Raw genomic sequence first — 57,671 nt, 5'->3', positions numbered from 1 at the left:
AACCAGGGCGGCGATCGTGATGAAGCCGTTGAGGGTTTGGACCGATTCCGGGATGAAGGCGGTCTCGCCGAGCTCGGGGTAGCGCCGCGGCACGCCCACCAGCCCGACATAGTGCATCGGGAAGAAGATGGCGTAGGTGCCGATGAAGGTGACCCAGAAATGGAACTGGCCCATCGCCTCGTTGAGCATGCGGCCGGTGATCTTCGGGTACCAGTGGTAGAGCGCGCCGAAGATGACGAGGATCGGCGCCACGCCCATCACCATGTGGAAATGCGCCACCACGAACATGGTGTCGGAGAGCGGCACGTCGACCACCACATTGCCAAGGAACAGTCCGGTCAGGCCGCCATTGACGAAGGTGACGATGAAGGCGAGCGCGAAGAGCATCGGAACGGTGAGATGGATATCGCCGCGCCACAGCGTCAGCACCCAGTTATAGACCTTGATGGCGGTGGGAACGGCGATGATCAGCGTGGTGGTGGCGAAGAAGAAGCCGAACAGCGGATGCATGCCGCTGACATACATGTGGTGCGCCCACACCACGAAGCTCAGCGCGCCGATGATGACGATCGCCCATACCATCATCCGGTAGCCGAATATGTTCTTGCGTGCGTGCGTGCTGATCAGGTCGGAGACGATGCCGAAGGCCGGCAGCGCCACGATATAGACTTCGGGGTGACCGAAGAACCAGAATAGGTGCTGGAACAGGATCGGGCTGCCGCCGCCATAGCTGAGCTGTTCGCCCATTTCGACCAGCGCCGGCATGAAGAAGCTGGTGCCGAGCAGGCGGTCGAACAGCATCATCACGCAGGCGACGAACAGCGCGGGGAAGGCGAGCAGCGCCATCACGGTGGCGGTGAAGATGCCCCAGACGGTGAGCGGCATGCGCATCAGGGTCATGCCGCGGGTGCGGCCCTGCAGCACGGTCACCACATAGTTGAGACCGCCCATGGTGAAGCCGATGATGAACAGAATGAGCGACACCAGCATCAGGATGATGCCGGCCTGCTGGCCGCCGGGCGTGCCCGACAGGATCGCCTGCGGCGGATAGAGCGTCCAGCCGGCGCCCGTCGGCCCGCCGGGGGCGAAGAAGCTTGCCGTCAGCACGAGAACCGCGACCAGGTAGATCCAGTAGCTCAGCATGTTGACATAGGGGAACACCATGTCCCTGGCGCCCACCATCAGCGGGATCAGGTAGTTGCCGAAGCCGCCGAGGAACAGCGCGGTCAAAAGATAGATCACCATGATCATGCCGTGCATGGTGACGAACTGATAGTAGGCCTCGGGCGTGATGAAGGAGAAGGTGCCGGGAAAGCCGAGCTGAAGTCGCATCAGCCAGGACAGCACCAGCGCCACGAGGCCTATCGCTATCGCCGTGCCGGCATATTGTATGGCGATGACCTTGGCATCCTGCGAGAAGACATAGGTCGTCCACCAGCTGTGGGGATGGTAAAGCTCGACGTCGGGAACTTCGGCGGGCGGAACGGCGTCGGCCGCGCGAGGTGTGATATCGACCATCACTCTACCTCCTTCGACGGGATTTCCGAGGCGGCCCGGACCGTCGCGAAACGTCTTATGCTAGGCCGCCTCCTCCATCGTCATGGCTCGGCTCCGTCGCCGGCCGGTTCGAGCGCGCCCACCTTCTCCGGAGTGGACAGCTGGGCAAAGGTCATCTGCTCCTGCAGCCAGGCTTGGTAGTCCACTTCGGAATCCACCGCGACGACGCCCCGCATGAAGCCATGGCCCGTGCCGCAGAGTTCGGCGCAGAGCACCTCGAAGCTTCCCGTGCGTATCGGCGTAAACCAGAAATAGGTGACAGAGCCCGGGATCATGTCCATCTTGGCGCGGAATTCGGGCACGTAGAAATCATGCAGCACGTCGATCGAGCGCAGCAGCATCTTGACCGGCTTGTCGACCGGGAGGTGCAGGTCGGCCGCCTCGACGATCACGTCGTCCTGACCGTTGGGGTCATCCGGATTGACGCCGAGCGGGTTTTCGGGACTCACCAACCGGCTGTCGGATGTGCCGAGCTTGCCGTCGGCGCCGGGCAGTCTGAAATTCCACTGCCATTGCTGGGCGACGACCTCCACATCCGTGGCGTCCTCGGGCACGGTGATGAATTGCGACCAGACATAGAGGCCCGGCGCCAGCATCGCCGCGACCCCGACGCCGGTGACGACGGTCAGCCACCATTCGAGCCGCTTGCTCTCCGGCTCGTAATGGGCGCTCGCGCCTTCCTTGTGGCGGAACCGCCAGACGCAATAGGCCATGAAGAGCACGACAGCGGAGAAGACGGCGCCGGTGATCCAGAACGTGATGATGAGCGTGTGGTCGATATAGTCCCAGTTGGATGCAATGGGCGTCCACCACCACGGGCTGAACAGGTGAAAGAGCACCGAGCCCACGACCACAAGAACGAGTACGAGCGCTAAGGCCATCCTCCGTTCCTCCCGGGATTCCAGGAGAATACTTGATTCTTCTGGAAAAACCGAGCGATGATGCTCCATCGGCATCGGGATTTCCAGTTCCGCGAAGCTGCTTTTCTGTTTGCAACCGGCGGCAAATCGTCGCGACTCCCAAGCAGGTTTCGCAAAAGTGTCGCGCGGCTTCCGACAAAAACCCGTGGCAAAAGAGGAGGCTAAGCGGGTGAAGCGGCGGCGAGCCAGCGCCTCGCCTGCTTGGGAAAGGCCGCGACGAAACGTCACGCGACCGGCGAAGTCAGCCGCCGCTTGAGCGTCGCCAGGGTCGAGGGGTCGAGCCCGATCGTCGCGAGATAGGCGGCCGTGCCGCCATGGGCCTGCGCGATATGGGTGAGCAACCCGCGCATCGTGTCCGGCTTGCTGGTGAGAAAGCTGTCGACCAGTTCCGCGGATCCTCCGCGCGCGATCGCCTCGGCGCGCAGCCGTTCGAGCAGCGGCGCCGCCACCGCTGCGGTCAAGACGTAATCCTCGACGATCGTGTCGTCGTCCACGCCGACGAGCGAGAGCAGCAACGCCGCGATGATGCCGGTCCGGTCCTTGCCTGCGCTGCAATGGAAGAGCACGACGCCGTCTTCCGCCGAGGCAATCGTCGAGATCACTTGCGCGATCTGGTCCTGGCAGCGGTCGATGGCCTCGCGATAGCGCGCCGCCATGTCGAACCGGCCAACCGCAGCTTTCGCCGCTTCGATCGGCGCCAGCGCGCCGAACAGCGGGATATTGTGGAACCAGACATTGGGATGGCCCTCGAACGGGTTCGGCTCGGCCTCCCGCTCGTGCCGGCTGCGCAGGTCGATGACGGTGCGCAGCCCTTCGCCGAGCAGCATCGCCCGGTCGCCGGCGCTCAGCCGGGCCAGACCGTCGCCACGGAGAGCGGCGCGCCATTTCGTCTCGTTGCCGTCGGCGACGGCGTAGCCGCCGAGGTCGCGGATATTGTGCGCTCCTTGCAGCCGGAGGAGACGGTCGTGGGGGATAGTCATCAGCGCAGTCCTGATTTCATGAAGGATTCGATCACCTGCCGCTGCAGGACGAGATAGATGACCAGGATCGGCAGGCTGGCGAGTGTCGAGGCGGCCATCAGCGGTCCCCAGAGATTGCCTTCCTGGGTCATGAACATCTGCAATCCGATCTGCACCACCGAATTCTCGATGCTGCGCGACAGCAGCAGCGGCCAGAAATACTCGTTCCATGACGAAATGAAAGCAAGGATGCCGAGCGAGGCGAGCGAGGCGCGCATGTTGGGCGCGACGATCTCCCACAGGATGCGCCAGCGTCCGGCCCCGTCCATACGTGCCGCCTCGACAACCTCGGTCGGAAACGACTTCATCGCATGGTAGAGCATGAGGACCGCGAAAGCGGCCGCGGCATGGGGCACGACCAGTCCGGTCAGCGTGTCGAGCAGGCCGAGCCGGGACGCCAGCACATAGTTGGGGATCATCGTGACCTGGAACGGCACCAGCCAGGAGAGCGCGATCAAGCCATGCACGAGGCCCGACAGGCGGAAGCGCCATTGCGTCAGGGCATACGCCGCCAGCAGGCCGGTCAGTACCTGCAAGAGGGCGGTCGCGGCCGAGACGATCGTCGTGTTCGCGAGCATGCGCAGCATCGGGATCTGCGCCAGCACGAAGGCGTAGTTGTCGAGCGAGGGTGAAGCCGGCCAGAGCCGCGTCGAGAAGATTTCGTTCTCGGCCTTCAGCGACGAGACGACCATCCAGCAGACCGGGAACACCGCCACGAAGGACAGCAGGATCATCGTGGCATGCATGGCAACGGTCGCGAGCGGAAACGGTGCGCTGAGCGTATCCTCACCCGCCGTGCCGGCCTGTGTCAGCTGCATCTCAGTTGTCATGGAAGGCACGCCTCTGCATGAGCCACAGCAGGAGCATGGCAATCGCCCCGAAGCTGGCGAAGGCGATCATGCCGGCCGCCGAGCTCCAGCCGACGGACAGGCTGCCGAAGCCGTAGTCCCACAGGAGATAGAAGATGTTGGTGGTCGATTTGAGCGGCCCGCCCTGGGTGAGCACGTTGATATAGGTGAAGCTCCATTGCGCCCCGAACAGGATCGTCATCATCGACAGGAGCAGGATGGTCGGCGACAGCAGCGGCAGTCGGACGTCGCGGATGATCTGCCAGGGCGTGGCGCCGTCCATGCGTGCCGCCTCGATGTAGCTGGGGTTGATGCCGGCATTGGCGGCGGAGAACAAAAGGGTGGAGAAGCCGACGAGCTTCCAGCCCGTGATCCAGATCAGCGTCGCCAGCGCATAGTCCGGATCCTGCAGGAATCCCACCCTCGACAGGCCGAGCCCGGCGAACATTCGGTTGACCAGCCCGTGATCCTCGTTGAGCAGCCAGCGCCATACGATGGCCGCCACGACGGGCGCTATGATCATCGGCACGAAGATCAGCGTGCGGTAGAGATTTCGCCAGGGACCCTTGAGTTCCTGTGTGAAGATCGCCACGGCGAGGGGGATCAGCACCGACATCGGGAACAGGCCGACGATGTAGATGGCCGTGTTCCACAAGGCGCGCCGCATTTCCGGCAGGACGAACAGGCGCCGGTAGTTGTCGAGCCCGACATAGATCTTCGAGGCCGTCGGCAGCATGTTCCATTGATAGAAGGAGAGCTGGAACGCCTCGAGAAGGGGCGCATAGACCCAGATCACCAGCGTCGCGACCGCAGGCAGCAGGTAGAGCCAGGGCTCCAGCCGCAGTTCGCCGAACAGCCGGTCGAGCGGGCTGAGGTGGGACGAGGGCGGGTTGGTCATCTGGCCGTTCTTTTGTTGCGGTCGGTCGTGTCGTGTCGGCTGCAGGAACCAACGGTCTGCCTTCCGTCCCGACGCCAAGATATGCGAGCATCGCGGAAGAACCCCTCATCCGACCGCGCCCTGGCGGGCGCGGCCACCTTCTCCCACAGGTGGAGAAGGCAGGAGCCTGGCTTGGCCGGCTGTGCAAATCAACGCCAGCGACTGGCGGGAACGCTGCGGCAGGGCCTTCCCTTCTCCCCTTGTGGGAGAAGGTGGCCGCACGAAGTGCGGTCGGATGAGGGGTACTTCCACGATGGGTGCAAGCCGCGAGGTAAGAATGAGGCGGCGGCATCCCTGCCGCCGCCCCGGTCTTTCCCTATTCCGGCATCAGGCTCTGGGCGTCGGCCTGGGCCTGCTTCAGCACGGCTTCCGCATCGCCCTCGCCGAACACCGCCTCGCGGATGCCGTCCATCATCACCTTCTCCACCTGCCGGTAGTTGGGACCGGGGAAGGCGACGTTGGCGGTCAGCCGCGTCAGCTGCTCCAGATTCGGCCGGATCATCGGATGCGTCTTCACCCATTCGGCGAGATATTGCGGATCGTCGACGATATCGAGCCGGAGCGGCAGATAGCCGATCTTGCTGGTGATGACCGTGTAGGCGTGCTTCGAAGTCAGGAATTTCAGCAGCTCATAGGCCGCCCGCTGCTTCGCCGGGTCCTTGCTGAAGACGAAGAGCGCGCTGCCCGAATTGGTCGGCCGGGTCGGCTTCTCGCCGAAGGCCGGCATGGCGGCCACACGCAGCTCGTAATTGCCGGCGGCCGATTTGAGCAGGCTGTTCTGCACGGCGCTGGTATAGAGGAACATGCCGAGATTGCCGCTCGCCATGGTGTCCATATGGGAGCCGACGTCGATGCGGGCATGGGCACCGCTGTCGACCATGGCACGCAGCATCTTGACGGCTTCCATTGCGCCGCCCTCGGCGAAGGTCAGCCGGTTGCCGTCGCGGACATTGCCGCCGTTCGACATCTCGATCGCCTGATAGACGAAGGTGCCGTCGACCGACCCGTAGGCACCGGGGAAGAAGCCGTGCTTGCCGGTCTTCTGGCTGATCGCCTCGCCGGCCGCCTTGACCTCGTCCCAGGTCCGGGGCGGCTTGTCCGGGTCGAGGCCGGCCTGCCGGAAGAGATCGGCATTGTAATAGAGGATCGGCGTCGAGAAGGTGTAGGCGAGACCGTAGGTCTTGCCGTCGATCCGGCCGAGATCGAGACCCTGAGGGATCATGCCAGAGAGGTGGTCGGCCAGTTCGGCGGCGGGCACCATGTCCTCCAGCGCGTTGCCGCCGAGGTCCCTGGCGATGTAGATCAGGTCGCGGAACACGAGCTGCGCGACATCGGGCTGGCGCCCCGCCACGATGTCGGCCTGGACCCGCGACAGGATCTCGTTCGGCGGCACCGGGATGCCCTCGACGGTAATGTTCGGATTGGCCGCCATGAACTCCTTGAGCAACTCGCGGGTGGCGTCGGCGCCGGCGGTCGCGGAGGACAAATTGTAGTTGTAGAAGGTGATGGTGACCGGCTGGTCGACCGTGGCCGGCATCTCGGCCCTGGCCATGCCGGCGGGTGCCGCCAGCGCCGCGCCGGCGGCGAGCATCAGCTTGAGACAGCTTCTTCTCAGCATCGTCAATTCCTTTCCTGGAAGGGATCCGGTTATTCGGCCGCGGCGGCCATGCCCTCGTTGAGCTTGCGCAGCATGTCGAGCGGGTAGCGGTTGAGTTCGGCGCGGTCCGAAGGCAGCGGCACGAAGGAGACGGTCAGGCCCGAATCGCGGACGGTGCCGATCGCGAAGGACACGCCGTTGACCATGCGCAACACGTCCTTCACCAGAATGTCGGTCGCCGCGTGCTGGCCCATGCCGATGACGACGGGAACGCCGTGCCAGACGGTCACGCGGTCGTAGTGGATATGGCCGCTCAATATGCCGACGACGTTGCGCCCCTTAATGAGTGCGGCGAGCTTCGCCGTATCCTCGCCGCGGATCGACCGCCACGGAGCGAATTCGCCTTCGTCGCCGATCTCAGGCGGGTGATGCGAGACGATCAGCTTCGGCAGGTCGGCATGGGTTTCCAGCACCCTTTCCAGCCAAGCGAACTGCTCGGGCTCGATGGCGCCGCCGATCTGGCCGGGGATGGACGAATCCAGCGTGATCAGATGGACGCCGTCGATCACCTGATCGTGGAAATAGGGAGCGTCGAGATCCTCGGCGCGGTCGAGAAAGCCCCGGTAGAAGCCCTCGCGCGTGTCGTGGTTGCCGAGCGCGTAGACGACGGGCAGGTCGAGCCTGGCCATGACCGATTTCAGCGCCTGGAAGCTCTCGGCGTCGCCGCGGTTGGTGAGGTCGCCGCTGGCGACAACGAAGCTCGGCCGGGGCTCGATCGTGGCGATCATGCCGAGGATCGTTTCCAGCGTCGCGGTGGTGTCGCTGAACAGATGCGGATCGTCATGGCCGGGTCGGCCGATATGCAGGTCGGTGAGGTGGATGAAGGTGGTTTCGCGTTCCATCGCAGGCTCCGTTCGATCTCAGTCGGATGCGCATCCCGCAAGCGATGCGCCTCGCTGACGGCTCGATAGGCCCAGCCTGTTTCCCGCGCGTGACAGTTTTAGAACCGTGTTCGAATCGACGCCGGAGTGCCACTTCCGCTTCTCGACTGCACTATCGCCGACAGCCGCTGGACCACCCAGAGCAAGAGTCGGGGAATGGCCGCCGAGCAAGAAACGTTGAGACGACGGCTATCGGTGGCAAGAGTTCGAGTCATGCCGGCCAGCGGCCGCTGACGGAGGTCGCGGTCGCGTGCCAAGCCGGCATTCCCTCTGGAAATGGCGAACGTTGTGATCCGATCGCATGGCGGACATCGATGGGGCCGGCGGCGACGCGAGGACGCCAGCGACTTGCAGAGTTTCGCCTGGATGCTTCGACCCTACTCGCATTCGACAAGGTCGCCGGTCCAGGCTCGCTCTGGACCCGTCTTCGGCATCGCGGAAACAGCTATCTGGCGAGCTCCACGAGAGTGCTGCCTGGCCCGGAGCTCAATTCATGCTCGTCCGCTGCCGGATCGTTTCCACGTGAGTAGGAGCAAAATGGCCAGCACGCCATGCAGCACCACGGCCGGCCAGAGAAGCGGTCCGGTCGGGAGGGGCGAAAATCCAGCATAGGCAAGATAGAGCGTGACAAGCGCGCTGTAGAACAGCATGCCAAGTCTTGGGGGACCTGGCCAGCAGGCAGCGCCAAGCCCCAGCAAGGCCAGGCCGAGGACGCCGGCCACGGTCGCGGCAGGTTCCGCCAGGGGAACGCCAAGCAGCAGTTGCCCGACCATCGAGGGGGCCACGATCAAGGCAAGACCGGTCGCCATCTCGGCGACCGCGGCAATCATAAGTACGTGCTTCATGTCACCCGGCCATTCCAGCGAAGGGCTTGTCGATCTTGGCCGCGAAGACGAACGGCGAACCGAGCGAGGCTATTCAACCGCTTCGAGACCTGATCGTCAGGATCCCCTCAAGTTGAGCTGAATAGCTCCGCGAAGAAGTGCAGGTTGGCTGGAGAATGGCGGCATGCCGCCGCGTCGCCGCTTACCAGCGTCGTACCTGACTGCCGACCACCGGTGTCCTCACGGGTTTCGCCAATCCAAAGAAGACCACGAAGCCCTGGCCGCCACAGCGCGTTGAAACGGTTTCGTCAGGGATCTTGGTCAGGCAGACCTCGTCCATGAGGTCGATATTGTTGGCGGCCCACACATTGCCGGCTGGGTCGACTGCAACACCGGTCAGATATTGCATCCCTTTCCCCACGTAGCCGGTTTGGGGGGGAGAGATCGGGTCGCCCGTCTTGAAGCCTGGAGGACATGTCTCGGTCCGCACGCCGCAAAGCTGTGTAAGTGTGGCCTGTACCGCTCGCGACCCATTGCTTGGCGCTCGGCTCGCCCAGCGTATTCGCGACCCACGCATTGCCCTGGCTATCGATAGCGATGGCATGGGGACTGTAGCCGACCTCCAATTGTTCGGCCTTGCCGGGATCATTCGCCGGGAAGCGTGTCACCGTGTTGGAGTTGGCGTTGGAAACCAGGACCCGGCCCTGCAGGTCGAACGCGACGTGGAACGGTCCCTTCACCTGGCAGGTGCCGTCGACGGGCTTGTCGTCGACGGTGCGGCACAGGATACGCGCCTGGGCCGGATCGCCTTTCGGCAGGTGGACGATCTGGCTCTTGCTTGAATCCAGCGCCCATACATCCCCGTCGGGGGTCGTATTGATGCCCTGCATGCCGCCGAGTTGCCCATTCAGGTTGTAGCCGGTCGGCGGCGACAGAGGCTTCCCAGTCTTATCGAAAACAGAGATCGTCTTCCCGGTGATGCTTGTCACCCACACCTTGCCGTCGCCGGCGACGGTGAGGCCCAGCCGGGAAAGTCCACGCCGCCTCCAGTATAGCCGGTGGTCATCGGCGAGATGGGGCGGCCATTCGGCGCAAGCTCGGAGAGCGTGCCGCCGATCCCGCCATACATGGTCGATTGCGAGCCTGCCATCTGATTGTTTGCCGCCCAGGCGTCGCCATCGCCGTCGATGCCGATGCCGCCGAGGCCGCTCAAACCACCGCCTGCGTAACGCAGCGCGATGGTCCATGTGCCGGGAGCGAACAGAAGGTATGGCCGGAACGGGACGGTGCGGGAGCCCGGCCCGTCCTGGGCCGGGTAGAAGTGGTCCAACAGCGCAAACAGCTTCTCGGGCTCATTCCACGGATGCAGCGGGATGGCCTGGGCCGCGGTCAACGTGTCGGTCGGAGCGGCCCCTCCGGGCGGCGTGGAAGCCTGAAACAACCTTTCACAGGCGTCCGTCTGCACGCGCGTGATGCAGCCCGACAGCAAGCCACCCAAGGTGTTCAACGTAGCCAGAGAGGTGGTCTGCGTGCTGTTCAGGGATCCTGGATCACGGGCCCCAATCCGCCGGTCGCGAGGTCCACCAGGTTGGGCACATTGCCCGAGGCGATCTTCAGTCCGAGTGCATGCCCGCTCAGCGTTTCGCCTTTCAAGAACTGCGCGCCCGTCCATACTGATGCCACGGTCGTGAGTTCGTTGACGGTCACTTCTTTCGGGGCAGTGGTGCCTAACGTTGCCATCAACGCGATGGCCGGGTTCGCCCCCTGCGAGCCGCCGATCTTGGGCTCTCCACCTCTGGCGGTCAGGTAAAGCACGTCGCCGCCAGCCTTCTGGATGTCGAATTCAAAGCGAAACGCGCCGTCGTCACCTGTGCTTGTTTCCGACAGCTTGGTGGGTGCTCCCTCGCCCGCAGCCCATAGCGTCACCGTCGACTTTGCGATGGGGCCGCCGCCGCCGTTGATGTTGCCGACAAGTTGCTCGGCCGAAGCGACCTGCCCGAAGGCAGCGGTTACAAAAGCAAAGGCAAGAAATGGCAGGCGCATGGTCGTCGTCACCTCGTACAATCGCGCCGGCTTGCCCGTGTTCCGCCGGGAACAAGATGCACCTGCACTTATCCCATGGGAGCAACGAAGGCGTCTTGCCATTTCACGCCACGACGATCGTTGCCTGGGTCTGTCGAGCGAAACTCACGCGGACCCAGGCCTGTGGCCTTCCGGAATGCCCGCGAAAACCCCGCCGGTGACGAGTAGCCCAGTTCTTCCGAAATGCTGGTAACAGAGACGTTCGTTCCCATTAGGAGTTCGGTGGCCCGTTCAATCCGCACAGCACTCGTAAGGCTGCGAAAGTCGGCACCGGCCTGCTGCAGCTCACGCTGAAGCGTTCGAACGCTTGTATCCATGGATCGCGCAGCGTCCTCGATGGACACGTCACCCGCCTGAAGTTGCGCACGAATCTGGGCGACGGCAATGTCGAGCAAGCTCCGTGGCGCACCGCCTCGGCGATCACGCGCGACGTCTTCGAATGTCACAATCGGCCGTGATGTGCGTCTCGGCGCTGCCATCAATCGATGCCCTTCAACGACGACCGCCACTGCAGGTGCATTGAACATGACCGGGCATTGAAACACATCTTCAAATGGAGAAGTGTGGCAGGGGGTCGGGATGTCGAGTTCAATGCGACGCGGGCGCCAATGATCGGGCAGATATGCCCTGAAGAGGCTCAACAATATGCCGGCGGCGGCGCATGCGACGGAAGAAGCGTATCCCCGAGAACCGGCCAAGGCAAATGTATAGCTGAGACGTACCTCATCTGCAGCGGTTGCGACAGACAACCCGTCATAAGTACTGTGGTATTGGAGGGTGGCGATAGTCCGCGTGATCGCCTGGCCGAGAGTATCGGCTTCAGTCACGTATCGTCCGAACGTACCGTAGGCGGCGATGTTCCTGCTCGGCACGAGCAGAAGCCCGAGTTTGGAATCGCCAAGCACTCTTGCCGTCTCGTCGACGAATCCGACCACGGACCGCTGAGGAATGAAGAAGTTTCGATCCTCGATCAATTCAACATCGAAACCCGCGGCACGATTGGCGCGTTGCAGCGCCTTCTCACCGAGCTCAATTCGTATGAATGCGGGCAGACCCTGCAGTACGTGGCTGGAGATCACAGGGACTGCGGCTATTTGAAAGTACTCCTAAGCTAGGCATTGGCGCAAAATGAATGGTTTACACATATCACCGATGACAATGGAAGCAAGCCGGATAGCGAGCGCGGTCAGTAGTTTGCAGGGTGAAGTCGACTGCAAGAGCCGGTTTTCAAAGCGCGGTGCGAAGGAAGGCATTTCCGCCGATCAATAGGTATTCGACGGGAACGACATAGAGTTCGTCCATCCCTGAGGGTCAGCCGGCCGCGCAGATAGCACAACCCCTGGTGCGTCGCCACTGCCTGATCCAGAGGCCCACATCGCGACGCCATGATGCATATGAAGCATCGCGCTACCAGGCGTTCCTGGCGCAAAATGGCAAGAAGAATCGGGCCGCCCATAGCAATGTGGGCCAGGGGCGCACGGTGACTGTCCGGAGGAGATTCTCTCTGGCCTTTAGGTCGTGTGCTTTACACGAAGCATCTTCAAGGTGAGACCATGATTGGACCGAAACTGACAAGGCTCGGGAAGGGTGCGCGGCGGTGCGTGCTGCCCCTGGCCGTTATGGCCGCTGCTGCAGCGTACCCGGCCGCTGCAGAGGACAAGATCGATCCTGAGGCCGACAAGATCCTCGCGGCGATGAGCGAGAATCTCAAGGCCATGTCCACATTCAGTGTCGATTATGACGCGGACCACGAGATCATCGACCTTGCCGGTCAGAAAATCCAGTACAGCGCCTCGGGCTCTCTCGCCCTCGATCGCGCCAAGGGCTTCCGCATGACCCGAAAGGGCCCATTTGCGGATGCGCAGGTGACGTTCGATGGCAAGACCATATCGCTCTACGGCAAGGCTTTGAATGTCTATGCGCAGATGGACAGTCCGGGGCCGAGCGTCGAAGAAGCGACTGAGGAGTTTCGGGCCGCCACCGGCCTCGATGCTCCGGGAGCCGAACTGTTGGCCAGCGACCCCTATGCGGTGCTCACCGAGGGCGTGACCGAGGGGACCGTTGTCGGATCAGGCTTCGTCGGTGGCATCGAATGCGATCACCTCGCCTTCAGAACCGATATCGTCGATTGGCAGATCTGGATCAGCAAGGGCGAGAAGCCGGTTCCGCTCAAATACGTCATCACGACGAAGTGGGTAACCGGGGCACCGGAATATTCCCTTCGGTTGACCAATTGGAAGCGCGAGGGTGTCGACCCCGCTCAATTTTCGTTCACTCCCCCGGCGGGCGCGAGAGAGGTCGAGCAGGTTTACGCCGATGTTACCGGCGAACTGTCGCTCGAGGCTGGAGAATGAAGACGATGATCAAGCTGCGCATCAAACTCCTCCTGGGAGCGCTCGTCGGATTCAGCATGCTCGCGGTGGATAGTCTCGTGCCGACGCCAATCGGTTCCTTCGTATCGACAGCCCATGCCGTCGTAGGACGGCCCGCGACGCCCGGTAGTGTCGCCGGCGTCGCGAGGCGCACCACGCGCCGCGTAATCCGTCGCTCGTCGATATATGTCGCCACACTTCCCGCCGGCTGTGCGCGGACAAGCGTCAACGGCACCGTCGTGTGGAGTTGCGGCGGAACCTACTATCAGCCCTATGGCGGGCGTTATGTCGTGGTCTACATCGACTGAGTGCCGCCAGGTGGGGTTCCCGCCGACGTGACCTTTCTTGTCGGCCTCGGCCGCCTGGTTTTCGCCGCGTACTTCGCGGCGATCAGACGCCGAAGCCGACCACCCGCTGGACGAACCAGGCGGCCGACAGAGAACCGATCACATAAGCGATGAAGAGCCTCGGGCGGGCGGGATGGCCAGCAGGAGCTTGAGGCTGCCGATCGCGGCCAGCGCCAGCATGACGAAGACGAGCTGTCCCGCCTCGACGCCCAGGTTGAAAGTCAGCAGCGCCAGCGGAACGTCCTTTTGCGGCAGGCCGATCTCGGCCAATGCACCTCCGAAACCGAAGCCGTGCAGCAATCCGAAGACGAAGGCGATCACCCAGGGATAGCGGCTCGACAGGTCGCTCCTGCCGCGCTGCTTAAGGACGATCTCCGCCGCCACCGGAACGATGCTCAGCGCGACGAGCGCCTCCACCGGCGCCTGGGGTGCCCGCGCGAGGCCGAGCGCCGCGAAGGCAAGCGTGACGGAATGGGCGACAGTGAATGCGGTGATCGTGGCAACCAGTCTGCGAGGGCTGCCGATCAGGAGGAGCAGCGCCAGAACGAAAAGCAGATGGTCGAGACCGAGCATGATGTGCTCGACGCCAAGCAGGAAATAGGTGCGCGCGGTATCCCCGGAGGTGGGCGCGGCAACGACAGTCAGTTCCGGAAAATCCGGCGTGAGCCGCTGCGTCTGCACGGTGCCGTCAGCACGCACGATCCTCGCCAGCGCGTCGGTGTAGGTCGCGACCAGACCATCGATGACGATCGTGCGCCCGGCCAGCCCTCCGGGACACCGGACGCGCCATCTGCTCGTGGACGCAGCGTCGGCGATCGCTGTGACCGGCGCCTCGGTCTCGGCACAGCTTTCCGGCATCCGAACGTGAAGCGACAGACGGAATTCCCCGCGCGCAGGCACCTTCCAGAGGATCGAGTAGGTTTCCGGCTCGGTCTCGAGGATTTCCAGATAGGCCGGCCGCAGTTCGTGTGCGCCAGCGCAGCCGATTCCCAGGCCGAACAGAAAGAGTAGAACGGCGAGCGCGCGCATGGCCGTTCATTCATCCGAAACGGTCGTCGATGTCGCGTCCTGCTCCGGCAGCGCGATCGTCACACGGTAGTTGGCGCGCATCTCCCGATAGCGCGCCTCCGCCAGCGTGCGTCGTTTTGCCGAGCGCCAGTCGCGCAGCACGAGTTCGCGTACGTCGTCGAGCGACAGCTCGCGTGGATCGGCCCGGTCGACGACGAATACGAGATGCCGACCGAAGGTCGATACCAATGGCCCGTTCCAGCGTCCTTTCTCGGCGGAGGCGATCGCTTCGGCAAAAGCGTCGCCGAAATTGCGGGCGATCTGGTCGATGGGAATCAAGGGCAGGCTTGCGGGCAGCAATGTCGGATCGCCTGCGTCGTCTGGCGCCTCGCCGCCTTCCCCGAGCACGGCGAGCAGCCCGGCCATGTCGTCCTGCATCTTGTCGCCGCGTTTGGCAGGATCGAAGAAGATCTGCCGGAAGGCGACGCGCGCAGGGATATGGAAGGCGGCGGCGTTGTCCTTCAGATAGGCCTCAAGCTCGGTGTCAGTGGGGTCGAGTTCCTCCGCGCCCGGCTCCATCAGGATCTCCATCTTCTGCTGCATGCGGCGTCGCAGCACCGTGTCGTCACGGTCGAGGCCCATGCCGATGCCTTCGCGGTAGAAGATCTCCTCCTTCACGAAGGCTTCGATCAGACCGTCGAGCTCCTGCTGCGTGGGCGGGCGCTGCCAGGCGCGAGAAAACGATTCATAGAGCTGGGCGATCCGGCCGGGCCCGATCTCGATCACCTGGAGGTCTTTGGCGCCCGGCGTCCGATCGAGCCAATTCCAGAGCGCGACGACCACGCCGCCGATGATCAGGAACTGGATTAGCGGTTCCGTCAGAAGCCGTCGGATGAGGCTCATGCGGACGAACTCGCGGGCGACAGCAGATCGAGCGTGAGGACGAGCATCGCGCCGGCCGCAATCCACGAGCCGAGCGCGCGGATCGCGATTCTGTGCCAGGGGCGATCGAGCCAGGCCGCGAGGCCGCCGAGATAAACGATGATGAGCGCGGCACCCAGGCCGGTGCCGATCAATGCCAGCCAAGCCTGATCGGCGGGAATCACGTCGGGCTGCGAATCGAGCGCGACCGCGGCGGTCGCCGCGACCGCCAGCAGCCACGAGGCCGGTCCCGGCAAGCGGCCCGATGCCACGGCGAGGCCCGCGGCCAGCGCGACCGCCAGCGGCGGCCACCTCGGCAGGGTCGGCAAGGCGCAGGTCAGTGTCAGCGCGGCCGCCGTCGCTGCCACGAAGGCCGGGAGAGCCGCTCGGCTTTGGCGTGGCGCATGCTGGCCGACGAGCAGTCCGATCGCGACCAGCGCCAGCAGGTGCGCCGGCACCAGCAGGGGGTGCAGAAGTCCGTTGTAGAACGCCCCTATGCCTTTGACCGGGCTGTGGGCGGTGGCCGCCCCGCATGAGGCGAACAGGATCGCCACCGCCGGGGCGAGTGCGGTTCTCATGCGAAGCCGGTCAGGAAAGCGAGGCCGGCAACGGCAATGGCGCCGCCGGCGGCTCTGACCGCCACCTTGCCGGCTTCCCACTTGGTCGCCAGGCCGAACGTTATGCCGATGAGGTGCAGCAGCCCGGTGCCTGTCACGAACCCGACCGCATAGGCGACCGCGTCGGCCGCGACGGGAAGCTCGGTGCCGTGGGCGTGGCCGTGGAAGATGGCGAAGGCGGCGACGATGACGCCGGCGATCCACAGCGGTGGCCGCACGCCGAGCGCCACCATGACGCCAAGCACCACCGCGGAGGCGGCAATGCCCGTCTCGACGGCCGGAAGCGGCACACCGGCGATGCCGAGCGTGCCGCCGAAGGCCATCACCAGCGGGAAGACGATCGGCAGGAGCCAGATCGCCGGGGCGCCGAGGAATGCGCCCCAAAGGCCAACCGCCACCATTGCCGCGACATGATCCCAGCCGAGAACCGGATGCAGGAATCCGGACAGAAAGCCGCCCGCGACACCTTCGCCCTCATGTGCAAGGGCGGGCTGGGTGGCGATGGCCAGGAGCAGCATCGATGCCGCCAGAGCGATCCGCGCTTTCCCGCGCCCTAGGTCATTTGCGGTTGCGAACGTCATGGATACTCCTGGCCGATCGCACCGGCGTGATCGGCCGGCACAGCATCTTGCGGTGAAAGTACGGCCGCCGGAAAGGTGGTGCGGAAGGTCGCGCGCGCCGCGGCCAGAGCCTCGTCCTTGCCATAGAAGCGCATCAGGCCGTGCGCCTGGGCATCCTCCAGGGTGAGGTCGCCGGCGAGCAGTGCCCGCACGACTTTCTCACTGGTCACGACGACGACGTCGTCCTTTTCGGGCCCCGGCACGTGTGTCTTGACATTGATGCCGTCAGGGCGCCGGACATGACGGGTCCACATTGCCGCCGGCAGGAGCACGACCGCGATATCGGGTCCCGCCTCCGTCGCGATCCGATATTCGAGACGCGCGCCAAGCTTCTCCATGCTCGAGGCGGCACGGTAGAAGGCGAGTGGCCCCGATGCAGCCGAGGCGCTGCGTGGCGGCAGGACGCCGGCATGCTCGGCCTGCCACACGGCCGACATCACATGAAGCGCGTCCGGATAGACCCAGTTGAGAATCCCGATCGAAACGCTTCGCGGGTCCTCGTAGCCGCATGCGATTCCGTCGGGCGCCGCGGCAGCGGTTGCTGCGGCCGCGGTCAGCACATGTGCAAGAAGACGGCCCACGACCGCGGGCTTTCGGCCAGGCTGGTGCAATTTCCACCTCCTACTGTGCAGGAGTGTACCAGATCGGAGAGGTGTAGGCCCGGTCCTGGAGCTTCATGCGCGTCCCGCCCAGAGGCGTGGTGCCGGAAAAATTGGCGTCATACGCAGTCCATCGCGGCGTGGGGATCTCGATGACCCTGCCGTAGTAGAATGCGCGCTCGGACGGATCGAAATCCGGGTCGGTCCACACTGCGATCAATTCCGGTGCACCGATCGTGTTGGTCCAACTCGCATTGGCGACGTCGGCCGTGTCGCCGACCGAAGGCAGCTTGCCGTCGGCACCGGGCTGACGGTCGCTACCCCAGGCGACGTCGTAGACCTTTTCCTGCAGTGTGCCGTCGGCCTCCATCCAGCCCTTGACGATCTGGTAGCGGTCGAGATTGGCGCCGATCGGATCTTTGAGCGCGGCGACGAGGAAGGTCGGCGCCTTGCCTTGGGGCGCTTGGCCCAGATCGCCCCCCCATCGGCACGCCCTTGGTATATCCCACATAGGCGGGCAGGCGATCCTGTGCATCGGCGGCGACGAAGTCCCAACCGCCGAAGAAGCGCACCACCATGCGCGGGCCGGTGGTGGCATAGGTCTCCTTGCGCTCCATCGCGTCCCAGATCGATTCACGCGTGTTCTCTTCCGCCCAGACGGCGGCGTAGCCGGAGGCGCCGACCTCCCAGTCCATGATCCTGACGCCGGTTTCCTTGTTGTCGACGAAGGTCGCCAGCATGCGCTCCGGACTGGGCTCCTGGGGCACGGTCTTGCCGAAGAAATTGTCCTCCGCCATTGCCGACAGCGAATTGTGCGCATCACTGCTGCCGATCAGGCCGAACTTGTAGGGATTGGTACCGAGTTCCTTTTCGAGCCTCAGGCCGTTCTTGTAGGCGGAACGCGCGTATTCGAACTCGAGCATCTCCGGTTTCTTGGCGATGCTGCAATCGAGGTTGCCCTTGTCCCAGATCTCGAAGTCCGCGAACTCGTCGTTCGGCGACACAGGTGGGATGGCCCGGGAAGTTCCCGCTCTCGGCCGTCAAGAAGCAGTGCGCCGGAACATCGGCGCGATCACCTCGACCATGCGCCGGATCGCCTCGTCGGGATCGTCGAGATCGATGGCATGCCCGGTCAGCGCCTCGGTGCGCAGGCGGTTGTGGATGACCTGGGAACGTATGCCCAGCGCGCAGCTGATGCGCCAGCCGATCGCCGCGTCGTCGAGCCAGGGAGCGATGCGCCTGAGGTAGGGCACGAAGGCCAGGTGATGCTCGACGCCTTCGACGATCGTGCGGTAGAGCTCGGGGTCGCTGCTGGCATGGGCCATGTTGGTGAAGTGCACCAGCACCGGATAGCTGGAATCCGGATCGTGGCTCCAGCGCACCGAGGGTCCGACGAGCGCGGCGATGACCTCTTCCAGGTCCGGCGGCTGCGGGGCGCGGCGTGCCGCCGCCTTCTGGAGCAGCACCAGCCGCTCGGCGTTCAGCCGGCGGTAGACGCGCTGCGCGACCGCGATGATCAGCTTCTCCTGGGATCCGAAATGATAGCTGATGGCCGACGCGTTGGCCTTGGCCCGGCCGGCGATGCGCCGCACCGTCACCTTGTCCAGCGTGCCGACTTCGCGCAGGACCTTTTCACAGGCGTCGAGCAGCTTCAGGGCGGTGTGGTTCGAGGTGTCCAGCATGGTCGCGGGCAAGGGCATCGTCATCCAGCCATTGTCCGCCCGACATGTGAAGCTGGCGTGACGCGGAACCGGTCCGAGGTCGCGCCGGCTCCGGTGTAAAATCACTTCCAAAATTGACAAAGCTGAGCAAAATTGTAGCTTCTCTATCATCGTCGCGGCAAGGGAGGTTGGCGATGTCGATACGGGAAGACCTGGCCAGTACCAGCCTGACGCTCACCTCGGCCGAGGCCAAGATCGTTCAGGCCCTGCTCACCGATTTTCCCATGTCGGGCCTCGGAACGGCGACCCGGCTCGCGCGCCGCGCCGGGGTCAGCGACCCGACGGTCATGCGGCTGATGATCAAGCTCGGCTATGACGGCTTCGCCGACTTCCAGGCCAGGCTGCTCGCCGAGGTCGAATCGCGGCTGCATTCACCCTTGCTGATGATGGAGGCCAAGCGTCCGCGCGGCCAGAGAGAGGGAACGGCGCTCGACTATTTCCATTCCGTCGCCGAGAGCCTCGAGCGCACGCGCACGGCGGTCCCTTCGCAGAACTATGCGCGCGCCGCCAGGATGCTGCTCGAATGCAAGGGCCAGGTGGTGCTGCTCGGCGGTCGCTTCAGCCGCCACATCGCCTCCATGCTTGCCGGCTATCTCGTGCAGTTCCGCTCCGGGGTCCGGGACATGGGATCGCTGGCTGCGGCCGATTTCGATGTGCTGATCGACCTCGGCAAGCGTGATCTGCTCGTCGTGTTCGACTACCGGCGCTACCAGTCCGATGTGGTCAGCTTCGCGCGCCAGGCGCATGGGCGCGGAGTCCCGATCCTCCTGTTCACCGATGGCTGGCTGTCGCCCATCGCCGAATATGCCGGACTGAAAATGGTCGCCGCGATCGAAGCCGGTTCGCCCTTCGACACGCTGGCCACCGCGGTCGCCCAGATGGAAGCCGTCTTCGCCCATGCGATGGAGAACGACGGCGAAGGCGTGCGTAAGCGGATGGAGGAGATGGAGGCGATCCGCCGCGCCAACGCGGTCACGCTCGACGTCTCGGAATCAGCCGCCGATCGGCCGGAGAGCCGGGTGCCGGCCCGCAAGCGGAGGGCCTCGAAGGCCGCCCCGAAAAAGCCGCAGGCGTGACCCTGCGGGCCCCTCGTCACGACAATGCAGGAAGGACTTGATATGGCTGAAAACCAATCCGCGATCGCCGCCGTGCTGGCCGAGATCGAGGCCGAGCGCGACTGGGTGGTCGGGCTCACACGCGACATGGTGCGCATTCCGTCGGTCAACCCGAAATTCCAGGCCGATCCTGCCATCAACCGCGAGGCGGACGTCCAGGCCCTGCTCGACCCGATCCTAAGGGACGAGGGCTTCGCAACGGAACAATGGGACGCCTTGCCCGGCCGTCCGAACCTCGTCGCCGAACGCGCCGGCAGCGAGGAGCGCAGCCTGATCCTGTGCGGCCATATCGACGTGGTGCCGGTCGGCGCGCGGTCCGAATGGTCGGTCGATCCGTTCGGCGGCGACATCAGGGACGGCCGCCTCTATGGCCGCGGCTCGATCGACATGAAAGGCGGGGTCGCGGCCTGCGTGGCGGCGGCGCGCGCCATCCGCCGGGCGGGTATCGATCTCGAAGGCCGGCTCGCCATCCATGCGGTGGTCGACGAGGAGGCCGGCGGCTTCGGCGCCATGGACGCCGTGAAGAGGGGCAAGCTCGCCAAGGCGGTGCTGGTCGCCGAGCCGACCTGGGGCGACGTGCTGCCGGTCGAAGGCGGGCTCGAATGGGCGCGCGTCACCATCCGCGGCCGCTCCGCCCATTCCGCCCTGCGCTACAACGAGATCTATCCGCAGCGCCACGACAAGGACCGGCTGGTGCCGGGTGTCAATGCGATCGAGCTGGCGGCGCGCTTCATCGCGGCCGTGCGCCAGTACGAGCTCGACCGTACCAGGGCGCGGTCGCATCCGCTGTTGCCGCTGGGCATGAATACGATCAATATCGGCGTCGTCCATGGCGGCGCCGGGCTCGGCGAAAACGGCCTGCCGACTGTGATGACCAACCCCGCGATCATCCCTGACGCGGTTGTGCTCGACCTCGACATGAAGTTCCTGCCCGACGAGAATTCGGCCGACTACCGCCGCGATTTCGAGAGCTTCGTGCATCATTTCGCCCAGACGGATGCCTGGCTGCGCGACAATCCGCCTGATATCCAGTGGGAGCTCGGCGGGCTGCACTTTCCGCCGCTGAACACGCCGGCCGACCATCCGCTGGTCACCTCGCTGGTCGCCAACAAGACGCGGCTCGGAAAGGCGCCCGAGGTGCGCGGCTTCGTCGCCGTGTGCGACGCCGCGCATTATGCCGGGGCCGGCGTCGACGGCGTCATCTACGGCCCCTCGGGCGACGGCTTCCACGGCGTCGACGAGTTCATCGACATCGGTTCGCTGGTGGAGACCACCAAGGTCATCGCCGCAACCGTCATCGACTGGTGCGGGGTGCGCAGGTAGCGCCGTCGTTTCCCTCCCCTTGAGGGGAGGGTGGCCGCCCACGGGTCTTGCCTCCGGCAAGCCCGAGGACAGGCTCCGCGGCCGGGTGGGGTCCTCTCCGCTGGACTCGACGTAAGTACTAACGTCGAGCACTGCCGCTCGAACCCCCTCTGGCTGCTGGGCAGCCAGTCTCCCTCCTTGTGGGCCCTCAAGGGGGGAGAAACGTTGCGCCTGTCAATCCGCGCGCTTGGCCCTTCCGGCCGTCGCCGTCCAGGCCGAGCGGATCATCCCGACAAGCCCGCTCGGATAGGCGAGCATGATGGTGATGATCAGCACCGCGGTGATGATCGGCCGCCAGGCGCCGAAATCGGCCATCGCTTCCGAGAAGATGGTGAGCACGAAGGACGCGACAATCGCGCCGTAGATCGTGCCGGCGCCGCCCAGCAGCACCATCGACAGGATGACGGTGGCGATGCTCATGCCGAAGACGTCGATCGAGGCGTTGCGCTGATAGGCGGCGTAGAAGGCGCCGGCGATGCCTGTGAAGAAGGCGCTGGCGGCGAGTGTGACGAGGCGCTGGCGCACCAGCGATATGCCGCGGCTCACCGCATATTCCTCATTGTCGCGCAGGGCCACGATCGCGGCGCCGGCGCGGGAACGCACGAAGAGGCGCAGGAACAGAGTGCTCGCCACCAGAAGCGCGAGCGCTATGTAGAAATAGGCGAATTTGCCGTCGCGGACCATGTTGTGGTCGAACCAGTAGAGGCCGGGGATCCGCACGATGCCTTGTGTGCCGCCGGTATATTCCGATTGGCTGAGGATGATCTGCATCACGAGCTGGGCGAAGCCGAAGGTGACCAGGATGATGTAGATGCCCTTCAGCCGCAGGATCGGGATCGTGACGATCGCGGCTGCGAGCGTGGCGATGACGCCGCTCGCCAGCATCGCGATCCACGGGTCGAGCCCGGCAAGCTTGGTGAGCAGGCTGTAGGCGTAGACGCCGATGCCGAACAATGCGAGATGGCCGAAATTGAACACCCCGCCGTAACCCAGGCTCAGATCCCAGTTCGACGCCACGATGGCGTAGGTGAAGATCATGATCAGCACGTGCCGGCTGTAGGTGTCGGTGAACACGAAAGGCAGCAGCGCCAAGAGCAGGAAGCCGAGCGTGAAGCCGACAGCCTCGTTCCTCCAGGGCGTGCGGCCCGGGGCGGCGGGAAGCGGGAGTGCGGCGGTTGCGGTCGTCATGCAAGGCCTCGCGAGCGGCCGGCGAAGATGCCTTCCGGCCGCACCATTAGCGTCAGGATGAGCACGATGAAGAGCAGCGCGGGCGTCCAGTAGAGGCCGAAATAATAGTTGCACGCGGCTTCGAAGAACCCGATCAGATAGGCCGCGAAGATCGGCCCGGAAATGCTCGATATGCCGCCGAAGACCACGACGATGAGGGCCTTGAGCAGCGGGTCGGCGCCCATGACCGGGCTCATGAAGCGATAGCCGCCCATGAAGATCCCGGCGAGCCCGGCCAGCGAGGCGGCGATGGCGAAGGCCAGCCCGTAGAGGGCCTTGACGTTGAGCCCGACGAGTTGGCTGGCGTCCTCGTTCTGGGCGACGGCGCGCAGCGCCAGCCCGAGCCGGGTGTGGTTCAGGAACGACCAAAGGGCGGCCAGGATCAGCGGCGTGATGACGATGATGGCGATCTGATGGAGCGAGACCCCGACCCCGGCGATGGTGGTGCTGCCGTCGATCAGGCTGGGCAGCTGCTTCGAGCGAGGGCCCCAGATTTCCAGTGCGCCGTTCTCGACAAGCGAGCCGGCGGCGAGCGTGGTGATGACCACGACCAGCACGATGTTGGGACGGCCGATGAGGGGCCTCACGACGCTCGCCTGCAGGATCCAGCCCACCCCGGCCATGACGATCACGGCCAGCGGGAAGGCGACCGCGGCAGGCAGGCCGATGGCGACGAATTGCCAGGCGAGATAGGCGCCGAGCATCATGAAGACCCCATGGGAGAAGTTGAACACGCCGATCGTCGTCCAGACGAGGGCGAGTCCCACCGCCATCATGGCATAGAGCGATCCCTGGAACAGGCCGCCGAAGAAGATGTCCGCAAAGGTGCCCATCTCAGTGTCCGAAATACTCAGTGTCCGAAATACATGGCCATGATCTCGGCGTGCTCGATGCTTTCGCCGGGGCGGATCTCCGTCGCCACCGTGCCGTGGTCGACGAGATAGAGCTGCTGGCAGAGCTCGAGCAGGAATTCGATGTCCTGCTCCACCACGATCAGCGGCACGCCGCTCTGCGAAATGTCGAGCACGGCCGCGCACAACTCGTCCTTGACCTTGGGTGACAGGCCGAGTGTCGGCTCGTCGAGGATGAGCAGGCGCGGATGGCTCATCAGCGCGGTGCCGATCGACACCATCTGCCGCTCGCCGCCCGAAAGGGTGCGCACGCGCTGGCGCCAGCGCTCGCCGAGCTTCGGGAACAGCTTCACGACCTTCTCGCGGTTCGCCGCCTCATGCGGCCTGGCCCGGGGCGAAAAGGCGCCGAGCGCCATGCAGTCGGCGATCGTCAGGTCGGGAAACAGCCGGTTGCCCTGCGGCACATGGATGAGGCCCGTGGCCACGATCGCCCGGGCGCTGCGGCCGGTGATGTCTTCGCCGTCGAAGCGGATCGTCCCTTTCTTCGGCGCGACCAGGCCCGAAACGGCCCGCAGCAAGGTGGTCTTGCCGTGGCCGTTCGGCCCGAACAGGCCGACATTGCCGAAGCGCCCGGCATCCAGCGAGATGCCGTGCAGCACGGTGACGCGGCCATAGCCGGCGGTAACGCCCTCGACTGTGAGCAAGGCAGCATCGCTCATGCGGCGGGCCTCCGCTTGCCGAGATAGGCCTCCACCACGCGCTCGTCGGAGATCACGGCCTTGGGATCGCCTGATGCCAGCACCTGGCCCTGGTTCAGCACCAGGAGATGCCTCGACAGGCTCATCAGGAATGTCAGCACATGCTCGATGAGCACGATGGTGATGCCGCGCTCGGCCGTACGCCGGATCAGGCCGATCGAGCTTTCGATCTCCGGCTTGGTCAGGCTCGACGCCGGCTCGTCGAGAAGCAGCAGCTTCGGCTGCATGGCGATGGCGGTGGCGAGCATCAGGCATTTGCGGTCGAAGACGGAAAGCTCGCCCGCCAGCCGCCCGAAGGAGGCCGAAGAGAGCCCGACGAATTCGAGCGCTTCGGCGGCAGAGGCTCGCGCTTCGGCCGCCGGCCGCTCCGGCTTGCCGTAGCTCGAACCGATGAGCGCGTTCTCGAACACGGTCAGACCGTCGAAGCTGGTCTCGCGCTGGAATGTGCGCGCCAGGCCGAGCCGCGCGATCGCGTTGCCCGACTTGCCCTGGATCTCGGTGCCGTCGAAACGTATCACGCCCCGGTCGGGTTTGAACGGTATGCCGGTGATCACGTTGAACAACGTGCTCTTGCCGCTGCCGTTCGGGCCGGCGATCCCGAAGATCTCGCCGGCCTCAACCTTGAAGGAGACGTCGTCGACGGCCCTGAGCGATCCGAAGGACTTTGCGACGCCTTCGACCTCGAGCAGAGCCATGCCGCTATTTCGTCCAGGGCTGCGGCTTGAACTCGCCGGTCGCGTATTTCTCCGGCGAGATCAGCGAGCGCTGGCCGTCCCAGATCTGGAAGAAGGTGATCGGGATGTAGTCGTCGCCCTGCATGGCGAGATGCGTGGCCGGGTCGAACTTCAGCCGGCCGGCGGCGACCTGCTTGTCGGTCTCGCCGATCGCTTTCATCACGGCGGCGTGGTCGGCGGGATCGCCTGCCTTCTTCAGCGCGTCGAAATAGACGTTGACCATCTCGTAGAGGCCGACGCCGTAGGTGCCGCTCTCGACGCCGTATTTCTCCTTGAACTTGGTCGACACCTCTTCCGCGCGCGGGTTCTTGGGCGAGGTCAGCGGTCCGCCGAGCAGATTGTAGACGACGCCGTTCGACTTGGCGCCGGTCAGTTCGACGAATTCGGGCACGCTCGGCGCATATTGCAGGAACACCAGGCTCTTCGTCGGCTGCTCGAGGAACTGATTGAGGAACGAGGCCGAGTTGCCGGGCAGATAGTCGGTGTTGATCACCACGTCGGGGACGTCGGCGCGCACCTTCGCCAGGATGGCGCGCCAGTCCGTCACTTCGCCGAACGGCACGATCTCGTCGACGGTGATGGTCCAGCCGTTCTCGCTGAAGGTCTTCTTCATGCCTTCGGAGATCGTCTTGGAATAGGCGTTGTCGGAGGAGATGACGGCGACCTTCTTGGACGCCAGCGCGATCTTGCCGTCCTTGGCCAGCTTCTCCGCGAAAAAGGTGACGTCGGTGTTGTAGGCGTCGAAGGACGGGGTCAGCGACCAGCAGCAGCCATATTTGTCGGGATCCGGCGCGATGATGTCCCTGGTCTGCTGCGACGTGGCGGCCAGCATGTAAGGCATTTCCGCTTCCGCCATGTTGTCGATCTCGAAATTGGTCAGGCTGGCATAGCCGGTCAGCATGAAATGGACGTCGGGGTCGCCGAGCAGGCGTTCGACGGCGCTGGTCACATTGGCCGCCGACTGGTCCTTCACGTCGCCGATCACCAGCTCGAAAGTGTGGCCGTCGATGCCGCCGGCGGCGTTGGCCTCGTCGATCGCCATCTGCGCGCCGCGCTGGAATTCCTGGCCGTCGGCAGCGGCCGGGCCGGTCAGCGGCGCGAGCAGGCCGATCTTGACGACGTCGGCGAAGGCGGCGGTGCCCATGCCGACGACGAGCGCCAGAGCCGACGCGGCGAGAGTGGCGCGACGCTTGAGCGTGCCGGAAATAGAAGTCGATTTCATGAGGTTCCCCTGTCTTGCCCCAGTTGACGTCAGCTTGTTGTGATGAGCGTTATTCGATTGACAATTTATGCATAGGACGATCAGCTTGAAAAGATAGTTTCATGCCCTGCCCGTCGAAAAGCGTGTCTGCTCTTGCCCGGCACGGGAGCGTTGGATTAGGTCTTGCCTGTGAGGGAAGGGGAATCGGGAATGACGGTTTCGCAAAAGACGGTCGAGACGAGCCACGGGGAAATCGCGGTCCGCGAGAGCGGCGGCACAGGCACGCCGGTGCTGATGATCCACGGCAATTCGAGTTGCGGCCTGGTGTTCCGCAACCAGATGAACGGCGCGCTCGGCGGGCGCTACAGGATGATCGCGCCCGATCTCCCGGGCCACGGCGCGTCCTCCGACGCGATCGACCCCGACCGCAGCTACTCGATGGAAGGTTATGCCGACGCCATGGTCGAGGTGCTGCGCCGGCTGGAGATCGACAAGGCGATCGTCTTCGGCTGGTCGCTGGGCGGCCATATCGGGCTGGAGATGATCGACCGCTTCCCCGGCATGATTGGCCTGATGATCACCGGGACGCCGCCCGTTTCCCCTTCGCAGGTTGGCGAGGGCTTCAAGCCGAGCCCGCATATGGGGCTCGCCGGCAAGGAGGTCTTCTCGGAGGCCGACGCCGAAGCCTATGCCAGGAGCACCTGCCGCGAACCCTATGACGCCGAGCTTCACGCCATGGTGGCGCGCACCGACGGGCGCGCGCGCCGGCTGATGTTCGAGAAGTTCGCCGCCGGCAGCGGCAAGGACCAGTCCGTCATCGTCGCTACGGCGACGGTGCCGCTTGCCGTCGTCAACGGCATCGAAGAGCCCTTCGTCGACCTCGGCTTCGTCTCCCGCGTTCGTTACGCCAATCTGTGGGAGGGCAGGACCCACGGGATCGAGAAGTCGGGCCATGCGCCCTTCTGGGATGCGCCGCAGAAGTTCGATCCGATCTTCGCCCGTTTCCTGGAGAGCGTCGACCGAGCCTGACGGGCCTCGGTGTTTTCGACCGTCGCGAGAAGCCCCTCATCCGGCTGCCGCCACCTTCTCCCCGCAATGCGGGGAGAAGACCGCCTGCCGCGACGATGACGCTCGATCCGCAACGCTGGCGAGTGGCGAAGCCGGTGGAGACATCGGTCTTCTCCCCGCGATGCGGGGAGAAGGTGGCGGCAGCCGGATGAGGGGCGTTTCGCGGCGTCGCCGAACCTCTTATCCGACTGAAACAGAACGGAATTCAACAATCCGTTCACGACAGGACGAGCGCTTGCTATCTGTCCCGGAGTGCCAGACCAGAACGTGATCTTGCCGACCCGGCGACGACGTCGCCAGTTGTCTCAGCTGTTTCTCCTCGCGAGCAGTGTGGCGCGGATATCCGACTTCAGCACCTTGCCGACCTTCGAGCGCGGCAGGTCGTCCCAGACCTCGATCTGCTTGGGCGTCTTGACGCTGCCGATCTTCTGCTTGACGAAGGCCGCCACGGCGGCGGCATCGATCTCCTTGCCCGCCCGCGGCTGCAGCACGGCGACGACGCGCTCGCCCCATTTCTCGTCGGGCAGGCCGATCACGGCACAATCCTGAACCGCCTCATGCGCCTGAAGCGCCTGCTCGACCTCGACCGAATAGACGTTGAAGCCGCCGGTGATGATCATGTCCTTGGCGCGGTCGACGATGTAGAGATAGTTGTCCTCGTCGAGATAGCCGATGTCGCCGGTGTGGTGCCAGCCATGGGCCGACGCCTCGGCCGTGGCTTCGGGGTTCTTGTAATAGCCTTCCATGACGAGCGAGCCGCGCAGCACGATCTCGCCGCGCTCGCCTGACGGCAGAAGGCGGCCCTCGGCGTCCATGATCGCGACCTGGACCAGTGGGCCGGGTCGGCCAGCAGAAGCCAGGCGCTTTTGCGCGACAGAGCCATCTGGCAGATAATGGTCCTCGGGCGCCATCATCGAGATCATCATCGGCGCTTCGGTCTGGCCGAAGAGCTGGGCCATGGGCCCTATCCGCTCGAGCGCCTCGGCCAGCCGGGCGGTCGAGATCGGCGCGGCCCCGTACCAGAAGCATTGCAGCGAGGAGAGATCCGTCGCGGCGAGCTTCGGATGATCGAGCAGCATGTAGATGACCGTCGGCGGCAGGAAGGTGTGGGTCACTCTGTGACGCTCGATGAGATCGAGGAACTCGCCGATGTCGGGCCTGGCCATGATGACGATCCGCCCGCCGAGCGCCATGATTGGGAAGCACAGCACCCCGGCCGCATGGGTAAGCGGCGCGAGCGCCAGATAGACCGGGCGGCCCTTGAACGGATAACCCATGAGGGTCAGCGCGGTCATCGCCTCGATGTTGCGGCCCGACAGCATCACGCCCTTGGGCTTTCCCGTGGTGCCGCCGGTGCCCGGGATCAGGGCCAGGTCGTCGGGCGGCGTGCGATCGAAGGGCGCGTCGTCGATGCCGGCGAGCCAGTCCTCGAAGGACGAGGCGAAGCCGAGCCCGGCATCGAGGCAGACGACCTTCTTCAGCTTGGGCAGGTCGGGCAGCATGGCCTCGACCATGGCGGCATAGTTGGAGTGGAAGATCAGCAGGCGGCAATCGAAGCCGTCCAGGATGAAGCGGTTCTCGGCGATCTCGTTGCGCGGGTTGATCGGACACCATACGGCGCCCGCGCGCGCGATGCCGAAGACGCAGGAGAATGCGATCGGGTCGTTGCTCGAAAGGATCGCCACCTTGTCGCCGGGTTCCACGCCGGAGCCGGCAAGGCCCCGCGCCACGCGGTAGCTGAGGCGCTGCACCTCGCCATAGGACAGGTCCTTCGCGCCTGCCGTCAGGCAGGGAGCACCGGCGCCGAGGGAAGCGCCCTTGTCGAGATAGTCGATCAGCCGCATCGCCGTCTCCTGCCGTTGTTCGACCGGCGCGAACGAACGCCCGCGCCGGCATGCCGTCAGTTGTGCACGGTCAGGATCGGGTTCATGACCAGGCCGAAGCTGCGCAATTGGCCGAGCAACTCGCGATGGCCGAAAGCCTGGCAGCCGGAGGCGAAACCGTCGCGCTTGGGCGGCTGCTGCAGCAGCGAGAACGAGGCATAGGCCTGCAGCATGCCGGTCTGCTTGTAATTGCAGTTGCCGTGGATGACGCAATGCGCGCGCCCGAGCGGCCCCGAAGCATGGACGGAATCGATCGAGGTGTTGATGCGCGGGTTCTCGCGCGGCGGCATTGCCGCCTGCACCGTCGCGGCGATGTCGGCCAGCGCCTTCTCCTGCTGGTCGAACGGCAGCGGCCTGATCTGCTCCTTCACCATCTGCGTGGTCTGCACCACGCCCTCCATGACCGGGCGCGCGAGCACGCCGCCCATCACGCGGCAGTTGGAGACGCGCGGATCGTTCTTGAACCAGACCGGATGGGCGGTGCCGCCCCACGGCACGGCGATCGCCGTCTCATGCTGGCCCGGCACGGCCACGTCGGCGCGTGCCGTCACGTCCCATTCGACGAATTTGTTCTGCTCGAGATAGTACCATTTCGCCTTGAGGATGGTGAAGATGGTCTGGGTCGAGGCGTAGGTCGGAAAGCCCTTCCAGAACACCAATATGTCGAGCGTATCGAGCCCGGGCGTCTCCAGGCAGATATTGGCCGCGATCTCGCCGGTCGTGTACATCTGCGCGAGATTGGGCGAGAGCAGCAGGCCTTGTTTGGCGAAGGCCTCGCCCCATGTCTGCTGGGCGTGCAGCACCCAGTCCTGCTCGCCGGTCGTGTCTGTGTAGTGGCAGCCGGCGGCAAGGCAGGCTTCCACGACCTCGCTGCCATATTTGATGAACGGGCCGACCACATTGTTGACGACCCTGGCGCCGCGGAACAGCTTGGTCAGCGCCTCCACCGTGTGCTCGACCTCGACCACCTCATAGTCGGCGGTCTCGATGCCGGGGATCTTGTCGACGACGGCCTGCACCTTGGCCTTGTCGCGCCCGGCGGCGATGAAGGGAACGTTGTATTCCCTCAGATATTCGCAGACCAGGCGCCCGGTGTAGCCGGAGACGCCGTAGACGACGACGGGTCTTTTCTCGGTCATTTGTTTTCCTCCAGAGATTGGGTGTTATGCCAGCGGTCGATTTCATCGACCGCAGGAGCGCGCAACTGCGCGCCGCGCCTGTTGGCGCGAAAGCCAAGCGGCCCGGCGCCGGCGATTGAGGCCCATCGGTACCAGCCTTACATGCCCATGCCGCCGTCGACCGGCAGGCCGGCGCCGGTGATGAAGCGCGCTTCGTTGGAGCACAGGAAGACGGCGGCGTCGGCGATGTCGCCGACCTCGGCCAGGCGGGCGAGCGGTGTCTGTTCGACGACCGAACCGACGGCAGCGTTGACGTCAGGGGCGAGGCCGACGGCGACGATGTCGGAGGCGAGCTTCATGCCCATTTCTGTCGGCGCCAGACCCGGATAGAGGCAGTTGACGCGCACGCCGTAGCCGAGCTTGCCGGCTTCCATCGCCCCGACGCGCGTCATGCGGTCGACCGCCGACTTGGTGCCGGAATAGACCGAGATCGCCGGGAAGGCGATCGTCGCGGCGACCGAGGCGACGTTGACCACGGCGCCGCCGGCGCCCGCCGCGCCGCCCGGCCGCATGGCGCGGAAGGCGTGTTTCATGCCGAGCGCTACTCCCAGCACGTTGACGTCGAGCATGCGGCGGATGTCTTCGGCCTTGAGATCGACCACAAGCGAGGTGATCTCGATGCCGGCATTGTTGATCAATATGTCGAAGCCGCCGAGCGTTTCGACGGTGGCCGAGACGGCCTTCTCCCATTGCCCGTCGTCGGTGACGTCGAGCGCCACGAAGCCGGCCTTCACGCCCGATCTGGCGATGCCGGCCGCGGTCTCTTTGCCGAGGTCGGCAAGGATATCGCCGATCATCACGGAAGCGCCGGCATCCGCCAGCGCCTGGGCGATCGCCGCGCCGATGCCGCGCGCGCCGCCGGTTACGAGGGCCTTGCGGCCGGTCAGTCTCTTTTCGCTCATCGTCTCGCTCCTCCTGAGTTCTCGATATCAGTGGCTCGCGCACGCGCCGTCGCTCCGCGGCGCGAGCCGCAGCCTCGCCAGCGGGCAACGCCCGCGGCACTATCTTCCTGAAAAGGCAATCCTCCCTTTGCGCGCCGCTCCTCACGCTCCGCGCAATCGGTTTTCTTGACAGATGGCCAAGAATGTCGTGACGATCGTCCAAAGACTAGACACTTGTCAAGCAAAACCTTGACGCTTGTCAAAATAGGCGCTTCATGGAAGAAAGGCCGACGGCTCGAGGGCGAGACCGAAGTCTCGGACGGGAATGCGGATGGATATGGAACGGCAGACGATCGGAACCGCGCCGCGCGCAACCAAGCCCACGGGCCGGGGCCGCCGGCTGCCCGTCGACAAGTTCAGCGCCCGGCGCCTCGAACTCGCCGAGGCCGCGCTGGAGACGCTCGCCGAGTTGGGTTACGCCAGGACCAGCCTGCGTGAGATCGCGCAGAAGTCGGAGTTCACCCACGGCGTCCTCCATTACTATTTCACCGACAAGGTCGATCTGATCTGCTGCTCGGTCCGGCACTACAAGGCGAAATGCGTCACCCGCTATGACCGGGTCACCGCCGAGGCGCAGAGCCGGGCCGAGCTCATCGAGGGCTTCCTGGAGAAGCTCGGCGAGACGATCCGCGAGGAGGCGCATATGCACCGCCTCTGGTACGACCTGCGCTCCCAGGCCATGTTCGAGGACGCCTTCCGCCAGGATGTGACCGAGATCGACAAGAGCCTGGAGGACATGGTGTGGCGCGTGGCGTCGCGTTTCGCCGAACTCGGCGGCCGCGAGCCGGCCGTCACCCCCGCCGCGCTTTACGCCGTCTTCGACGGGCTGTTCCAGAAATATCTGCTGAAGCACCTCTCCGGCGACGCCGGCGCGATCCCCGAGTTGCTGTCGGAGGTCCGGCGCCTCCTGCCGCTGATCGCGTGAGTAAGGGGTTTTTGGCCGCAGACCGGCAGGCGTTGAAGCATACCCCTCATCCGACCGCGCGGAGCCTGTCCTCGGGCTTGCCGGAGGCAAGACCCGTGGGCGCGGCCACCTTCTCCCACAAGGGGCCCACAAGGGGAGAAGGCAGGTGCCTAGCTTCGCGCGCTCTGCAAATCACCAGCATCGACGACTGGCGTAAGCGTTGCCGCAGCGTTGCCTTCTCCCCTTGTGGGAAAAGGTGGCCTCGCCCGAAAGGGCGAGGTCGGTTGAGGGGTATTTGGATCGGCACTTCCTGTTTCGGAACTTAGGCTCAACGTCGCCGAAAGCCCAATCTCCGCTTGATCTCCCGCCCGTGCTCTGGCGTTCTCGTCTGTCGAACGGGAAGCCCATCGGATGCGCCTGGCATCGACGCGTGACATTGCCGGAAGGACCCTCCTGCCGCGCCGCCGGCTCGTCGAGCTCGTTCTCGGCCGGCCAGAGCCGGTGGTCGTGCTGGAGGCGGCCGCGGGGTCGGGCAAGTCGACGATCCTTGCAGAGCTCGCCGGTCGACTTGGCACGACAGTGCATATGGGCGACTCCGCGCCCGCGAATGGCGATGGCATCATGCTCTGGGACATTCCGCCCGCTCTATCGCCGCAAGCCCTGCCTGAGCGCTTCCTTGCCGGTCAGGGTCGCATCGTGGTCGCCAAACGGCCGGAAGCGCATCTCCCCGGCCTTCCCCGCGCTGTGACATACGGCCGGGCCTTCTGCCTCGGCACGCTGGACCTCCTGTTCGATACGGACGAACTGGCGGGTCTCGTCGGATCCGCCGCGGCTCAGCGCATGATGGCGGCGAGCGGGGGCTGGCCGCTGCTGGTCGGGCGCTTCGGCGGACGCCTGCCCGATGGCGAGGTCCTGCGGGAATTCCTGGGGACGGAGATCCTCGAACCGCTGCCGTCAGCCACGCTTGTCGGGTTGAAGGACCTGCTCGCCGGCGGCACGGCGGCCGCGGGCGACGAGGAACTGCTGGCGCCCTTCGCCCGGCGTGGCCCTGAGGGCGGCCTGGTCTTCTCGGTGGAAGCGCTGCGCGAGCCTCTCGCCGCTGCGATCGACGCTGTGCTCATCGGGCGTTGCCGCGAACCGGAGGAAGCCAGGGCGGTCGCGGAAGCCTATGCCGCGCGCGGCCGCATGACCGAGGCGATCACCACCTTCCAGGAGGCCGGCTTCCTCGATCTTGCGCTTGCCACCTTCATCGAGGCGACCGATCGCTTCTTCATCTACTACTACGGCCCTGACGCCTTCGACCGCGTGCTCGCCGGCTTTCCCATCGAATACGCGATGGGGCACGACGTGCTGGTCATCAGCCTCGCACTGCAGGCCTGCAAGCGCGGCGATGTGGCGCTGGCACGGCGTCTGCTCTCCGAACGCTACGGTGAAGCGGCGAACGATCCGTCCAAGGCGCTGGTCCCGGGCTCGTCCTTCCCGAAGGAGTTCCGCGCCTTCCGCCTCGTGCTCTTGATCTACGAGGATGTCTTCTTCAGCGACGCCTTGCTGGAGCAGGTCTTTGCCCTGCTCGCCGAATTCCCTTCCGATGCCCATCTCGAGCGCGGCAGCTTCTACAACGCCATCCTCGAATTCTACATGCGCAGTCGCCGCTTCGCAGAGGCCGACGACGTGGCCTCGCGCGCCAGATACCACTACGAGCAGGCCCGCGCCCCGATCCTGTCCTTCTACATCGCGCTGCACCGGGCGATCATGCGTCTGATGATGGGCGATGCCCTGACCGCACGCAAACATGCCGTCGATGCCGCCGGCTGCCTCGCTGCCACCTCCTTCGACAGCCCGAACGATCAGCGGCTGCTCACGCTGCTCAAGGCCTGCATAGACTATGAGGGCGGCAAGCCGGAGCCGCTGGCGCGTTTCCTCAGCCTCGAGCTCGACGATTTTTCGCATGGCGAGATCTGGCCGAGCCTGATCGAATTTGCCTTGCACTACGGCAGCCAGGCGCTCGGCGAGCACTTCTCGACGATCGCGGCCCGCAGCTTTCTCGACCGCTGGCGCGTTTATCAGGTCAGCAATCGCCAGTTCCGCGAGATGATCGAGATCCGCGAGGCGGCGGTCCTCCAGAACGGCAACCGGTGGCAGGAGGCGGCCGAACGGCTCGGCGCCATCCAGTCGCGCATCTCCAAGGCCTGGGTGCTCGCCGCCTGCGACGAGCTGCCCCGGCTGACCGACCGCGACGAGATCGCGCTGGCCCTGATCTGGCTCCGACATCTCGTCAACGAGATGCCGACCAGGCCCAATCTCGACCGCCAGTTGCTCGCCATGCTCAACAGCCTGCATCTGACGGAGCGGCAGCGCATCGGTCTCGGCATCTGGCTGGCTTACGTCTGCAAGCGGCAGCGCAACCTCTCCGGTGCCCGCGCGCTGCTGCAGAAGGCCTTCGAGAATGCCTCGCGCCTCGGCGCCGTCGCGCCGCTCGCCGAGGAGCGCATGTTTCTTACCGAGCTCATCGACGACAAGCGCATCAGCGAATTCCTCGACACGTCGACCCCGGTGCGCCAGGTGATGCGCCGTTTGCGCGGCGGCAGCCTGCCCGCCAATGCGCTCGGCGCCAAGATGGGCCTGTCGCGCAAGGAGACCAAGATCCTGCTGATGATCTGCGAGGGCGGGTCCAACAAATACATTGCCAACACGCTCGGGCTCAGCGAAGCGACGGTGAAGTTCCATCTCGGCAATGTCTACCGCAAGCTCGGCTGCGCCAAACGCAAGGAAGCGATCAGCGCCGCCAGGGCGCTCGGCCTCGTGACGTAGTCCGGGGCTTGGATGCGTATTGCGCCGGCTCGGCGGCCCTTCCGTCAAACCTAGACTATTTTCTGCAAAACCTATCCTTTTGCCGACTTGAGGCCGGTCCGCCGATTGCGCGAAGCTGTCGTCAGTCCGGCCGGATCGGGAGGTCTTGCCGGACCGACAGGATGCCCGCACGAAATTGCCGACGTACAGAAGCAAGACCGGCCGGCATCCTCGATGTCGAAGGTTGGGGCCTTTCCTCCCTGATGCGGGCGATGCCAAGTCCGCACACAGAAGAAACCGAGTGCAACAGGGGAACCGGACAATGATCAGACGAGGCTATTTGACTTCCACCGCCACGGCGGCCCTGATGCTGGGGGCCGCAGGCGTGATGCCGGCAGCGGCCGAAACCGTGGTGACGATGAACACCGTGCAGATCTTCGGTACCATCGATCCGGCCAAGATCTCCGACTACACCGACTATATGGCGGCGGTGAACCTCTATGACGGACTGGTCAGCGTAGACGAGAAGGGCAATCTGATCCCGGAACTCGCCGAGAGCTGGACGGTTTCCGACGACGCCAGGGAAGTGACCTTCAAGCTGCGCGCAGACGCGAAGTTCGCCGACGGCTCGCCCGTCCAGGCGAGCGACGTGGTCTATACGGTGGAGCGCCTGCTGCGCATCAATCAGGGGCCGGCGAACCTGTTCGCGGACGTGTTGAAACCCGGCTCGGTGACGGCCGTGGATGTCGGCACGGTCAAGTTCACCCTTTCGAAAACCTTCTCGCCGTTCCTGACCACGGTACCCGCCATCCTCATCCTTAACGAGAAAGCTGTGAAGCCGCATGAAGGCTCCGACGACGGCCAGGCCTGGCTCGCGACCAATGTCGCCGGCGCCGGCGCCTATTCGTTGAAGAGCTGGGATCGCGGCGCGCAGATGACCATCGTGCGCAACAAGGACTACTACAAGGGCTTCGCGGAAGGCCCCATCGACGAGGTACGCTGGATCGTCACCAATGACGAGGCGACCGTGCGCTCGCTGGCGGCATCGGGCGAACTGACCATGACCAGCCAGTACCAGTCGCCGGAGACCTACAAGGCGCTGGTCGACATGGGCCGTTTCAACCTCGTCGCGGAGGACACCTCCACGGCCTTCTATCTGAAGCTCAACACCAAGGTCGCGCCGACAGACGACGTCCACATCCGCCGCGCCATCGCGCTCGCCACCGACTACGCGACCGTCCGCGAGGTGATCTTCCCGGGCGGCGTGCTGTCGACGCCGCTGCCGAAAGCCTTCGCCGACTTCCACGCCGACGACATCCCCGAGCCCACCTACGACCTCGAGGCCGCCAAGGCGGAGGTTGCCAAGTCGAAATATGCCGGCGCGCCGATCCCGATCACGCTGGGCTATGTCGCCGGCACCAAGTTCGAGGAGGAGATCAGCCTCCTGATGCAGGCCAATCTCGAGCAGATCGGCTTCCAGGTCACCCAGCAGTCCGATCCCTGGAACCGCATTACCGAGCTCGCCACCAAGGTGGAGACCACGCCGGCGGTCAGCCAGATCTTCTACGGCCCGACCTATCCGTCGCCGGATTCGATGTTCTTCTCGCAATACCATTCCAAGGCCGCCGGCACCTGGATGTCGATGGAATGGCTGCAGAACCCCGACATCGACAAGCTGATCGACGACGCCCGCGGAACAGGCGACGTCAAGAAGCAGGCCGAGATCTATCGCGACCTCCAGCACAAGCTGGTCGAGATCCAGCCCGACGTCTTCCTGCTCACCCAGACCGTGCAGCATGCGATGGACAAGTGCCTGACCGGCTTCAAGGCCGTGCCGATGCAGTCCTTCGACTACGACTTCACGCGCTACAGCTGGACCTGCAAGTAACTGATGAGCGGAACGGGCGCCGGACGGCCAGTACCGCTCATCCGACCGCGCTTGCGCGCGGCCCCCTTCTCCCAAAAGGGGAGAAGGGGGAGCTTGGCTTCGCCGGCTGTGCAAGTCACCAACGTCGACGACTGGCGGAAGCGTTGCCGCAGTGTCCCCTTCTCCCCTTGTGGGAGAAGGTGGCCGCGCGAAGCGCGGTCGGATGAGGGGTATCTCGCGCCGACCTCGGGATTTGAACTCGATCCCGACCGCGAGACAGCCCGACGCTGACGCAATCGAAAGCTGGATCGTTGGAATTCCTTCTCTTCCTCATTCGGCGCGTGCTCTGGTCGCTTCTGGTGCTGGCCGGCCTGTCGGTCGTCATCTTCGTGATCGCCCGCGCCATCCCCGGCGATCCGGCCCGCCTGGCGCTCGGCCCGCGAGCCACCCAGGAGCAGGTCGCGGCCCTTCAGCAGACATTGGGTCTCGACCGGCCGCTTGTCGAGCAATACGGCATGTTCATCGGCGGCCTGGCCAAGGGCGACCTCGGCCGCTCGCTGCTCACCGAACGGCCCGTCAACGACGACATACGCGACACATTCGCGGCGACCTTCGAACTGGTGCTCGCCACAATCACGATCGCCTTCGTCTTCGGCGTCCCTTTGGGCGTGGCGGCGGCGCGCTGGAAGGACCGATGGCCGGACAATGTCGTGCGCCTCATCGCCATCTTCAGCGCGGTGACGCCAAGCTTCTTCCTGGCGCTGCTCCTCCAGATCCTCGCCGGCTATGTGCTGCACATCCTGCCGACCACCGGCCGGCTGCCGCCGAATATGGTGTTCTCGGCCGACATCACCGGCCTGCTGACCATCGATTCCCTGCTGCGCGGCCGCTTCGACGTCTTCCTGGAAGCGCTGCGCTACCTGCTCCTGCCGTCGATCGCGCTCGCTGCGGCCACCATGGGGCAGATCGCCCGCATCACCCGCTCCTCGATGATCGACGTCGCCAGCCAGGACTATATCGAAGCGAGCCGGGCCTTCGGCGTGCCCGAGCCGCTGCGCGTGTTCAAATACATGCTGCGGCCGAGCTTCGTGCCGCCGCTCACCATCCTCGGCCTTGAATTCGCGTCGCTGATCGGCAATGCCTTCGTCGTCGAGCTGGTCTTCGCCTGGCCCGGAATGGCCGCCTACGGCATCCGCACCATCCTGCAGAAGGACCTCAATGCCGTGATGGGCGTGGTCATGGTGTCCGGCGTGTTCTTCGTGATGGTCAATCTGGTCATCGACGTGCTCGTCGGCTTCGTCGACCCGCGCGTCCGCATCAGGGGGCGGCGCTGATGACCGATATCGCACAGGCCCCGCGCCGCCTCTCCAACGCCTATCAGAACTGGTACCGCTTCTCGCGCAACCCGACCGCGGTGATCGGCGCGACCATCGTCGTCATCTGCGTGCTGGCCGCGATCTTCGCGCCGCTGATCACGCCCTATCCGGAGCATGTCGGCGCCGCCGTCAATTTCCGCGCCCGTCATCTGCCGCCCTCGGCCGAATACTGGTTCGGCACCGACAATGTCGGCCGCGACATCTTCACCCGGGTCGCCTTCGGCATGCGCGTGTCGCTCCTGCTCGCGCTCGTCGTGCTGGGCACCGCCGTTCCGGTCGGCACCGTGCTCGGCCTGCTCGCCGGCTATTTCGGCGGCTGGGTCGAGATCGTCATCATGCGCATCACAGACATTTCGCTGGCCATCCCGCCGCTGGTGATGGCGCTGGCTGTCGCCGCGGTGCTTTCGCCCGACCTCGTCAATGCCATGCTCGCCATCGCCGCGCTCTGGTGGACCTGGCACACGCGGCTCATCTATTCGATCACGCGGCAGCTGCGCACCCAGGAATTCGTCGAGGCGGCCGAGACGCTGGGCGCCAGCAAGTTCCACATATTGTTCCGCGAGATCCTGCCCAACTGCGTTTCCGCGCTCGCCGTCAAGACATCGCTCGACGCCGGCTTCGTCATCCTGGTCGGCGCCTCGCTCTCCTTCCTCGGCCTCGGCATCCAGCCGCCGACGCCCGACCTCGGCACGATGGTTGCCTCGGGTGCTGCCTTCCTGCCGGACTATTGGTGGGAATCCGTTCTGCCGGGCTGCGCCATCCTGTTCGTGGCGCTGGGATTCAACCTGCTCGGCGACGGGCTGCGCGACCTCTTCGACGTGGAGGACGTGCGATGAGCGAGGCCCTGCTCAGCGTTCGCGACCTCTCGGTGGAGTTCACCACCTACGGCCAGACCAGCCGGGTTCTGAAGGGCGTCTCGCTCGACGTGCCGGCGCACAGCCATATCGCGCTGGTCGGCGAGAGCGGCTCCGGCAAGACCGTCACCATGAAGGCGATCATGGGGCTGCTGCGCCATCCCCCGGCGACCATATCGGGCGGGGAGATCGTCTTCGATGGCCGCGACCTGCTCAAGATGCCTGCGCGCGAGCGCACGGCCCTGCGCGGCACGGCCATGTCGATGATCTTCCAGGATCCAATGAGCTCGCTCAATCCGGTCTTCACCATCGGCGACCAGATGGGCACGATCCTCAAATATGCCGACCGGCGTCTCGGCCGCAGCCGCGGCCGGCGCGAGCGGATGGATCGCGTCCATGAGGTGCTCGGCCAGGTGCGCATGCGTGATCCCGAAAGGGTGACGCGGTCCTATCCGATCATGCTGTCGGGCGGCATGCGGCAGCGCGTGCTGATCGCCATGGCGCTGCTCAGCGAGCCGAGGCTCCTGATCGCCGACGAGCCCGGCACCGCGCTCGACGTCACCACCCAGGCGCAGATTCTGAAGCTGCTCAAGGATCTCGTCGAGGCGCGCGGCCTGGCGCTGTTGATGATCACCCACAATCTCGGCGTGGTCCGTGAGACGTCGGACTATGTCTATGTCATGAACAAGGGGGTCGTGGTCGAGGCGAGCGCGACCGCAGAGCTCTTCGCAGCACCCAGGAACGACTATACGCGGGCGCTGATCGATGCCGTGCCGCGCCTCACCGGCGGCACGCGCTTCGGTCGGCCGGAGGGCGTCGCATGAAGCCGATGCTCGACGTGGTCGACCTCTGCAAGAGCTTTCCGGTGCGCAACGTCTTCGGCCGCATGGCCGGCGAGGTGAAGGCCGTCGATCATGTGTCCTTCTCGATCGAGCGCGGCGAGGTCTACGGTCTCGCCGGCGAGAGCGGCTCGGGCAAATCCACCATCGCCCGCACGATCATGGGCCTCACCCGCCCCGACAGCGGCGACATCTTCCTCGACGGCGAAAACATCATCGGCACCGGCGGCACGCGCGAGCATGGCCGCAAGGTGCAGATGGTGTTCCAGAACCCCGGCTCCTCGCTCAATCCGCGCCGCACGGTCGGACAGTCGATCGGGGTGCCGCTAGAGGCACACGGCCATCCGCGTTCCGATCGTCGCCGGCGCATTTCCGAGCTGCTCGAGATGGTGCAGCTTCCGGCCGATTTCGCGCAGCGTTTCCCGCACGAGCTGTCGGGCGGCCAGAAGCAGCGCGTGGCGATAGCCCGGGCGCTCGCGGTGGCGCCGAAGCTGGTCGTGCTCGACGAGCCGACCTCGGCGCTCGACGTCTCCGTGCAGGCGAAGGTCATCGACCTCCTGGTCGATCTCGGCCGCCAGCTCGACCTCACCTTCCTGTTCATCTCCCACGATCTCAGCCTGATGCGCAATTTCGCGAAGAAGGTCGGGATCCTCTATCTCGGCGAGATCGTCGAGACCGGCGACACCGCCGCCGTCTTCGACAATCCCCGGCACGATTACACCCGGCTCCTCCTCGCCTCGGTCCCCGTCATCTCGGCGGAGGAGGAGGCGATGCGCCCGAAGATCGAGCTGATCGACGGAGAGATCCCGACAGCCGAAAAGCTGCTCGCCCTGCGCAAGGCGCAGGGCGGCTAGAAATCTAAAGCGAGGTTCAGACCAGATGATCAGGATAGGTATCGACGTCGGCGGCACCAATACGGATGCCGTCATCATGGACGGTCCGCGCGTGATTGCGGGCGTCAAGTCCGCCACGACGGCCGACGTCATGAGCGGCGTGGTCAATGCGCTGAAGGCCGTGCTCGACGCTTCAGGCATGAAGGCCGGCGTCGTCGACGTGGTCATGATCGGCACCACCCATTTCACCAATGCTGTCGTGCAGCGCCGCGATCTTGCCCCGACCGCCGCGGTCCGCCTCGGCCTGCCGGCAACGGCCTCGTTGCCGCCGATGGTCGACTGGCCGGAGGACCTGAAGCAGGCGATCGGCAACCATGCCTGGCTCGCCCATGGCGGCAATGAATTCGACGGCCGTGTCATCTCGCCGCTCGACGAGAAGGAGCTGCTCGGCATCGCTGCCGAGATCACGGCCAGGGGAATCAACTCGATCGCCATCACCTCGGTCTTCTCCCCGGTCAGCGGCGAGTTCGAGAAGCAGGCGGGTGCGATCTTCGCCAAGGCGCTGCCGGACGCGCATATCACGCTGTCCAGCGAGATCGGTCGTATCGGGCTGCTGGAGCGCGAGAACGCGGCGATCATGAACGCCTGCCTGCGCGACCTGTCGGCCCATGTGATCGAGGCCTTCCGCAAGGCCATCGCCGAGACCGGCATCAAGGGCCGCTTCTATCTCACCCAGAACGACGGCACGCTGATGGATGCCGCTTTCGCCGAAAAATTCCCGGTGCTGACCTTCGCTTCAGGTCCGACCAATTCGATGCGCGGCGCCGCCTTCCTGTCGGGTGTCTCCGAAGCGATCGTGGTCGACATCGGGGGCACCACCTCCGACGTCGGCTCGCTGCACAAGGGGTTTCCGCGGCAGGCGACGGTCGCCGTCGAAGTCGGCGGCGTGCGCACCAATTTCCGCATGCCCGACGTCTTCTCGGTCGGCTTGGGAGGCGGCTCGCATGTGGTCGAGACCGAGCACGGCATCAAGGTCGGCCCGACCTCGGTCGGTTACCGGCTTGTCACCGATGCCCTGATCTTCGGCGGCTCGACGCTGACGACATCCGATGTCATGGCGGCTGCCGGCCGGGCCGACTTCGGCGACCGGTCCAAGGTCGCCCATCTCTCGCCCGACCTGATCGCGCGCACCCAGACAAGGATCATGGAGATGCTGGAGGATTGCGTCGAGCGCTCGCGCCTGTCGCCCGAGCCGCTTCCCGTCATCGTGGTCGGCGGCGGCTCGATCCTGGTCGACGGTCCGATCGGCGGCCTGGAGGTGATCAAGCCCCACCACTTCGCGGTCGCCAATGCGGTGGGTGCTGCGATCGCGCAGGTCTCCGGCGAGGTCGACCGCGTCTATGCGCTGGCCGAGATCGGCCGCGAGCAGGCGCTCGCCGACGCCAAGCAGCGCGCGGTCGATGCGGCCGTGGCGGCCGGAGCCCTGCGCGACAGCATCGAGATTGTCGACGTCGAGGACGTGCCGCTCGCCTATCTGCCCGGGAATGCGACGCGCGTGCGCATCAAAGCCGTCGGAGAGCTCCATGTCGGCTAAGGGCTATCTGCTGAAGGAAGCCGATCTCCTGCCGCTGTCGATCGGCGCAGCACTTCTCGGCACCGGCGGGGGCGGCAATCCCTATATCGGAATGCTGCGCACGCGCGAGTTGATGCGCAAGGGCGCCGAGGTCCGGGTCGTTCCGCTCGATGCGCTGCCGGACGATGCCTGGATCGGCGAGGTCGGCGGCATCGGCGCGCCCGTCGTCGGCGTCGAGAAGGTCGAGGAGGGCGGCGAGTGCTACCGCGCCATGCGCGCGGTGGAGGAGGCCGCGGGGGTGAAGATGTCGGCCCTGATCTCGGCCGAGATCGGCGGCGCCAACTCGCTGGAGCCGATCATCGCGGCGGCCATGGCCGGCCTGCCCGTGGTCGACGGCGACGGCATGGGCCGCGCCTTTCCCGAAGTCCAGATGACCACCTTCTTCATCTACGGCGCCAAGGCCGCGCCGGCGGCAATCGCCGACGACAAGGGCAATGTCGTGGTGTTCCGCGACATGGTCGACATGTTCTGGCTCGAACGTTTCGCCCGCGACGTATCCGTCGGCATGGGCGCCGGAGCCGGGCTCGCCATCGCGCCGATGTCGATGGAGTTCGTGCGCCGCACCGCCGTGCCCGACACCGTCACCCAGGCGCTCCGGATCGGCCAGACCGTGCTCGACGCCCGCGCCAAACGGCAGAACGTGGTGGAGCGCGTGGTCGCGACGACGGGCGCCAAGTTGTTCTTCACCGGCAAGGTCACCGATGTCAGGCGCGAACTCACCGGCGGTTTCGCGCGCGGACATGCGCACCTCGCGGGGATCGATGCCTGGGCGGGCTCGGAGGCACGCATCGCCATCCAGAACGAGAACCTCGTCCTGTGGATCGACGGCGAGCCGGTGATCATGGTGCCCGACCTGATCGTCAATCTCGAACTCGAGACGGGCGAGCCGATCACCACGGAGATCCTGCGTTACGGCCAGCGCATCGCCGTCATCGGCCTTCCCGTGCATGATTTGATGAAGACGCCCAAGGCGCTGGAGATCGTCGGCCCCAAAGCCTTCGGTTATCCCGACCTGACGTTCAGACCGCTCGCGGCCGGCCCGATCGCCGCGTGAAAGGACCAAGACGATGAAAATCCTTCGGACGATCCATGCCGACGATCTTGAGGACATCGCGACCGGCGGCGCCATCCTCGGCACCGGCGGCGGCGGCGATCCCTATGTCGGCAAGCTGATGGCGCAGCAGGCCATCAGGAAGCATGGGCCGGTCAAACTGGTCGATGTCGCCGAGCTGCCCGACGACGCGCTCGTCGTGCCCGTCTGCATGATGGGCGCGCCGACCGTCATGACGGAGAAGCTGCCGCAAGGCGACGAACTGATGAACGCCTTCCGCCAGCTCGAGCAGCTTCTCGGCCGCAAGATCGACGCGGTGCTGTGCGGCGAGGCCGGCGGCGTGAACTCCACGACTCCTTTCGTGGTGGCAGCCGCCAGCGGCCTGCCGCTGGTCGACGGCGACGGCATGGGGCGCGCCTATCCCGAGCTGCAGATGGTCACCTTCACCCTGCACGGGGTCTCCGCGACCCCGATGGTGTTGTGCGACGACAAGGGCAATTCACTTGTTCTCGACACGGTGAGCAATGCCTGGACAGAGCGCCTTGCGCGCGCCGCCACCGTCGAGATGGGGGGCTCCGCATTGCTCGCCTTCTATTCGATGAGCGGTGCGGTGGCGAAGAAGGCTGTGGTGCGCGGCACCCTGTCGCTCTGCGCAGAGCTTGGCCGCGCACTGCGTGACACCCGCCACGCTCATGGCGATCCGGTCGACGCCATCGTCGGAATGCTCGGCGCCAAGGTCATCTTCCACGGCCGCGCCAAGGACATCGATCGCCGCACTGTCGGCGGCTTCGCCCGCGGCACCGCGCGCTTCGACGGCGTCGACGAATGGAAGGGCCACAGCTTCAAGCTCGACTTCCAGAACGAGTTCCTGATGGCCGAACGCGACGGCAAGATCCTGGTGACGACACCCGACCTGATCACGCTGCTCGAAGCCGAAAGCGGCAATCCGGTCACCGCGGATGCGCTACGCTACGGCCTCAGGCTGAAGGCGCTGGCCTTCCCCAGCAATCCGCAATGGCTGACGCCGGAGGGCATTGCCCTCGTCGGTCCGCGCTACTTCGGCTACGACGTGGACTACACGCCCTTCGCGGCGTGAGGTGATTGGAGCATGGGGCGAATGGATCTTCCCTCCCGCCGCTCGAAGCATGGGGAGGGACGAACCCGCATCGTATCGCTCACGAAACAAGCGTCTTGCAGACGGTATGCCAGAGATCCCGCTTCCAGTTTTCCTGCTGGGTGCCCTTCATCGTCTCGCCGACCGGGTATTCGATGCCCCCGACGAGGATCTTGGCGGGAGCGCCGCATCTCACGCGCGCAGGGTGCCTGCTCGGGTCGGCATAGATGATCCGGCCATCGGGGCTGATCGTGGTGAGGCCGATCAGTACGTCGAAATCATAGTCGCGGTCGGCGGACTGGCTGTCGCCGACCAGGCTGAGGCTGATGACGACGTCATCCGAAAAATGCGCCGTATGGAAGACGACAGGCTCGGCTGTGGCGACGCTGGTTGCGATCAGGACACCGGCGAGTACCAGAGCATCGGACCCGAAAGCGGACAAGTGCGGATGCATCTCCTCCTCCCAGGTTTTGCGCGACGGGGATCATATCATATCGATGGTCGATAGTATCGGCCGTCGGAGCGCGCGACTGCGTGGCTCACGCCTGTCGGCGCGAAGGCACGTAGCGTGGGTCAAAGTGTTGGAGCGACCTGTGTGCGTCCAATTGGATGCGCGGCTATCTACCGGGCCGGAGGGGCGGCGCCGGCGATTGAGATCGCCCGCCTCATCTGTCCCGCAGCCGCCGCGGCGTGCTGCCGAGTTTGCGCGACAGCGTCGCGGTGAGATGCTGTTGCGAGGCGAAGCCGCAGGCGAGTGCGATCTCGGCGATCGGCAGGTCGGAACGGGCAAGAAGCTCGCACGCTTTGTCGATCCGCCGCGCCAGCACGAACTGGTAGGGCGACAGGCCGGTTCGCACCTTCATTCCGTCGAACACCACGCGTAGCGGCAGGTCGACTGCCCTGGCGATGCGCGCGCAGCTGATATCGCCGTCGAGCCCTGCTTCGACGAAGTCGGCGATGCGGCGGAACTCGCCGTCCGACAGGCCGGCCCGCCTTGCCGGGCGGACGGCCTGCAGCCCGTTCATGGTTTCCAGATAGACGAGCCCGCCGAGATATTGCAGTTCGAGCGGGTCGAGGGAGCGTTCGCCGCGCATGCGCTCCCGCGCATAACGCGCCAGGTGTCGTATCGAGCCGCCCCCGATATTGTTCGTGCTGCCGGCCCTACGCGCCTCGCTCAGCCTGACATCGCAGACGTCGGTCTGGAATTCATCCGAATAGCTGAAGGCGATGAAGCCGTGCCTGACATGGCTCGCGGCGACGCGAACCCGGCCGCGCCGCGGATGGAACGCCGCCGTCTCGCCCCGGAAGACCAGCGGCTCCTCGGCGTCATCTTCGAACCGTGTCGTGGAAACAACGTCACCGAGCAGAAGGCAGATCACGTCGACGCCGTTCATGAATTCGAGCGCGTAGGGACGTGACCCGGCAATGCAGTAATCGATGCCGCCGACACCGCCCCTGATCGGAAACTGCTCCAGCCCGCCATAGCGGACATCTCGCGCCCGTCCGATAGCCGCAGCCAATCTCTGTCCTCCCTGGACCGGCAAATCTTATCTGTTCGCCTTGCGAACGGGTGGCTTCCTCCAGCCGGTTGCCCGCGACGCGATGGTCGCAGATTACGGCGTGTGCTACAATAGTCTCGTTCCGAACCCTGCAGCCTCCGATCATTCCGCTACAGGAATCTGTAAAGGGCAGGGATTTGAAAGACGTGCGCTTTGCGAACGGGCAGGGTGGCCGCAGCATCGCCGGGAGAGGATCCGGTCGGATCGAGCGATGCGGTGTTTCGAAGGGAGGTCTGGACCTCCCGCCATGCCGCAGGAGGAAAGGCCATGCCGTCCATTTCAAGGAAATCCGCCGCTCCCGCCAGGCGCCGGAGCTTCGATGTCGAGGCCGATATCGTCGTTGTCGGCGGCGGCGCCGGCGGGCTCGCCTCGGCCCTGTTCAGCCGCTGGCACGGCAACAGCGTGGTGCTCCTGGAGAAGGCCGACGAACTCGGCGGAACCACCAGGAAGGCCGCCTTCTGGTACTGGGTGCCGAACAACAAGCATATGCGGGAGGTCGGCATCGAGGACCGCAAGGAGGACTGCCTGCGCTACATGGCGCGGCTGTCGCGTCCGGAGGCCTATGATCCCGACCATCCGACGCTGGGCATGAGTCAATGGGAATATGATTCCTACGCCGCGATCTACGACAATGCCTCGCCGGCCACGGAACTGCTCGCGAAAAAGGGCGCGCTGGAGTATCGCCACTGCGATTTCGTGCCGGACTATTGGGCCGAGCTGCCCGAAGACAAGGCGCCCAAGGGCCGCGTGCTCCTGCCCAAGGGCGCGCGCGAGAGCATGTCCGACGGCGGCGAGGTCGCGGTACGCGCGATGAGCGACCGGGCGCGGGCCGACGGCGTCGACATCCGCACCGGGCACCGCGTCCAGCGCACGGTCCTTGATGACGACGGCAGAGTGGTCGGCATCGAGGCCGACACGGCCGACGGCAGGACAATTGCCTTCAGGGCGGCGAAAGCCGTCATCTTCGCCTCGGGCGGCTTCACCCACGATGTGACGCTGCGCAAGAACTTCCTCAGCGTGCCCGTCTTCGGCGGCTGCGCGGCGCGCAGCAACGAGGGCGATTTCGTCCATATCGGTTCGGCCGCCGGGGCCGAACTGCGCAACATGAACTATGCCTGGATGTGTCCGATCGTGCTGGAGAAGGCGCTGGCCGACGATCCCGCGCTGATCGGCACCTTCTCGCCTTCGGGCGATTCGATGATCTATGTCGACCGGAACGGGAAGCGCGTCACCAACGAGAAGCTCGCCTACAACGAATCCGCGCAGGCCTTCTTCGCCTGGGATCCGGCCAGATCGGAATATCCGAACCTGGTTCTGGCGGCGATCTGGGACCGGCGCAGCCAGGAGCATTCGGCCAGCGACGAGTATGGCCGCTTCATCGTGCCCGAGGGCGCCGACGACCGCCATGTCATCAAGGGCGCGACCCTGGCGGAACTGTCTCGGAATATCCGCGCACGCCTGGAGAAACATGCCGGCCGCATCGGCGGCCTGGCGCTCTCCGGGAATTTCGAGAAGAACCTCGCCGCCACGATCGAGCGTTTCAACGGCTTTGCCAGGGAAGGAAGGGACCTCGATTTCCGTCGCGGCGAACGCCAGGTCGAGCTGCTCTTCAACGGCCCGGCCGCCGAAAGCCCGGCGGCGCCCAATCCGACCATGTATCCGATCGCCGGCGAGGGGCCCTATTACGCGGCGCTGCTCACCGGCGGCAATCTCGACACCAAGGGCGGCCCCGTCACCAGCCCCGACGGCCAGGTGCTCGACCATACCGGCACGCCGATCGCCGGCCTCTATGGCGTCGGCAATTGCGTCGCCTCGGCATCGGCCAGGGCCTATTGGGCGGGCGGCGCGACGCTGGGGCCGATCCTCGCCTTCGCTTATCTCGCGGCCAATGCCGCGAATGCCGAAAGCAGGCATTGAGAGAGTGTTCTACCGGGAGGAAGCAACCATGGCACTCAGCACGCAGACCATGACCGACGAGCAGCGCAAATCCGTCGCGCTCGAATATCTCAAGGCATTCGACAATGGCGGGGTGACCTCGACCGGTGGGTCGATCCTCGAGCTCTTCGCCGAGGACGCGCAGGTCTACTTCCCGAAATGGGGCCTCGCCAACGGCAGGGACGAGATCGGCAGGATGTTCGGCGACGTCGGCGGCACGCTGAAGTCGATCACCCACCACTATTCGCATTTCAACTGGATCTTCTCCGGCAGCGACCTCGTCGTCTGCGAGGGCACCAGCCATGGCGAGCACCAGGACGGTCCGTGGCGGGCAGGCCTGCCGGAATGGCAGGCGGGGCGCTGGTGTGACGTCTTCGAGATCCGCGACTGGAAGATCCAGCGCTGCTTCATCTATCTCGATCCCGACTATGCCGGGAAAGACACCGAACGTTATCCCTGGCTCGGCAAGTAGCTCTTGCTCGCCGCGGCGGCCGTCATCCGCCGCGGCGACGAGATTTCGGCCTTGTGGCCGGACGTGCCAGGCGCACTTCACCGCGTTCTATCCCGGAAGCGAGCCGGCCGCATTCCCCGAAATTCCGCCGGGAGCGGCAGCCAACCTGGCCGCTCCGGGAATTCTGACGCCGACGCCCAAACAAGCGGTCAGAGCGGCAGCACCGATTCCATCGATGCGACCGTCGCTCTGGGCGCAGGACCCCGGTCTTGTCGTCCATCCGACTCGGCATTCAGGGGGCACAACTGAGTGATGGCTTCGGAAGGAATACCCGGTCGGCACTGGCACGCGGGAGGCTCTCTTCAATGTGCCGCAGCAGGATACAGGGCACGTGAACGGTGTCGGATGCCCGATAAGGCCTGCTGAAACAGCGGTTGCTTGCGTCCAGTCTGAATCCAGTCTTTCGCCCGGAACCCGCACACGGCAAGGTACAGTCGTGCGATTCGCTGCTTGTCACGACCATTGCGTTTTCATGCGTTGCCCGCATGTCGGCATCGACTCCAACGTGCCGCGTGACAGGTGCCCTGGATCGACCGTTTGATCCTGCTCGAAGTAGCTACGGTATATTTGTTGCCATATCAGCTATACTTGTACTGTGTGGCATGAACATCACTGAGAGGTCAGTTTTGTTGACCTTGCCGCGCAACTCCAAGTAGTTCCGCAAAGGTCATCGCATGCAGGGTGATGATCGTTCTTGGGATTTCCGTTCCGTTGCCCTCGGCTCGTCGGTTCTGAGGTGGCTGGCCGCTGGCGGCAAAACGACGTCGCGTAAGGCCACGCATAGGCGCGAAGGCTACCCGCAGCCTGATCCGGCTGTGCAAGTTGTGAACGAGCACGGCGTCATGGTCGATCCGGCGATCGACCATGGGTACCTGCGCAGGCAACGCGGCTGGCTCAATTCCGGGGCTCACGGCCAGGCCGACGTCGTTCATGCGTCCTGGTCATTGGCGGGCGCTGCCGCGCGGGCACTCGGCACAGTGCTACCGGGTGCTGGCTCGTTCGGGATCGGCTCGCCGCGGCCTGCAGCCGGTGAGGGCATCAACGTCGATCCCTCTCACCTCTTTCAAAGTCCTGCCCCAGCGGCGTCGGAGCCAGAAGCGCCCCTGGCACCTTTATCGACCACTTCAAGCGGCACGGTCATCCACGCGACGGCTCCTTCGGCCAGGCTGACTGCCGATATTGCCGAATCATTTGTGGGATTTGTGCCGGCTGCCATTTCCAACGCCATCTGTTGCGGGGGTTGCGGCTACATCAATTGCCCGACACGGCTGCTCGATCAGCCCGCCGGCAGCGTTCTCCAGGCGGACGGCCAACTGCCGGGAACGAGGCTGTATGATGGAGCGGACTATGTGCCGAGCGGTCCTGCTCTCTTCGGAGCCTCGATAAGCGATCCGCTATCATCGCGCAACGTAGTGCCCTTGGAGGGGTGGAGCAATCAGTTGCCCGGAGGCGGGGAGACCGGCACCGGAACGATGACGGGCCAGATCGGTATCCTGTCCGGCTCGGTCACCACAGGGGCGGTTGTCTCCAGGACCACCTCGCAGGATCTTGCCGCGGCCACGAACAATCCGATCGTTCTCGAGAACCAGAAGCCCGGCAATCCGGAAAGCGAGTGGGGCATTGTCGGCGCGGGCGACTCGAACATCGAGGGCTTCGCCACCGACATAAGCGTCGATCGCGGCCAGACGATCAGCTTCAAGATCGACACCAATTCCAACAACTATCGGATCGACATCTATCGGCTCGGCTACTATGGCGGCATGGGGGCGCGAAAGGTCGCCACGATTCAGCGCACGGGACTGCAGAACCAGCCCGCGCCTTTGTACAACGCCGCCACCGGCACGGTGGACGCCGGCAATTGGGCCGTATCGGCGTCATGGGCCGTGCCCGCCGATGCTGTCTCCGGCGTCTACATCGCCAAGCTCGTGCGCCAGGACGGAACTGCCGGCCAGAACCACATCCCGTTCATCGTCCGGGACGACAGCAGCCACAGCGACATCGTCTTCCAGACTGCGGATACAACGTGGCAGGCGTATAACGGTTGGGGCGGGGCAAATTTCTACGGCGGCAACGGTCCGGCGACGGGTCAGGGGGCGGGGCGCGCCTATGCGGTCAGCTACAACCGGCCCATCGCGACGCGCGGCGGAGTCGGCACCTATGCCGGCCCGCAGGACTATCTTTTCGGCGTCGAATATGCGGCGATCTACTGGCTCGAGCAGAACGGCTATGACGTCTCCTACATGTCGGGGGTCGACGTTGACCGTTATGGCAGCCTGCTCCTGAATCACAGGATGTATCTCGACGTCGGCCATGACGAGTATTGGTCCGGTCAGCAACGCACCAATGTCGAGGCAGCCCGCGATGCCGGTGTCAACCTGCAGTTCTGGAGCGGCAATGAAGTCTACTGGCGCACCCGCTGGGGCAACGCAATCAGCGCGGACGGCACGCCCTATCGCACGCTGATCTGCTACAAGGAGACATGGTCGCCCAGCGCCAGTATCGATCCTTCCAGCGAGTGGACCGGGACTTTTCGCGATCCACGCCTCAGCCCGCCGGCGATCGGCGGAGGGAATCCGGAGAACTCGCTGACGGGGACGATGTTCCAGGTCGATGACGTCGGTTCCAATCTCCAGGCGATCACGATTCCCTACGATGACGCCAACCTGCGGTTTTGGCGGGACACGAGCGTTGCCAATCTGCAACCCGGTCAGACGGCAACGCTGACGAAGAACTATCTCGGCTACGAGTGGGACGAAGCGCCCGACAATGGTTTTGATCCCGCCGGCCTGATCAAGTTGTCGTCGACGACGATTCCGGTAAGCACTTATCTGCTCGACTACGGAAATACGACCGGCAGCGGCGTTTCGACCCATAATCTGACGCTCTATCGAGCTCCGAGCGGCGCATTGGTCTTCGGTGCTGGAACCGTCTATTGGGCATGGGGCCTGAGCGACAATCACGACCTTCAGCCGACACCCACCGATGCGCGCGTGCAGCAGGCAATGGTCAATCTGCTTGCCGATATGGGCATACAGCCGGGGACGCTGCAGGCCGGGCTTGTCGCCGCAACCGGTTCGACCGACCAGACCGCCCCGACCTCCCTTTTCACGGCGCCCACGAGCGTTGTCGCAGGAAGCACTGTAACGATTTCCGGAACCGCATCGGATATCGGGGGGGTGATCGCCAGCGTCGAGTTCTCGACCGACAACGGCGCAAGCTGGCATCCGGCAACCGGCGACGAGAATTGGACGTATACGTGGACGCCGCAGCTTGCCGGCACCTATACGGTTCGTTCCCGCGCCGTCGATGACAGCGTCAACCTGGAAACGCCTTCCACTGGGCGCACGATCACGGTCAGCGGACCGAGCTATGTCTCGCTGTTCGGATCGGCGACGCCTGCGGTCGTGAGCACCAACGACGCTTCCGCGGTCGAGCTCGGCGTCAGATTCCGCACGTCAGTGGCCGGCACCGTCAGTGGTATCCGCTTCTATAAGGGCAGCCAGAATACCGGCACCCATACCGGCTCGCTGTGGTCCAGCACCGGCGCGCGGCTGGCGACCCTGACATTTACCAACGAAACTGCCAGTGGCTGGCAGAGCGCGACCTTTTCCAGCCCTGTGACGTTGACTCCGGGCGCCACCTACACTGCCTCCTACCACACCAACGTCGGTCGCTACTCCACGACTGCCAACTACTTCACCGCAGATGTTACCAGCGGCCCGCTGACGGCGCCCGCGACCGGCAACGGCGTCTACGCCTATGGCAGCAGCAGCCTGTTCCCGACCAGCACGTTCCAGGCGACGAACTATTGGGTGGACGTGATTTTCGACCCCAGTTCGTCGCCGGGCAACACGGTGCCGACGGCGGTTGCCGACACGGGGGACGCCACCGAGAAGGGCGGCGTCGCCAACGGCTCGGGCGGCGCGCCGGCCACCGGCAACGTGCTCGCCAACGACACCGATCCGGATGCCGGCGACACAAAGACCGTCACCGCGGTCAGCTTCGGTTCGACCAACGGCACGCTCGGCACGGCGCTCAATGGCGCCCATGGCAGCCTCGTGCTCAATGCGTCCGGTGCCTACACCTACACCGTCAACGAGAACTCTGCCGCCGTGCAGGCGCTGCGGCAGTCGACCGACACGCTCACCGACGTCTTCAGCTACACGATGCGGGACACCGCCGGCGCCACCGCCACGGCGACGCTCACCGTCACCATCCACGGCGCCAACGACGCGCCGGTGCTTGCCGTCCAGACCGCCAATCAGAATGCCACCGTCGGCACCGCCTACTCGCTGGTGCTGCCGGCCAGTACCTTCACCGATGCCGACAGCGGCGACACGCTCGCTTATGCGGCCAGCACCACCAGCGGCGCGGCACTTCCCGCCTGGCTGAGTTTCAACGCCGCGACGCGAACCTTCAGCGGCACGCCGACGGCGGCCGATGTCGGCACGCTCGGCATACGGGTGACGGCGACCGATCTCGGCAGCCTCGCCGCCACCGAGACCTTCAACATCACCATATCGACGACGCCGAACACGGCGCCGACGGCGGTTGCCGACGCGGGGGACGCCACCGAAAAGGGCGGCGTCGCCAACGGCTCGGGCGGCGCGCCGGCCACCGGCAACGTGCTCGCCAACGACACCGATCCGGATGCCGGCGACACAAAGACCGTCACCGCGGTCAGCTTCGGTTCGACCAACGGCACGCTCGGCACGGCGCTCAATGGCGCCCATGGCAGCCTCGTGCTCAATGCGTCCGGTGCCTACACCTACACCGTCAACGAGAACTCTGCCGCCGTGCAGGCGCTGCGGCAGTCGACCGACACGCTCACCGACGTCTTCAGCTACACGATGCGGGACACCGCCGGCGCCACCGCCACGGCGACGCTCACCGTCACCATCCACGGCGCCAACGACGCGCCGGTGCTTGCCGTCCAGACCGCCAATCAGAATGCCGCCGTCGGCACCGCCTACTCGCTGGTGCTGCCGGCCAATACCTTCGCCGATGTCGACAGCGGCGACACGCTCACTTATGCGGCCAGCACCACCAGTGGCGCGGCACTTCCCGCCTGGCTGAGTTTCAACGCCGCGACGCGAACCTTCAGCGGCACGCCGACGGCGGCCGATGTCGGCACGCTCGGCATACGGGTGACGGCGACCGATCTCGGCAGCCTCGCCGCCACCGAGACCTTCGACATCGCGGTGTCGACGGCCCCGACGACCTACAGCCTGTTCAGCGCATCCGACACGCCGGCCCAGACCAACCTCAACGACGCACGGCAGATCGAGGTCGGCGTCAAGTTCCAGTCGAATGTTGCCGGCGAGATCACGGCCCTGAAATTCTACCGCAGCCCCGGTGACGCCGGCCAGAACGTCCTCGACCTGTGGACGGCGACCGGCACAAGGCTCGCCAGCGCCACCTTCACCAACACCGCGGCAAGCGGCTGGCAGACCGTCGCCCTGGCGACGCCCGTCTCGATCGCCGCCAACACCATCTATGTCGCGTCCTACCACACGACCGGCACCTACGCGTCGACGACCAATTACTTCACCAGCGCCGTGACGAGTGGTCCGCTGACGGCACCTGCGAGTGGCAACGGTGTCTACCGCTACGGTGGCAGCAGCACCACCGGCATCTTCCCGAACAGGACCTTCAAGGCCTCCAACTACTGGGCCGACGTGGTCTTTAGGGCAACGGCGCCGAACACGGTGCCGACGGCGGTTGCCGACACCGGGGACGCCACCGAGAAGGGCGGCGTCGCCAACGGCTCGGGCGGCGCGCCCGCCACCGGCAACGTGCTCGCCAACGACACCGATCCGGATGCCGGCGACACCAAGACCGTCACAGCGGTCAGCTTCGGTTCGACCAACGGCACGCTCGGCACGGCGCTCAATGGCGCCCATGGCAGCCTCGTGCTCAATGCGTCCGGTGCCTACACCTACACCGTCAACGAGAACTCTGCCGCCGTGCAGGCGCTGCGGCAGTCGACCGACACGCTCACCGACGTCTTCAGCTACACGATGCGGGACACCGCCGGCGCCACCGCCACGGCGACGCTCACCGTCACCATCCACGGCGCCAACGACGCGCCGGTGCTTGCCGTCCAGACCGCCAATCAGAATGCCGCCGTCGGCACCGCCTACTCGCTGGTGCTGCCGGCCAATACCTTCGCCGATGTCGACAGCGGCGACACGCTCACTTATGCGGCCAGCACCACCAGCGGCGCGGCACTTCCCGCCTGGCTGAGTTTCAACGCCGCGACGCGAACCTTCAGCGGCACGCCGACGGCGGCCGACGTCGGCACGCTCGGCATACGGGTGACGGCGACCGATCTCGGCAGCCTCGCCGCCACCGAGACCTTCAACATCACCATATCGACGACGCCGAACACGGCGCCGACGGCGGTTGCCGACACGGGGGACGCCACCGAGAAGGGCGGCGTCGCCAACGGCTCGGGCGGCGCGCCCGCCACCGGCAACGTGCTCGCCAACGACACCGATCCGGATGCCGGCGACACCAAGACCGTCACAGCGGTCAGCTTCGGTTCGACCAACGGCACGCTCGGCACGGCGCTCAATGGCGCCCATGGCAGCCTCGTGCTCAATGCGTCCGGTGCCTACACCTACACCGTCAACGAGAACTCTGCCGCCGTGCAGGCGCTGCGGCAGTCGACCGACACGCTCACCGACGTCTTCAGCTACACGATGCGGGACACCGCCGGCGCCACCGCCACGGCGACGCTCACCGTCACCATCCACGGCGCCAACGACGCGCCGGTGCTTGCCGTCCAGACCGCCAATCAGAATGCCGCCGTCGGCACCGCCTACTCGCTGGTGCTGCCGGCCAATACCTTCGCCGATGTCGACAGCGGCGACACGCTCACTTATGCGGCCAGCACCACCAGCGGCGCGGCACTTCCCGCCTGGCTGAGTTTCAACGCCGCGACGCGAACCTTCAGCGGCACGCCGACGGCGGCCGACGTCGGCACGCTCGGCATACGGGTGACGGCGACCGATCTCGGCAGCCTCGCCGCCACCGAGACCTTCGACATCGCGGTGTCGACGGCGCCGACGACCTACAGCCTGTTCAGCGCATCCGACACGCCGGCCCAGACCAACCTCAACGACGGTCCGCAACTCGAGGTCGGCGTCAAGTTCCAGTCGAATGTTGCCGGCGAGATCACGGCCCTGAAATTCTACCGCAGCCCCGGTGACGCCGGCCAGAACGTCCTCGACCTGTGGACGGCGACCGGCACAAGGCTCGCCAGCGCCACCTTCACCAACACCGCGGCAAGCGGCTGGCAGACCGTCGCCCTGGCGACGCCCGTCTCGATCGCCGCCAACACCATCTATGTCGCGTCCTACCACACGACCGGCACCTATGTGGCGACGGACAACTATTTCACCGGTGCCGTCACGAACGGACCGCTGACAGCACCGTCGAGCGCGAGCGCCGGCGGAAACGGCGTCTACGCCTATGGCGGATCCGCCACGACGGGCCTGTTCCCGACGAACACTTTCGCTTCCGCAAACTACTGGGCCGATGTGGTCTTCCAGCCGCAACTCGTCGCCTGAACCTTCGGCGATTTCCGCCTATGGGCTTCGCCAGGACCGCTCCGGCGTCTGGCCTGCAAGTGCAGAGCCGCGGCGCGGCCCGTCGCGCCTTCAGTATTGAAGGGCGTTGGTGCACGGATCATTCAGCGGACTGTCGTAGGCGGGCGCAAACGCCAGCCGTCGGTCTGCCGCCGCACTGCCCTCAAACATCGTGCCGCCCGCCGCGGCTTATCCGGCGGCCGCGGTCACGATGATCTCGACCTTGTAGTCCGAAGTCGCCAGGCGTGCTTCACTGGTCGCGCGCGCCGGCGGCTGGCCCGGAACCACCCAGGCGTTCCAGACCGCGTTCATTTCCTCGAAGTCGCCGATGTCGGCCAGCCATATGGTGGCCTGAAGCAGACGCGACTTGTCGGTGCCGGCCTCCGCCAGGAGAGCATCGATCCTGGCGAGAACCGCCCTGGTCTGCGCCGTCACGCTTTCGCCCGGCGCGCCCACCTGTCCGGCGAGGAAGACCATGTTTCCGTAAGTCACTGCAGCGCTCGACCGTTCGCTCGGCTTGATCCGGCGGATATCCATTGCTTTCCCTCATGTGTCTGGCGGCCGGACATCGCGCCCGCAAGCCGTGGTGGTTCGGCCCGATCGCCCGTGTCAGGCCAGCACGTGAACGTGCTTCGGATCCCAGGCGATGACGCAATTGTCGCCCGCCGCGATATGCGTCGCGTCGACACCGAGCACGCGGGTGCGGATCGACAGCGGGCCGGATTGGGCGATGATGAGCCGGCTTTCTCCATAGTTGACCGAATCCCGGATCACCATCTCGCGCTCGTTCGCACCCGCGGCGGTCCTGGCTTGCGGGCGCAGCTTGAAGATCTCGGGCCGCATCATTACGCTCACCGCGCGACCGGCCGGCAGGTCGTGGCGGCTGGTGTCGACATCGCCGAGTCCAGGCACCGAGACGGCGCCGCCTTCCGACATCCTGCCTTCGAAGATGTTGCTGTCGCCGACGAAGGAGGCGACGAAGGGCGTCGCCGGCTGGTAATAGACATCCTCCGGTGCGCCGATCTGCTCGATCTTGCCCCTGTTGAACACGGCGATCCGGTCCGACATCGTCATGGCTTCGGTCTGGTCGTGCGTGACATAGATCATGGTGACGCCGAGTTCGCGATGGATGCGGCGCAGCTCCACCTGCATATGCTCGCGCAGGTTCTTGTCGAGCGCGCCGAGCGGCTCGTCGAGCAGGATCAGGTCCGGCTCGAAGACGAGCGTGCGGGCCAGGGCGACGCGCTGCTGCTGGCCGCCCGAAAGCTGCCGGGGGTAGCGGTCGGACATGCCGGTGAGCCCGACCAGTTCGAGGGCGTGGGCGATCCGCCTGCGGGACCGCTCCTTCGTCTCGCCGCGCATCCTGAGCGGATAGCGCACATTCTCCGCCACGGTCAGATGCGGGAAGAGCGCGTAGTTCTGGAACACCACGCCGATGTTGCGCTTGTAGGGCGGCACATCGACGAGCGAGCGGCCGTTCAGCAGGATCGAACCTTGGGTCGGTGCCTGGAACCCGGCGATCATCATCAGCGTCGTCGTCTTGCCGGAGCCCGACGGGCCGAGGA

Annotated in this window: 49 protein-coding genes and 1 pseudogene (2 of these 50 only partly in view); 18 read left to right on the top strand and 32 right to left on the bottom strand. The window is 65.3% G+C overall.

What is annotated here, in order from left to right; all coding sequences use genetic code 11:
• The 12 genes from ctaD to JN280_RS04815 all read right to left on the bottom strand — a co-directional run.
• On the bottom strand, positions 1 to 1,518 hold the 5' portion of the coding sequence (gene ctaD, locus JN280_RS04870; RefSeq protein ID WP_202310369.1) for a cytochrome c oxidase subunit I. Its footprint begins 261 nt before the window's first position; 1,518 of the gene's 1,779 nt are visible here — the first part of the coding sequence; the start codon lies at positions 1,516 to 1,518; the stop codon falls past the left edge of the window.
• Between the two features lie 80 nt (positions 1,519 to 1,598).
• Positions 1,599 to 2,438: a cytochrome c oxidase subunit II gene (locus JN280_RS04865; protein WP_202310367.1), complete on the bottom strand. Its 840-nt coding sequence runs from the start codon at positions 2,436 to 2,438 to the stop codon at positions 1,599 to 1,601.
• A 263-nt stretch (positions 2,439 to 2,701) separates the two neighbouring features.
• Positions 2,702 to 3,457, bottom strand: a complete 756-nt coding sequence (locus tag JN280_RS04860) for a tyrosine-protein phosphatase (RefSeq protein WP_202310365.1) — start codon at positions 3,455 to 3,457, stop codon at positions 2,702 to 2,704.
• Positions 3,457 to 4,314, bottom strand: a complete 858-nt coding sequence (locus JN280_RS04855; RefSeq protein WP_202310364.1) for a carbohydrate ABC transporter permease — start codon at positions 4,312 to 4,314, stop codon at positions 3,457 to 3,459. Before JN280_RS04855 ends, JN280_RS04860 begins: the two co-directional genes overlap by 1 nt.
• Before the next feature lies 1 nt (position 4,315).
• Positions 4,316 to 5,242 carry a carbohydrate ABC transporter permease gene (locus JN280_RS04850; RefSeq protein ID WP_202310363.1) on the bottom strand — a complete coding sequence of 309 codons (927 nt, stop codon included), beginning with the start codon at positions 5,240 to 5,242 and terminating at the stop codon, positions 4,316 to 4,318.
• Between the two features lie 355 nt (positions 5,243 to 5,597).
• Positions 5,598 to 6,899 carry an ABC transporter substrate-binding protein gene (locus JN280_RS04845; protein WP_202310362.1) on the bottom strand — a complete coding sequence of 434 codons (1,302 nt, stop codon included), beginning with the start codon at positions 6,897 to 6,899 and terminating at the stop codon, positions 5,598 to 5,600.
• Between the two features lie 29 nt (positions 6,900 to 6,928).
• Positions 6,929 to 7,780, bottom strand: coding sequence for a metallophosphoesterase (locus JN280_RS04840; protein ID WP_202310361.1), 852 nt, complete (start codon positions 7,778 to 7,780; stop codon positions 6,929 to 6,931).
• Positions 7,781 to 8,310: 530 nt separating this feature from the next.
• Positions 8,311 to 8,664, bottom strand: a complete 354-nt coding sequence (locus JN280_RS04835; protein ID WP_202310360.1) for a hypothetical protein — start codon at positions 8,662 to 8,664, stop codon at positions 8,311 to 8,313.
• Positions 8,665 to 8,951: 287 nt separating this feature from the next.
• A complete protein-coding gene (locus JN280_RS04830; RefSeq protein ID WP_202310359.1) occupies positions 8,952 to 9,632 on the bottom strand; it encodes a hypothetical protein in 681 nt (226 codons plus the stop codon).
• A complete protein-coding gene (locus JN280_RS04825) occupies positions 9,629 to 10,141 on the bottom strand; it encodes a hypothetical protein (RefSeq protein ID WP_202310358.1) in 513 nt (170 codons plus the stop codon). Before JN280_RS04825 ends, JN280_RS04830 begins: the two co-directional genes overlap by 4 nt.
• Positions 10,142 to 10,179: 38 nt before the next feature.
• Positions 10,180 to 10,707: a hypothetical protein gene (locus JN280_RS04820; protein ID WP_202310357.1), complete on the bottom strand. Its 528-nt coding sequence runs from the start codon at positions 10,705 to 10,707 to the stop codon at positions 10,180 to 10,182.
• 47 nt (positions 10,708 to 10,754) lie between these two features.
• On the bottom strand, positions 10,755 to 11,804 hold the full coding sequence (locus JN280_RS04815; RefSeq protein ID WP_244742987.1) for an AraC family transcriptional regulator: 1,050 nt from the start codon (positions 11,802 to 11,804) through the stop codon (positions 10,755 to 10,757).
• A 522-nt stretch (positions 11,805 to 12,326) separates the two neighbouring features.
• Here JN280_RS04815 and JN280_RS04810 point away from each other — a divergent pair.
• Both JN280_RS04810 and JN280_RS04805 read left to right on the top strand, forming a co-directional pair.
• Positions 12,327 to 13,079: a DUF2092 domain-containing protein gene (locus tag JN280_RS04810; protein WP_244742984.1), complete on the top strand. Its 753-nt coding sequence runs from the start codon at positions 12,327 to 12,329 to the stop codon at positions 13,077 to 13,079.
• Between the two features lie 56 nt (positions 13,080 to 13,135).
• The gene (locus JN280_RS04805; protein ID WP_244743479.1) at positions 13,136 to 13,405 is read left to right on the top strand and encodes a hypothetical protein; all 270 of its coding nucleotides are present in this window, start codon (positions 13,136 to 13,138) and stop codon (positions 13,403 to 13,405) included.
• Positions 13,406 to 13,543: 138 nt separating this feature from the next.
• Here the strand turns inward: JN280_RS04805 and JN280_RS04800 are convergent, their stop codons facing one another.
• The 7 genes and pseudogenes from JN280_RS04800 to JN280_RS04770 all read right to left on the bottom strand — a co-directional run bounded on the left by JN280_RS04800 (position 13,544) and on the right by JN280_RS04770 (position 18,915).
• Positions 13,544 to 14,473 carry a HupE/UreJ family protein gene (locus JN280_RS04800; protein WP_244742981.1) on the bottom strand — a complete coding sequence of 310 codons (930 nt, stop codon included), beginning with the start codon at positions 14,471 to 14,473 and terminating at the stop codon, positions 13,544 to 13,546.
• Positions 14,474 to 14,479: 6 nt separating this feature from the next.
• Complete coding sequence (locus JN280_RS04795) at positions 14,480 to 15,355, bottom strand: peptidylprolyl isomerase (RefSeq protein WP_202310356.1); 876 nt, start codon at positions 15,353 to 15,355, stop codon at positions 14,480 to 14,482.
• Positions 15,352 to 15,951, bottom strand: a complete 600-nt coding sequence (locus tag JN280_RS04790; RefSeq protein ID WP_202310355.1) for a HupE/UreJ family protein — start codon at positions 15,949 to 15,951, stop codon at positions 15,352 to 15,354. Before JN280_RS04790 ends, JN280_RS04795 begins: the two co-directional genes overlap by 4 nt.
• Positions 15,948 to 16,571 carry a HupE/UreJ family protein gene (locus JN280_RS04785; protein WP_446720811.1) on the bottom strand — a complete coding sequence of 208 codons (624 nt, stop codon included), beginning with the start codon at positions 16,569 to 16,571 and terminating at the stop codon, positions 15,948 to 15,950. The genes JN280_RS04790 and JN280_RS04785 overlap by 4 nt, the downstream gene beginning before the upstream one ends.
• On the bottom strand, positions 16,568 to 17,191 hold the full coding sequence (locus tag JN280_RS04780; protein WP_202310354.1) for a hypothetical protein: 624 nt from the start codon (positions 17,189 to 17,191) through the stop codon (positions 16,568 to 16,570). The genes JN280_RS04785 and JN280_RS04780 overlap by 4 nt, the downstream gene beginning before the upstream one ends.
• Positions 17,192 to 17,231: 40 nt before the next feature.
• Positions 17,232 to 18,237 (bottom strand): annotated as a pseudogene (locus JN280_RS04775) (DUF3604 domain-containing protein); the annotation flags it as partial.
• A 12-nt stretch (positions 18,238 to 18,249) separates the two neighbouring features.
• Entirely contained in the window at positions 18,250 to 18,915 is a 666-nt protein-coding gene (locus JN280_RS04770) for a TetR family transcriptional regulator (protein WP_244742978.1), read from the bottom strand.
• Between the two features lie 149 nt (positions 18,916 to 19,064).
• Between JN280_RS04770 and JN280_RS04765 the strand changes: the two genes are divergently transcribed.
• Together JN280_RS04765 and JN280_RS04760 are read left to right on the top strand one after the other, a co-directional pair.
• Positions 19,065 to 20,006, top strand: coding sequence for a MurR/RpiR family transcriptional regulator (locus JN280_RS04765; RefSeq protein ID WP_202310353.1), 942 nt, complete (start codon positions 19,065 to 19,067; stop codon positions 20,004 to 20,006).
• Between the two features lie 42 nt (positions 20,007 to 20,048).
• Positions 20,049 to 21,368 (top strand): M20 family metallopeptidase, encoded by a 1,320-nt coding sequence (locus JN280_RS04760; protein WP_202310352.1) that lies wholly within the window; start codon positions 20,049 to 20,051, stop codon positions 21,366 to 21,368.
• Positions 21,369 to 21,581: 213 nt separating this feature from the next.
• On the opposite strand, the gene JN280_RS04755 is transcribed toward JN280_RS04760, so the two are convergent.
• Genes JN280_RS04755 through JN280_RS04735 form a run of 5 tightly spaced genes read right to left on the bottom strand, consistent with a single transcriptional unit; the run spans position 21,582 to position 26,199 of the window.
• The gene (locus JN280_RS04755; RefSeq protein WP_202310351.1) at positions 21,582 to 22,595 is read right to left on the bottom strand and encodes a branched-chain amino acid ABC transporter permease; all 1,014 of its coding nucleotides are present in this window, start codon (positions 22,593 to 22,595) and stop codon (positions 21,582 to 21,584) included.
• Positions 22,592 to 23,467 (bottom strand): branched-chain amino acid ABC transporter permease, encoded by an 876-nt coding sequence (locus JN280_RS04750; RefSeq protein WP_202310350.1) that lies wholly within the window; start codon positions 23,465 to 23,467, stop codon positions 22,592 to 22,594. The genes JN280_RS04755 and JN280_RS04750 overlap by 4 nt, the downstream gene beginning before the upstream one ends.
• 17 nt (positions 23,468 to 23,484) lie before the next feature.
• Positions 23,485 to 24,204 (bottom strand): ABC transporter ATP-binding protein, encoded by a 720-nt coding sequence (locus JN280_RS04745; RefSeq protein WP_202310349.1) that lies wholly within the window; start codon positions 24,202 to 24,204, stop codon positions 23,485 to 23,487.
• A complete protein-coding gene (locus JN280_RS04740; protein ID WP_202310348.1) occupies positions 24,201 to 24,938 on the bottom strand; it encodes an ABC transporter ATP-binding protein in 738 nt (245 codons plus the stop codon). The genes JN280_RS04745 and JN280_RS04740 overlap by 4 nt, the downstream gene beginning before the upstream one ends.
• A 4-nt stretch (positions 24,939 to 24,942) precedes the next feature.
• Complete coding sequence (locus JN280_RS04735) at positions 24,943 to 26,199, bottom strand: ABC transporter substrate-binding protein (RefSeq protein WP_244742975.1); 1,257 nt, start codon at positions 26,197 to 26,199, stop codon at positions 24,943 to 24,945.
• A gap of 189 nt (positions 26,200 to 26,388) precedes the next feature.
• On the opposite strand from JN280_RS04735, the gene JN280_RS04730 reads away from it, so the two are divergent.
• Complete coding sequence (locus JN280_RS04730; RefSeq protein WP_202310347.1) at positions 26,389 to 27,207, top strand: alpha/beta fold hydrolase; 819 nt, start codon at positions 26,389 to 26,391, stop codon at positions 27,205 to 27,207.
• Between the two features lie 344 nt (positions 27,208 to 27,551).
• On the opposite strand, the gene JN280_RS04725 is transcribed toward JN280_RS04730, so the two are convergent.
• From JN280_RS04725 to JN280_RS04715, 3 genes are all read right to left on the bottom strand, one after another.
• Positions 27,552 to 29,090, bottom strand: coding sequence for an acyl-CoA synthetase (locus JN280_RS04725; RefSeq protein WP_202310346.1), 1,539 nt, complete (start codon positions 29,088 to 29,090; stop codon positions 27,552 to 27,554).
• 56 nt (positions 29,091 to 29,146) lie between these two features.
• Positions 29,147 to 30,268, bottom strand: coding sequence for a DUF5938 domain-containing protein (locus tag JN280_RS04720; RefSeq protein ID WP_202310345.1), 1,122 nt, complete (start codon positions 30,266 to 30,268; stop codon positions 29,147 to 29,149).
• Between the two features lie 137 nt (positions 30,269 to 30,405).
• Entirely contained in the window at positions 30,406 to 31,209 is an 804-nt protein-coding gene (locus tag JN280_RS04715) for an SDR family NAD(P)-dependent oxidoreductase (protein WP_202310344.1), read from the bottom strand.
• A 310-nt stretch (positions 31,210 to 31,519) separates the two neighbouring features.
• On the opposite strand from JN280_RS04715, the gene JN280_RS04710 reads away from it, so the two are divergent.
• From JN280_RS04710 to JN280_RS04670, 10 genes are all read left to right on the top strand, one after another.
• Entirely contained in the window at positions 31,520 to 32,173 is a 654-nt protein-coding gene (locus tag JN280_RS04710) for a TetR/AcrR family transcriptional regulator (protein WP_244742971.1), read from the top strand.
• Positions 32,174 to 32,563: 390 nt separating this feature from the next.
• Complete coding sequence (locus JN280_RS04705) at positions 32,564 to 34,963, top strand: helix-turn-helix transcriptional regulator (protein ID WP_202310343.1); 2,400 nt, start codon at positions 32,564 to 32,566, stop codon at positions 34,961 to 34,963.
• Positions 34,964 to 35,264: 301 nt separating this feature from the next.
• On the top strand, positions 35,265 to 36,830 hold the full coding sequence (locus JN280_RS04700; protein ID WP_202310342.1) for an ABC transporter substrate-binding protein: 1,566 nt from the start codon (positions 35,265 to 35,267) through the stop codon (positions 36,828 to 36,830).
• 290 nt (positions 36,831 to 37,120) lie between these two features.
• Positions 37,121 to 38,143: an ABC transporter permease gene (locus JN280_RS04695; protein WP_202310341.1), complete on the top strand. Its 1,023-nt coding sequence runs from the start codon at positions 37,121 to 37,123 to the stop codon at positions 38,141 to 38,143.
• Positions 38,143 to 39,021 (top strand): ABC transporter permease, encoded by an 879-nt coding sequence (locus tag JN280_RS04690; protein ID WP_202310340.1) that lies wholly within the window; start codon positions 38,143 to 38,145, stop codon positions 39,019 to 39,021. The genes JN280_RS04695 and JN280_RS04690 overlap by 1 nt, the downstream gene beginning before the upstream one ends.
• Positions 39,018 to 39,863: an ABC transporter ATP-binding protein gene (locus JN280_RS39155; protein WP_210382586.1), complete on the top strand. Its 846-nt coding sequence runs from the start codon at positions 39,018 to 39,020 to the stop codon at positions 39,861 to 39,863. Before JN280_RS04690 ends, JN280_RS39155 begins: the two co-directional genes overlap by 4 nt.
• Entirely contained in the window at positions 39,860 to 40,732 is an 873-nt protein-coding gene (locus JN280_RS39150; RefSeq protein ID WP_274609067.1) for an ATP-binding cassette domain-containing protein, read from the top strand. Before JN280_RS39155 ends, JN280_RS39150 begins: the two co-directional genes overlap by 4 nt.
• A 25-nt stretch (positions 40,733 to 40,757) precedes the next feature.
• Complete coding sequence (locus JN280_RS04680; protein WP_202310339.1) at positions 40,758 to 42,305, top strand: hydantoinase/oxoprolinase N-terminal domain-containing protein; 1,548 nt, start codon at positions 40,758 to 40,760, stop codon at positions 42,303 to 42,305.
• Complete coding sequence (locus JN280_RS04675; RefSeq protein ID WP_202310338.1) at positions 42,295 to 43,398, top strand: DUF917 domain-containing protein; 1,104 nt, start codon at positions 42,295 to 42,297, stop codon at positions 43,396 to 43,398. Before JN280_RS04680 ends, JN280_RS04675 begins: the two co-directional genes overlap by 11 nt.
• A 13-nt stretch (positions 43,399 to 43,411) precedes the next feature.
• Positions 43,412 to 44,491: a DUF917 domain-containing protein gene (locus JN280_RS04670; protein WP_202310337.1), complete on the top strand. Its 1,080-nt coding sequence runs from the start codon at positions 43,412 to 43,414 to the stop codon at positions 44,489 to 44,491.
• A gap of 79 nt (positions 44,492 to 44,570) precedes the next feature.
• On the opposite strand, the gene JN280_RS04665 is transcribed toward JN280_RS04670, so the two are convergent.
• Together JN280_RS04665 and JN280_RS04660 are read right to left on the bottom strand one after the other, a co-directional pair.
• Entirely contained in the window at positions 44,571 to 44,963 is a 393-nt protein-coding gene (locus tag JN280_RS04665; RefSeq protein WP_202310336.1) for a hypothetical protein, read from the bottom strand.
• Positions 44,964 to 45,174: 211 nt separating this feature from the next.
• Complete coding sequence (locus JN280_RS04660) at positions 45,175 to 46,029, bottom strand: helix-turn-helix domain-containing protein (protein WP_202310335.1); 855 nt, start codon at positions 46,027 to 46,029, stop codon at positions 45,175 to 45,177.
• A gap of 306 nt (positions 46,030 to 46,335) precedes the next feature.
• On the opposite strand from JN280_RS04660, the gene JN280_RS04655 reads away from it, so the two are divergent.
• Together JN280_RS04655 and JN280_RS04650 are read left to right on the top strand one after the other, a co-directional pair.
• Positions 46,336 to 47,985 (top strand): FAD-dependent oxidoreductase, encoded by a 1,650-nt coding sequence (locus JN280_RS04655; RefSeq protein ID WP_202310334.1) that lies wholly within the window; start codon positions 46,336 to 46,338, stop codon positions 47,983 to 47,985.
• A gap of 28 nt (positions 47,986 to 48,013) precedes the next feature.
• The gene (locus JN280_RS04650) at positions 48,014 to 48,475 is read left to right on the top strand and encodes a nuclear transport factor 2 family protein (RefSeq protein ID WP_202310333.1); all 462 of its coding nucleotides are present in this window, start codon (positions 48,014 to 48,016) and stop codon (positions 48,473 to 48,475) included.
• A gap of 659 nt (positions 48,476 to 49,134) precedes the next feature.
• On the opposite strand, the gene JN280_RS40090 is transcribed toward JN280_RS04650, so the two are convergent.
• Entirely contained in the window at positions 49,135 to 49,446 is a 312-nt protein-coding gene (locus JN280_RS40090; protein ID WP_244743726.1) for a hypothetical protein, read from the bottom strand.
• 507 nt (positions 49,447 to 49,953) lie between these two features.
• On the opposite strand from JN280_RS40090, the gene JN280_RS04645 reads away from it, so the two are divergent.
• Entirely contained in the window at positions 49,954 to 56,088 is a 6,135-nt protein-coding gene (locus JN280_RS04645; RefSeq protein ID WP_342216160.1) for a DUF4082 domain-containing protein, read from the top strand.
• Positions 56,089 to 56,295: 207 nt separating this feature from the next.
• On the opposite strand, the gene JN280_RS04640 is transcribed toward JN280_RS04645, so the two are convergent.
• Both JN280_RS04640 and JN280_RS04635 read right to left on the bottom strand, forming a co-directional pair.
• Positions 56,296 to 56,643 carry a RidA family protein gene (locus tag JN280_RS04640; RefSeq protein WP_202310331.1) on the bottom strand — a complete coding sequence of 116 codons (348 nt, stop codon included), beginning with the start codon at positions 56,641 to 56,643 and terminating at the stop codon, positions 56,296 to 56,298.
• A gap of 72 nt (positions 56,644 to 56,715) precedes the next feature.
• Positions 56,716 to 57,671, bottom strand: partial view of an ABC transporter ATP-binding protein gene (locus JN280_RS04635; RefSeq protein WP_202310330.1) — the 3' portion only. 109 nt of this gene lie beyond the right edge of the window; only the last 956 of its 1,065 coding nucleotides appear in the window; its start codon lies beyond the right edge, outside the window; its stop codon occupies positions 56,716 to 56,718.

The organism is Mesorhizobium sp. L-8-10 (assembly GCF_016756635.1).
Lineage (GTDB): Bacteria > Pseudomonadota > Alphaproteobacteria > Rhizobiales > Rhizobiaceae.
The sequence above is the reverse complement of the archived record's forward strand: the minus strand, read 5'-3'. Positions and strand labels throughout refer to the sequence as shown.

Bases quoted from the DNA above. Each gene is read 5' to 3' on its own strand.
- JN280_RS04680 (WP_202310339.1), top strand. From the start codon at position 40,758: ATGATCAGGATAGGTATCGACGTCGGCGGCACCAATACGGATGCCGTC.
- JN280_RS04845 (WP_202310362.1), bottom strand. From the start codon at position 6,899: ATGCTGAGAAGAAGCTGTCTCAAGCTGATGCTCGCCGCCGGCGCGGCG.
- JN280_RS04745 (WP_202310349.1), bottom strand. From the start codon at position 24,204: ATGAGCGATGCTGCCTTGCTCACAGTCGAGGGCGTTACCGCCGGCTAT.
- JN280_RS04705 (WP_202310343.1), top strand. From the start codon at position 32,564: ATGCGCCTGGCATCGACGCGTGACATTGCCGGAAGGACCCTCCTGCCG.
- JN280_RS04670 (WP_202310337.1), top strand. From the start codon at position 43,412: ATGAAAATCCTTCGGACGATCCATGCCGACGATCTTGAGGACATCGCG.
- JN280_RS04770 (WP_244742978.1), bottom strand. From the start codon at position 18,915: ATGACGATGCCCTTGCCCGCGACCATGCTGGACACCTCGAACCACACC.
- JN280_RS04690 (WP_202310340.1), top strand. From the start codon at position 38,143: ATGACCGATATCGCACAGGCCCCGCGCCGCCTCTCCAACGCCTATCAG.
- JN280_RS04675 (WP_202310338.1), top strand. From the start codon at position 42,295: ATGTCGGCTAAGGGCTATCTGCTGAAGGAAGCCGATCTCCTGCCGCTG.
- JN280_RS04805 (WP_244743479.1), top strand. From the start codon at position 13,136: ATGCTCGCGGTGGATAGTCTCGTGCCGACGCCAATCGGTTCCTTCGTA.
- JN280_RS04735 (WP_244742975.1), bottom strand. From the start codon at position 26,199: ATGAAATCGACTTCTATTTCCGGCACGCTCAAGCGTCGCGCCACTCTC.
- JN280_RS04720 (WP_202310345.1), bottom strand. From the start codon at position 30,268: ATGACCGAGAAAAGACCCGTCGTCGTCTACGGCGTCTCCGGCTACACC.
- JN280_RS04755 (WP_202310351.1), bottom strand. From the start codon at position 22,595: ATGACGACCGCAACCGCCGCACTCCCGCTTCCCGCCGCCCCGGGCCGC.
- JN280_RS40090 (WP_244743726.1), bottom strand. From the start codon at position 49,446: ATGAACGACGTCGGCCTGGCCGTGAGCCCCGGAATTGAGCCAGCCGCG.
- JN280_RS04640 (WP_202310331.1), bottom strand. From the start codon at position 56,643: ATGGATATCCGCCGGATCAAGCCGAGCGAACGGTCGAGCGCTGCAGTG.
- JN280_RS04725 (WP_202310346.1), bottom strand. From the start codon at position 29,090: ATGCGGCTGATCGACTATCTCGACAAGGGCGCTTCCCTCGGCGCCGGT.
- JN280_RS04840 (WP_202310361.1), bottom strand. From the start codon at position 7,780: ATGGAACGCGAAACCACCTTCATCCACCTCACCGACCTGCATATCGGC.
- JN280_RS04700 (WP_202310342.1), top strand. From the start codon at position 35,265: ATGATCAGACGAGGCTATTTGACTTCCACCGCCACGGCGGCCCTGATG.
- JN280_RS04795 (WP_202310356.1), bottom strand. From the start codon at position 15,355: ATGAGCCTCATCCGACGGCTTCTGACGGAACCGCTAATCCAGTTCCTG.
- JN280_RS04750 (WP_202310350.1), bottom strand. From the start codon at position 23,467: ATGGGCACCTTTGCGGACATCTTCTTCGGCGGCCTGTTCCAGGGATCG.
- JN280_RS39155 (WP_210382586.1), top strand. From the start codon at position 39,018: ATGAGCGAGGCCCTGCTCAGCGTTCGCGACCTCTCGGTGGAGTTCACC.
- JN280_RS04790 (WP_202310355.1), bottom strand. From the start codon at position 15,951: ATGAGAACCGCACTCGCCCCGGCGGTGGCGATCCTGTTCGCCTCATGC.
- JN280_RS04855 (WP_202310364.1), bottom strand. From the start codon at position 4,314: ATGCAGCTGACACAGGCCGGCACGGCGGGTGAGGATACGCTCAGCGCA.
- JN280_RS04785 (WP_446720811.1), bottom strand. From the start codon at position 16,571: ATGACGTTCGCAACCGCAAATGACCTAGGGCGCGGGAAAGCGCGGATC.
- JN280_RS04715 (WP_202310344.1), bottom strand. From the start codon at position 31,209: ATGAGCGAAAAGAGACTGACCGGCCGCAAGGCCCTCGTAACCGGCGGC.
- JN280_RS04765 (WP_202310353.1), top strand. From the start codon at position 19,065: ATGTCGATACGGGAAGACCTGGCCAGTACCAGCCTGACGCTCACCTCG.
- JN280_RS04665 (WP_202310336.1), bottom strand. From the start codon at position 44,963: ATGCATCCGCACTTGTCCGCTTTCGGGTCCGATGCTCTGGTACTCGCC.
- JN280_RS04860 (WP_202310365.1), bottom strand. From the start codon at position 3,457: ATGACTATCCCCCACGACCGTCTCCTCCGGCTGCAAGGAGCGCACAAT.
- JN280_RS04850 (WP_202310363.1), bottom strand. From the start codon at position 5,242: ATGACCAACCCGCCCTCGTCCCACCTCAGCCCGCTCGACCGGCTGTTC.
- JN280_RS04650 (WP_202310333.1), top strand. From the start codon at position 48,014: ATGGCACTCAGCACGCAGACCATGACCGACGAGCAGCGCAAATCCGTC.
- JN280_RS04710 (WP_244742971.1), top strand. From the start codon at position 31,520: ATGGATATGGAACGGCAGACGATCGGAACCGCGCCGCGCGCAACCAAG.
- JN280_RS04730 (WP_202310347.1), top strand. From the start codon at position 26,389: ATGACGGTTTCGCAAAAGACGGTCGAGACGAGCCACGGGGAAATCGCG.
- JN280_RS04835 (WP_202310360.1), bottom strand. From the start codon at position 8,664: ATGAAGCACGTACTTATGATTGCCGCGGTCGCCGAGATGGCGACCGGT.
- JN280_RS04800 (WP_244742981.1), bottom strand. From the start codon at position 14,473: ATGCGCGCGCTCGCCGTTCTACTCTTTCTGTTCGGCCTGGGAATCGGC.
- JN280_RS04740 (WP_202310348.1), bottom strand. From the start codon at position 24,938: ATGGCTCTGCTCGAGGTCGAAGGCGTCGCAAAGTCCTTCGGATCGCTC.
- JN280_RS04865 (WP_202310367.1), bottom strand. From the start codon at position 2,438: ATGGCCTTAGCGCTCGTACTCGTTCTTGTGGTCGTGGGCTCGGTGCTC.
- JN280_RS04760 (WP_202310352.1), top strand. From the start codon at position 20,049: ATGGCTGAAAACCAATCCGCGATCGCCGCCGTGCTGGCCGAGATCGAG.
- JN280_RS04655 (WP_202310334.1), top strand. From the start codon at position 46,336: ATGCCGTCCATTTCAAGGAAATCCGCCGCTCCCGCCAGGCGCCGGAGC.
- JN280_RS39150 (WP_274609067.1), top strand. From the start codon at position 39,860: ATGAAGCCGATGCTCGACGTGGTCGACCTCTGCAAGAGCTTTCCGGTG.